Below are 52165 nucleotides of genomic sequence, written 5' to 3' on the forward strand. Positions count from 1 at the left end.
TACTGTCTCAGTAGCCGCCGCATTCAAGAAGTCGTTAACCGAAGCTACGTCTTGCAGGGCGTTGGAGCTGGTGGACACAGTTTCCAAACCCTGCGGCCTCCCTTGGGAGGCTTTCTATGACACGCTCGACCAGTTATACAAGGAGTTCGAGAAACATGGTTTGAACGCTGAATGGGCGGACAGCGACAACAGAGTTGAACTCAGGGATCGACTGGATCGGGAAGCAGGAGGAATTATCTTTGCGACGATCCAGAAGTTCCAGACCACAGATGACGAAGTCCAGTACCCAGAGGTAAACGACCGAGAGAACGTGATCGTGGTCGCAGACGAAGCCCACCGTACTCAGTACAAAAGTTTAGCTACTAATGTACGGGACGGACTCCCGAATGCCTCTCACCTCGGTTTCACAGCTACACCGATAGAGAAAGAGGACAGGTCTACAACGAATACTTTTGGAGGCTATATCAGCCAGTATACTATCAAGGAGTCTGAAAAGGACGAATCTACAGTCCCAATTTATTACGAGAGCCGTTTGGCCAAGCTCCAAGTAAATGATCCGGAGATTGAGGATCGATTTAATGAGTTGATGGAGTCGAAGTCTGATGACTTGAAGCAGGAGATGAAACGGAAGTGGACACAGCTCCGCCGTGTCATCGAGAACAGTGAAGAGCGTACGGAGATGATCGCTGAAGATATTGTGGAGCATTTCAATGACCGCGAGATAGAAGGAAAGGGAATGGTGGTTGCGATCAGCCGACAAGCCGCTGTCAACCTAAGCCGGAAAATCAGGGAGATTCCTGAGGCTCCGGAAACACGTGTCGTGATCTCAGGTGCTGAAGACTTTATTGACGACCCTATCTCGAATGAGGAGCTAAAACGCCGTTTCAAAGAGCAAGACGAAAATAAAGATGATTCGTTCAAGCTTGCTGTTGTCTGTGACAAATGGTTAACCGGATTTGACGCACCTCATCTTCATACCCTGTATGTCGATAAGCCGATGAAGAACCACAATCTGCTCCAGGCAATAGGCAGGGTCAACCGTGTATACAAGGATAAGCCTGGAGGCCTGATTGTCGATTATATTGGTATCAGTAAGCGGTTGAAGGAAGCATTAGACAAGTACACTTCTGAAGTCCGTGATGATGCGATGCTGGATATTAAGGAAGCTGTGAAAGTGATGAAGGACAAGCACAAGGAGGTGGCTGACTTCTTCGCGGCAATAGAGTATGATGACTGGCCGGAACTTGACAAGATTAATCGGAAGAGACTGTTGTACAAGGCGCAGAACGAGGTCTTAGTCACTGAGGAAAGGGAAGAGGAATTCAGGAAATCCATGAAAGAGCTGAGAAAGGCTCACTCCTTAGTCACTCCGAATTCTGCGGCAAGCGATATACGCGCAGATGTTGCGTTCTTTGAAGCTGTTCTCGGCGCTATAAACAGTATTGACAACTCCGGTGACCCGGATGAGGTCGAAGATCTGGACTCTGCGATGAAAGAGTTAGTAGCTGAAGGTGTCGGAATCGAGGATCTTGTTGAAGTGACTGGCTTCGATAAATGGGAGAAGGAAAAGCCGGTACTAAGCGATGAGTTTCTTGAGGATGTGGAGGAAGTTGAGTTTGAGAATCTTCAGGTGAAGATGCTCCGGCAGCTGCTGGAAAACGAGATTACGACCCGTAAGAAAGGTAACTTAGCGAAGTATGAGTCGTTCGAGGAAGAGCTTGAAAACACGATAGATGATTATAACGAGGGATTCCTGTCTACACAGCAGGTGATAGATGAACTTAGAGACTATGCTAAGCAGATCCAGGAAACCGATGACCGTCAGGACAAGCTGGATCTGACTGATGAAGAGCTCGCGTTCTATGACGCAATTTCATCAAACACTGATACAGAGATTGATGAGGAGACGTTGAAAACTATCGCACGGGAACTCAAACAGAATCTGAAGGACAGCGTGGAACTTGACTGGACAAACCGAGAGAAGATTAGAGCGGAGATCAAGACTGAGGTGAAGGCAGTTATGAGAACTAACGGTCTCAGTCTGTACAAGCATGAGGACTTGGTTGATCCTATTGTTGCTCAGGCAGAGGCATTCTACGGCGGGGCCGCTGCGTAGACTAATTGTTTCTCAACGGAAATCCGGTCTTCCCCCGCTTCTATAGACATTAGTTCAGTAAATAGGCGCTCGTGAGTCGATCTGATAATACTGATCTTCTTGAGTTGGCCAAAAGCAATGATCTGCTTGATAACCCGGAGATACAGAAGCTGGTATTGGCAGCAGGTGTTTCTCAGAGCGAGTTCCTGAAAGATTCTGCGAAGAAGGCTATTCTCGGTAAATCGGTTCAGCATTGGAGGAATCCTTTTGAGCCTCAACTGCAGTTGGGGGAGGCCGAGATTGGGAAGACGTTTCAGGGTTTGTCGTACTGTCTATCGCAGGATGAGTTGACGAAGCATCTGCTTGCGGTCGGTCAGTCCGGCTCAGGAAAGACGACCTTGTTCTACTCTTTGATGAGTGAGGTCGATAAGCCGTTTTGGGCTTTTGATTTGAAGCAGGATTACCGGCATCTCGCAACTGAAACAGAGTTGTTGGTGTTGCCGTGGAGCCGTTTCAAGTTTAATCCGTTGAGGCCGCCGGAAGATGTCTCACCGCGTAGATGGGCGCAAGTGTTCTCTGAGATATTCGGTCACTCCACCGCTCTTCTATCTGGTTCGAAGAATTATTTGATGAAGAAGATTATCCAGCTTTACCGGTTGTACGGCTTGTTTGAGCGTTTGGAGCCGCCGTTTCCGAGTTTGCATGAGCTGGAATCGTTGATTCAGAGTGATACGATGAGTTATGCCAGGAAGCAGTCGAATTACCGTGATACTGTATTGAATCGGTTGGAGGCGATGAACTTGGTTGCAGGAACAGTGTTTGATTGCAGCCAGGGTTACTCAGTCGGAGAACTGTTGGAGAGGAATGTGGTTTTCGAGTTTGATGGATTGAGTCGAGATGTTCAGAACTTTTTGATGGAAGTCTTGTTCGCGTATGTCTACGAGTACCGGTTGGCGAAGAATCAGAGAGGAACGGGTTTGAACCATTTGTTTTTCTTGGATGAGGGTAAACGGGTTTTCTCGGTGTATAAGGAGCGGCAGAGTGAGTCGGGTATTCCTGAGATTGATGAGTTGACTGCGAAGATGAGGGAGTTCGGTGAAGGGTTGGTGGTTGCGGATCAGGAGGCTTCGAAGCTGACCGATTCGATCAAGGCTAACACCTACACCAAGTTCCTTCTTTCTACAGGTGACCGGAAGCAGTGTGACGCAGTGACGGAGTCGATGAACCTGTCCAAGAGACAAAGGGAGTGCGCTCAGGAGCTTGGTGTTGGCGAAGCAGTTGTCCAGTCCGGGAGCAGTGACCCTGTGCCTGTGGATCTTCATGAATACCGGTTGGAGAAATCAGTCTCCGATAAAAGACTGGAAAATCTGATGGCTGAGAAATGGAACCGTCTTTCATTTCAGGAGAGGAGGGTGACACCGGAGTTCAGTTCAGCAACCGGTTCAAGGGAAGCAGAAAAGGAATCCAGTGTACCGGATGATCCTAAACAGCATGAAGCTGAACTTTCGAATGAAGCAGATAGGCTTTTGGAGGATATTGTTGAATCACCGTTCAAACCTCTTACAAAGCGTTACCAACGGTTTTCCAGCAGCTACAAGGGAAACAAGGCGAAGAATCAGCTCGTTGACCATGGCGTGGTAATCGAACGCCACGTTAAGACACAAACTGGGAAGCGGAAACTGCTTGAGCTGACTGAGAAGGGACGCAACTACATCGAAGAACAGCTTGAACTCGAATTAGAACGGACGGGCCGTGGAGGAGTGGTCCACCGGTACTGGCAAAAACAGGTTAAGGAGGCATTCGAAAATGCGGGTTGGACCGCCAAACGTGAAATGTTCGACGCCGACGTCTACGTCCACCTGAATAACTCAGAACTCGTGGTGGAGGTGGCCATGGGAAATAACCAGCGTGAAATAGAGCATGTTGAGAAGCATTTGGAGAAGTTCGACACTGTCTGGATCACCTGTCGAAACCCAGAGATTCTGGATGGACTGAAGCAGCGAGTAGAGGAAAACGGTTTAGATACAGATCGGCTGGTATTTCGGCTGTTTCGGGACTTCAACACCGAGGAGAGTCTTCCGAGTTAAGGTGTTCGGCGGTTTCGGCAGGTCGGAACAAACACTGATAATCCGGTGAAAATGTTTAAAGAACAGGGATTTCATTTGCTTCTGTAATGCAGCATAGTTTCACGCCGGAACCGGTTGTGTGCCGTGATTTGTTCGATGGTGAAGAGGATCTCTATCAAATACCGCGGTATCAGAGACCGTACAGCTGGGAGGAATCCCATATTGAGCAGTTGGTTGAAGATCTCTATGAGTCGTGGTCTGAAGACAGGGATAGCCCTTACTACCTTGGTTCAGTTATCTTGGTGAAGGAGGATGGCGACGATCGTTTCGATATCTTGGACGGTCAGCAAAGACTGACCACGCTCACAATATTCTATGCCATATTTAATGACCACTTCAAGGAGTACCTCAGTGATAAGAATAAGAGGCGTGTCCGGGGCAGAGTCAAAGAGAGAGCATTGGAGAAACCCAGACTGAGAACTAACAAACAGGTCGATCTTGAGGAATCGGTCTTGGAAACGCTTCAACTGGATCAAGACAACCGGTATACGAAGGCGGCAGGAATACTTATAGATGAATTGGAGGATAAGTTCGATGATCAGACCGAGAACCTGAACGACTTCTTTGAATTTGTCGACCAGCAAATCGAACTCATCAGTATTACGAGCGACGATTTAACCCATGCTGTCCGGCTCTTCCAAACTATCAACACCCGTGGCAAGGATCTGACGGTCTCAGACCTAACGAAAAGCTACCTGTTGAGCAACTTGGAGGATAAAGAAGACAAGGACGATGTTATCGAGGTCTGGCAGGAGATCACTACGAAGGTCGATGATGACTATGACACCCTTGATGATATCCTCGGAATGTACCGGTTGTACCTCCGGCAACAGAAAGCGAAGCAGACAACATATGAAGAACTGAAATCTGAGTTTGAAGGAGATAATCCGAAGTCGATTGTCGTAGATATACGGGACTTTGTCACCAGCTACAAAGAGATCGAAAACAGCAGCTCACAGGACATCTTTATCCTGGAGAACCTGAAACACGAACTCTACTGGAAAACCATTCTTATCGCGGCCAAAAAGAAAGATATCGAATACATCGATAAACTACGCGACGAACTAATCGGGTTCTACTACTCCTACTGGATGGGCGACTACACCAGCGAGAAGATCAAGATACCGTCGATCAAGATTCTCTCTAAACTCCGGGACGGAGACAGCTTTGAGGAGATACAGAAGTACATGGAAGACAAGCGACAACGCGATAACATCCCGGAACGGGTTCGCGATGGTCTTCACTCTGAGAATGTGTACGGAAACGAAAGCTGGCACAAAAGCCTCCTGATCGCTGTAGAATACAATCGTTCCACCTCACAGACACTGGAGCGTATCAGCAAGAGCGGTGGCGGCCTGCATATCGAGCATGTGCTACCGAAAAAGTATGAGAAAGCGATGGACCGGTACGATTACTGGGAGAACCATTTCACCAAGGAAGAAGCAAGCCGGTTGAAAAACACTCTTGGTAACCTTGTACCGCTCCAGTACGATCTAAACAGCTCTGCCGCACAGAAACCGTTCCCCGACAAGGCAGAGATCTATCGAGGAGAATCGGATAAACCCCGTTCCAGCTTCTCAACAACGCTTCGTATTGCAGAGGAGACACCTTACACTGACTGGACACCTGAGGCTATACAGGAAAACAAAGAGTTCCTCATAGGAAAGGCCGCAGAAATACTCAATCTTCCTGAAGGCTCGATCAAGCAAGAGGATGAGGAAGATCTCATCGAGGCCTGAGAATAGATATTACCTCAAGCGTTAACCGTTCAAGGCATTTCGAATGTGATTCTCCTTTATAGTCTGATAACCTTGTTCCTCAGCGTTAGTTATTGCTTCTTCAGCGATGTCGCCAGCGTATTTTTCAAGGAGTTTTCCAAGTTCATTTGCGGAGGCCTGAGAAACCCGTTTATTCCCTTGATCTCCGATGAGGTTATGGATTGAGCGTGTAGAGAACTCCATAACACCTATTCAATATGTAAGGTATTTAAAATTTGAGGACTAGATTTCTCTTGGAAACCCAAATGAAGGAAGGAGAAGGGAAAACCAAGTCAAAGAAAAGCGTTGAACGCTTGAGACCAAGCCCCGAGAGGGCAGTTGATCAAGGGTTCAATGCCCTTCAACCGAATTGAGGGGTTCAACCCCCAAGAGAAACGTTGAGTGGGAGAACATTGAACAGAGGGTTCACTGCGCTTTCCCAGCTTTGAACCCTTTCGAAACATGGTGTCACCCCTTCTTTCCTTCCATTTCACGAGGAACTACAACTCTATGTCCACCACAAAATACGTCGACGTCGAAACCGCTCTCCAAAACCTAGAAGACTCCGAACTCGACAGTGAGAACGCCGAAGCCATCCACCGGTTTATCGATCACTGTGCCGCAGAAGGACTCAGCGAAGTAAGACAAAGACGTTTGATCTCCGCACTCAAATCAGTGGTTCTCAACATCGCTCCCGACAATTTCAGGTATAGAGGTGCATCGGAGGACGAACTTAAAACAGTGATCGCCTCCCTGAACCGAAGCAGCTACGCTGATTCAACGAAGCATACGATGAGAGCCGCAGTCAAGAAATTTTACAAGGTGGAGAACGGCGGACATGAGCATCCAGAGAAGGTAGATTTCTTCTCCGCCCACGCAAAGAAAGGCTCCACCGTCTCAAGAGAAGACATATTCACAGATGCAGAATTGAAAAGCCTGTTTCAAGGATTTCTCAACAGCCGTGACCGCGCATTTACGATGGTTCTATACGAGTCAGCCGCACGTCCCGGAGAACTCCTCTCTCGGAACCTCGGCGACTTCACCTCCAATGAGAAAGGCGACTTCATCTACCTCCAAGGCCTCAAGGGTACTCCTGACCGGACCAACCAACTCGTTAGAAGCGGAAGACCGTTACGTGAATGGATCGCCCAGCACCCATTAGGCGGCGAACTCGGAAACATCGAGGATCCCAGTGTCCCGATGTGGGTGAAAACACAGCAACAACAGTGTAAGAAATGCGGTGAAATCCCTCAACGCCACAACGACTCCTGTAACTACAAACCGGATCTCGGAGACAGATGGAGCTACGACAGCTTCCGCCGCCGGTTCAAAGATGCGTGTGAACGCGCCAATATCCCGGAAAACAAGAGAAGACCCTACAATCTGCGGCACACCCGGTTAACCGAAGTAGCGACCTTCATGGGTTACGAGCAGTTGAACAAGTTCGCTGGCTGGAAACCCGGTAGTGACAGGGCTAAAGTCTACGTCCATTTGAACAACGACGATGTCAACGAAGCCATTAGAGACGAATACGGCTTAGATATCGAGGAATCCGAAGACTCGGAGATCCAGTGTCCATTCTGTAACACCGTGAATCAGTCGACCTACAGCGAATGCCGTAACTGCGGAAGACCTCTATCTCTCAAGAAAGATTCTAAGCAGGAGAACAAGAAACAGGTATTAGAACGGTTATCTGAGTTGGAAGAAAAAGGAGTACTGGAGAGACTGGAAGACCTGGAGAGCTAAGATTCCGGACATGCGAAACCCAACTGTAACACGGACTGTCCCTTCCTGATCTAAAGCATCGTTCCTCCTCTACAGTTGTATGGGACGAGTTCTACCAAGAGATCTGGCGGAGGCAGAAAAACTACTTCAGAAAATCCATTCCTGGAGTGAAGACGAAGTTGAGCAGCTACCACGGTTCTACAAGGAGAAGGCAAGAGAACTCCGAGAAAAAACGGGTTCTAACGCAGAAGGGTGAGGACTAACCGGCTTCAAACAGTCTTCACCTATTACTTTTCTGTGGACTACTTCGACTACAGCCAAGAATTGACTGAAGATTTTGATATCGAATCGTTTCTGGAAGAATCGCAGCGTCAGGAAAAGCAGCGGCTGGAGCAGGAACTTGAAAGAATCGAGGAACAACTGGAAAGCCGTGAAGCAATCCACAAAGAGAGTTTGGACGAGTTGGAGTCAAAGCTGGACTGGTACACCGAACGGTTAGAAGATCTTAGGAAGCGGTCGTTCGGTAAACAGGAGGAGAGACAGGAGCTGAAGCAGCGGATCAACCAGTTCTACCAAGAGATACGGGAGGAGAAACAAAAACGGTGGCGTGACCGTCAAGACCTCGAAAAAGAGAGAAGACAGCTACTTCAGCAGTTGAAAGAGGTTGGTCAAGAGTCGATTTGGGAGCTATTGTAGCTTATCTTATTTTACCAGTCATTTTCCTATCCCTGACCACAAGGTGACGGGTTATTTATAATTGGAGTACAGCATTTTCGTTATAATGCCGCCTGAGAATGAGGATCTCTTCTTACCAGACCGAGCTATTACATCGGAGAAGGATGACGAGTTTGGCCATACCGAGTATGCTGACAGTCTGGAAAGAATTCTACGTAACGCAGATCCTCCGTGGCATATCGGGATTTTCGGAGAGTGGGGGTCGGGAAAAACCTCAATCATCCGTATGCTGTTTGAACGGCTTCGGAACAAGGAGGAATTTGATGACACCATATTTGTCGAATTTGACGCATGGTCGCATGCTGAGGGCTCTATCAGGACAGAGCTTCTTCTCGAACTCGATCAACAGATCGGAAACCAGATCGGCCAGCCTGAAGGCGTTCTTACCGAAGAAGAGATCACCGGCAGGCTCTACGACGTAGAGGAAGAAGAAGTAGAAGGAGAAAGCCAAGGAGTCTGGACAGAATTTATTGAATTTATTACGGACGAAACCCATCTAGTCATAATTACGCTACTTCTTGTTATTATTTCAGGAACATTTGCTTACTTTGGATTACCGGAGGTTTCGATAGGCGTCCTCACATTGTTGCTGGCACCGCTGTTCGTCTCAATGGCGAAAAGACTCTCCGACGCCACAGACACACTACAGAAGAAATTTCTGCATCCGCGGAAAGAGTGGTCTGGTTCCTACCAACGGATATTTGAGGGAATAATTGAAGAATCAGAGGCGGATACGATTGTAATTTCAATCGACAACCTGGACCGATGTGAAAGCAGTACGGTCTATGAGGTCCTTGTATCTCTAAAGACCTTCATGGAAAACGACAACTGCATATATCTAATTCCTTGTGATGACAAGGCTCTTGAGAGCCATATCAAGTCCATCGATAAAGGAGATTATTTTGAAGCAGATAAAAACGAACGAGAGTTCCTCAGAAAATTCTTCCAGACACACATCCGGATCCCGCCATTCCTACCTGAGGATATTGAAAAGTATGCCGAAAATGAGAGCGTGAAACTCTCTGAGCCGTTTTGTGAAGAAGCCCTTGACGTCGTTACAAATGCGTATATCGATAATCCACGTAGGATCAAACACGCGCTCAATAGGCTTTCAACTCTCCGAGTTTTAGCAGAAGAAATAGAAGAGACAGGGGCGCTGACCGAAGGACGGGTCACTGCAAACATTCCATTTTTAGCTAAGATTTCAATCCTTGAGGAGGAATACCCTGAGTTCTACGAGACGTTATCGGAGAATCCGCGCCTATTAGGAAATATCAATGACTACTTCCGAGACCAGCTAAGTGATTCAGATAAACGAGAACGCGTTAAAGCAGTATTAGAGCCGGATGAGAACGGGAAAAACGGAGAGCAGGAATCTAGATTAGAAGCATTTCTCCGGTCGACTCGAAGAATACATGTGGAGAACCCGAATCCGTTCCTAAATCTGTCCGAACCCTCCTATGCGACCAGTCTCACAGATGTTGACGCGTTCCTACAAAACCTTAGAACCGGGCAAGAAGAAGAGGTACGCAAAGAACTTGAACAGGTAGAAAACTATTCGCCGTATGTCGGCGCAATCGAAAACACGTTTGAAGAATATACTACAAAAAGAAGAGAACAGCCTCTCTTTGGAAGTATTGACACCACCATCTCTGTATTCGAGGAATTTGATCAGCGTTCACAAGGCCGCCTGACTCAACTGCTCGGAGAATATCTTACAACGGATCTTGGCAGAGGATTTTTGATCGAGCTAGAAGCCGAGTCTGTGTTCCCTCTCGTTCTCCAAATGAGGGACTCCGAATCAAAGTCTCTTCTTCGGGAATACGCTTCTCTGACAGCCGACGGCACTGAACTACAGGAAAATATTCTGCAGGCGTTTATTGATCACGCCGAGGACATCCCTCAGGGAATTGCTCAAGACGTATCTAAACAGATTGAATCGCTCAGTGATGAACAATTCAAGACAGCGCTCAAAAAGATCGAATCTTCGTCAGATGCAAAAGATCGGTTTATCCGGTTTGAAACGTTAGAACTTGCGGTTTCGCTGATTGAACTCGAGGATAATGCAAATGAGTACGTCAATACAGAGCTTTACACTCTCTTTGAGGACGTAGCTAGTAAGAAGGCGAGAGGCAAATACGTCACCCATCTATTAGACTATAGACTATCTTATTCCGGAAATCAGGAGCAGATAGTTGATAAAGAGCTATCGGGGCTGCTGTTAGATATTGAAGGAGATATTCTTCAGTCGGATGGTGAAGAAGCGCTTGAGAGTATACAGAAGATAGTTGAGGGACAAAACAATCAGCATACGATAGATATTGTGGAGATCGGATTCCATTTCTACGAATCGTTCCCGCAGAGTTCGAAACAGGAGTTCCATGAGTGGATGGCTGGACTCTTCGAAAGTCGAAACGTGAATGATATTGAAAGAATCTTTGAGATGAGTGAGGAGTACAAGGTCTCTATTGTGAAGACTGAGACTGAGGCGAGATCGATCCTCCAAAGGATACCGAATCCAATCGACAATGAGAGTTTAGTAAAGAGTAGGATTGTGCCTGAGATTTCAGAAGAGTTTAATCAGCAGCTGATCGAGAGGATGAAATATTTGATCAGACAGAATAATAACAATCATAGCCAGCTTGGTACAACGATTTTCGCTGAATATCCAGACCGGTTTGAATCTAAGTGGGGAGAACTCATAGAGCTCTGCGGCAATCAAGCAAGCAACGAAAATAACGTAACTCTGAAAAGACGATACCTGGAGCCGATCTCAGAGATATTCGGAAAGCTGGACGGTCCTCAGCAAGAGAACTTTATCAGCCAGATGGATGATCTGCTCAGAGGCAACCACAATGACAATAAGCTTTATCGAGACCTCTGGAATAATATCCAACCGGATACTGATACAGACCGGAAAGAAACTGTTGCGGGCGACGTGAGAAATGAGCTTGTACAGTCGTTCAATCGAAATCAGAATCCCAGCCATCTTGATCCACTAATTGAGGTTTTGAGTTCTCTGACAGAGCACATTGGAGAAGAGAACGGACAGAGCTTCATGGATCGTCTTAGCAAACAGCTCACCCAGAGCAATCTCAACGATAGCCATAAATCCAATGTGATTGATCAGATATCTGAGTTCGACGAATTTTATGGAAAAGAAGAACAGATTCTTGATCGTATTGAGAACCTGCTGACCCAAACGGACCACAATCATGTTACAGATAGCGCGGCGATATTGCTGGATAAGTTTGAAAGATTAGAGGTAGTTGATGATGCGAGGTTAGACCAGATTCGTAATGATCATCTCTCAGAATGAGGATGATTTTATTTCCCGTGTCTTGCCTTTTCTACCGCCGTAATGGTATTTGGCCTCGACGAGATCGAGCAGCTCCAAATCTTTGAGGAAGTCACTCAGCCGCCGGTTGCTTACAGACTCTGACTTGCAGAGTTCTTGGTACCGGTCGTAGATTTTTCCCGTGTTGATTGGCGTGCCGTGTTCTTCTTCGAGTTCCTCGATTGCTTGGTGTAGCAATCTGTGGTGCTGAGTAAAGTACCGTAGCTGTTGACTGACGTAGTCTTGATACGCTTGTCTCTGTGTCTGTCGTACAGATTCTTCTGTGATTCTGTCTTCCGTATTCTTGGCACTGGTTTTGAGCCAGGTCAAGCCTTTGCTGATGTTCTGTGTCGTGGAGGCGATATAGGTCAATGCGTTCCGGTGAAGCGTTTCCGGTTTCAACGAGTCTCTGGCCCGTTTGCCAAGTACTTGGTAGGTCTCTCCAGCGCTGTAGGGTTCGAATCCGATCCGAGAAGGTTGAAGGCTGCTGTATGTACGTTCCTCCAGTCTCTGGGAGAGATCCGTGGTCTGGGAGGAGATTATTACTATACTCAGGTTTTCGGGATTGGTCCGTGAGAGCTTGTAGAGAAGGCTGTCACCGTCATTCGATAGAAGGAAGTCGACATCGTCCAGAACGATTAGTGTCTCTACATCGGTTGTCCGGTCTTGTATCTCTCTTTGAAGCTTAGCAGTGTGGTGGCCGTCACCAGGGTTTTCTCCAGTTACAGACTGGTAGATCTGTTTCAAGGCCTGGTACTGGGTACTGCATCTTCTACAGGGTATGTAGCAGGTGTTGATCGAGGAGGGCAACTTCTCAATATGATCCAGTAGTAGATGAGTTTTGCCTGTGCCTCTTGGCCCGTGAAGAAACAGGTTTCTCAACTGGTTTTCCTGTATCTGGTTGATCTGTTCTCGTTCCGATTCACGGTCTACAAAGCTACTGGGTCTATAGCTGGTTTGAAGAGGTGCAGGATCATCGATTACGGAGTCATTTTTCATAGAGTTATACTGCCGAGGGAATGGTTAGACAGGTTTTCAGTCACCGGATTTCCAATGATAGGAGACAACTGTTTTTACTGAAGTGGGGAGGATACCGCGGAATTCCGTTAGACTACTTTATGGAATCAAGCGAAAGACGGGGCCAAGAATGGTTTAAGAATCTGCCGTAACCCAAACAGTGGTTGTGGAGGGGAAAATTTGCTGTGTTTGAATCAAACGGTACTGGTAAAGGCGTTCTGCGAAGTGAAACCTATCTAACTACGGATTTTCAGCCTGAGAAACCGGTTGGGCGGGATACGGAGATCAACCGGATTGTGGATGCAGTTCGACCGCTTACGAAACGAAGGCAGCCAGAGAACTTACTGGTGTACGGTCCAGCAGGTGTCGGAAAAACCACCTGTGTCAGGCATGTCTTCCAAAAGTTAGAGGAGGAGACTTCCGTGAAGCCGGTCTACATCAATGCCTGGCAGTACAACACTCGTCCCTCACTGCTTACAGAACTCTTGATCCAGTTGGGATACCCGGCACCGCGGAAAGGAAAACCGGTGGACGAACTTCTCAGCAAACTACGGGAATGGCTGAACAAGAACCGTGGAATCGCAGTAGCTATCGACGAGTTCGACCAACTCAAAGACACAGAGATAATCTACGACCTCCAACTACTCAACCAAGAAGCTGAAAACCCGGTTGGAACCATTCTCGTATCAAACCAGCCTCCTACAAGGATCCAATTTGACCAGCGAAGCCAGAGCCGTCTCTCCATGCAAACACTACAGTTCAACCCATACAGTGCTTCCCAGTTAGCTGAGATCCTTGAGACACGGGTTGAACAAGGATTCCGGCCTGGAGCAGTACCCGACGAAGTAATCCAGAAGATCGCAACCCACGTCGCAGAGAACAGCGGAGACTGTCGACAAGCACTCGAAATACTGCTCAGGACAGGCCGAGAAGCAGACAGAAATCAAGAGTCCGAACTTACAGAGGCTTTGGTGATCCAAATACTGGAGAACTGATTTTCTACCGGAATTCTGACAAATACATTTTTGAAGTTTACTACCAATTTAGTACTAAGAGGTAAGTACCGAGCATGGATGACAAATCTCGACGTCAAGTTCTCCAATTACTTGCTTCTGGCGGCGCGCTCGGGCTAACCGGCTGTACACAACTTCTGGGTGGTACCAGTAGTACCCCAGTTCCTACAGAAGAAAGCACTTCGAATCCCACTCCAACACCAACATCTACAAAGCCCAAGATTACGACTCAAACCGACACAGCAACCGATACACCGGGACAGACAGCTACAGCTACGGCAGAGCCGTACAGTTTTGACGAGGAAAGAATACAGAAGAAAACGGAAGAATGGACAGAAGAAGTAGTCTATAACCTTCTATTAAATGACTTGAAACAGGAAAACGCCAGTGAAAAATACGACGGCAACAAATACGGAATAAGATTCCCTAATCAAAGCAATGATGGCGATGATTACAATTATGGACATTGGACCTTAGAAGGGTTTAGAGAGACTAAAAATGCACATGACATCCTCAAGTTTGGGGCAGCAGCAATTAAAATTCATCAAGCAGAAAACGCCAACGGCCCCCCATCAACAGAAAATGACTGGTTTTCAGCAACACTAGGAGAGATAGCCAATGACCTATACAAACCCGAGAGTGAAGGAAACTTATTTGAAACAGGAGTTGCCAACCAAGGAGGACATGGAACAGTATTTGCATACGCAAACACAGAAAACACAGAGTTGGAAAGCGAAAGCAACTGGTTCTGGATAGACACAACAGGATACAACAAAGTATCAGATATAAGAGACGCTAGGGTAGACATGGGCTACAATCCTTTAGTCCAAGGATACAAAGCCGAAGCACAGACGGATCAAGGATATGAAAGAGAAAAAGAAAGAGCAGAAAGCGCACTATTTAGTTTAGTACATCCAATTAACGGACCAGAACTTACACACAGGAAAATAGAATTAGAAGACCAGCTCTTAGACGATATTTACAATCGCCATATAAGACAGAATGATGGATCAGCAGATCCTATAATTGAAATGGTGGAAAGAGCGGCCGATTACCAGTTAGAAACTAACGAAGAAATCGAATTACATGGAACACTAGACGATTACAGTCTGCACACAAGCACTGAGAGGTAAGTAACGGGCATGGATGACAAATCTCGACGCCAGGTTCTAAAACTTCTCGGCGCAGGAGCAACCGCTGGGCTACTAACTGGTTGTTCTGCTTTAGACGCCGACGAAAAGAGTTCTTCAACAGAACCATCGACAACTACAGAAACATCATCTAATACTCGTATTGAGACTAGTACTGCGACGGAAGAGCCTACTGACGAATCTACTGAGACTTCTGAACCGACGGCAGAGCCCGATGGAGAAATCTTTGAAAGACCTTCAGCATCCAGATCTCAAGAAGAAATTTTAGGACTTCACAAATCTGAAAAAGAAAGAGTTGTCGAAGAGTATCCCGAATGGCAAACCTTCCTAAACGGAGTAATGGACGAAAACGCTATGCCTGAAACCAAAAGCTCATCTTATGGATCGGTTTTTCCTCTTGATCGAGATTCTTTTGGAGGCGGCACAACAGACCCCTATTATGAGTTTAAAGAGGATTTATTCGAGAACACAACCACGGGCCAGCAGGCACTGGATTGGATACATAACCTACAGCTTAACTTCTCTATATTAGGCGCGGATGGCGAAACCAGTATTGGGCCTCCTAAACCTTTTACGAAAGAGGAGTACTCATACCCTGAAGAAAACCATAAGTTTGCGCCGATGCTTGAAACGCCAGTAAATCAACACACAGACAACAATATTCATGTGTGGCCAATAAGTACGTTCGAAACACAATCAGGAGGTACATATGGAGATTCAGTAAGGAGAGATGATGACCAAAGATACGGAATGTTAATGGTTCTAGACCTAGAGCAGAATGAAGCGATAATGGCGCACGCGATGGATGCATCGGATGAATTTTCCTTAAGAAGTGAGCAGGCAGAGTATCTTGGAGAGAATTTCAGGGAGAATGAGGGAAAAAGATATGATAACGGCCACATTATCCATCCTAAAATTAAGAACAGCGTGATGCACCCCGAGGAAGAACATGAGGGAGATGAAACACCTACACCTGTAGAAGGTCCTGGCGACAATACTTTCGGTGCTGGACAGGAGGGTATGGAGGCGGTTGAGAAGTACTGGCTTCCTACACGTTATGATGGTGCTGAGCCGGATATGGATGGTCTGGATATGAGAACAGCTAACATCAATCTTCTCAGAAACATCAGGAAGGCTACAGTCAGCGAACACCACGAAACATACAACACTCCGATTGGCGAAGATGCGAACGTGGCTGCCACACCTGAAGTAATCAACCAGTTCTCAGACTACGTCACCAAACCAGGAGAAAACGGTACCAGCTTTGAAGAGTTCATGTCATTCTCTTACGACCTACATCAACTGGCAGAACAGGACGGAAACTTCGTTCTCTACAACGACCAGGAAACAGGAGAACTGAACTCAGCAGAAGTATACGACGACCAGACAGTAGACAACATCCTTCAGGCTGAAAAAGGCGACATAAACTTCCAGCAAACACACACCCTCCTAGAACCACAGGACACCACAACTGCTGGTGCGTAGTGATGTGCTGGAATATTCTTTATACAACTCGTTCTGTAGCGGATTCTACGATATAAACGCAGTTCAACTCGGAACCAACAGTTTCTAGGAGCTTCAGCTACTACAGAGAATTGTGGGAACTGTAGTACCACAGCGAGAAATCATGAGTTCCGAGGCCAGCTTTCGAGAGACAGATATCGGCCCGTGAGCGGCGCTGTCCGTACTTAGGCTGCCCTGTCCGGGAGTCGTCGATACCCCCTTCGCTACCCGTCGAAAACGAGAGTGAAGAAGATAAGTTATGAGTCTTCGGTGCAGTCGGCAACATAGCGACCGCTATCACAACAATGTCTGGCAAATACGACCTGGTTATCGTCGGCGGCGGGATCAGTGGGGCATCGCTCCTGTACACGACCGCGAAGTTCACCGACATCGACTCTATCGCGCTGATAGAGAAGGAGCCGGAGATCGCGGCGATCAACTCCCATCGGACGAACAACTCCCAGACCCTCCACTTCGGGGACATCGAGACGAACTACACGCTCGAGAAGGCCGAAGAGGTCAAGGAGGGCGCGGAACTGCTCGCGGGCTACCTCGAACACTACGACGAGGACCGCGAGATGCACTCGAAGCGGAGCAAGATGGTGCTCGGCGTCGGCGACGAGGAAGTCGAGTCGCTCGAATGCCGCTACGACGAGGAGGGCTTCGGCGACCTGTTCCCGAAGCTCCGCCCGATCGAGCGCGACGAGATCGCCGAGATCGAACCGAAGGTCGTGGAGGGCCGCGACCCGCACGTGGACATGCTCGCGCTCCAGACGCCGGACGGCTACGTCGTCGACTACGGACAGACGACCAAGTCCTTCGTCGAGGCGGCGGCAGAGGAGTCGAACGTCGACGTCTACACCGGCACGGAGGTCACGGACATCACGCCGACGCTCGACGGGCACACCATCGAGACCGACGCCGGTCGGTTCGACTGTGACGCGACCGTCGTCGCCGCGGGTTCGCACAGCCTCCAGATCGCGAAGGAACTGGGCTACGGCGAGGACAAGGTCCTGCTCCCCGTCGCGGGGAGCTTCTTCCTCGCGGACGACCTGCTGAACGGGAAGGTGTACACCCTCCAGATGAAGAAACTGCCCTTCGCGGCGGTCCACGGCGACGCGGACGTCCACGACCCGAGCGTGACGCGGTTCGGACCGACCGCGAAGCTCGTCCCGACGCTCGAACGCGGTCGGATCTCCACGGTCGAGGACTTCCTCGACGTGTTCGGCCTGAACGCGGCGGCGTTCCTGAGCTACGCGAACATCCTCTCGGACAAGGTGCTCCTCCCGTACGTCCTCAGGAACCTCGTGTACGACCTCCCGGAGGTCGGGCCGAAGCAGTTCCTGCCCCACGTCCAGAAGGTCGTCCCGAGCGTCGAACTCGACGACATCGAGCGCGCGAAGGGGTACGGCGGCGTCCGACCGCAGATCGTCGACACGAAGGAGAAGTCCCTCGACATGGGCGAGGCGAAGATCGTCGGCGACGACGTCATCTTCAACATCACGCCGTCGCCCGGCGCGTCGACCTGTCTGAAGAACGCGATGCGGGACACGCACACGTTGCTGGAGTTCCTCGACGACGACTACGAGTTCGACGAGTCGGCGTTCCGCGCGGACACCATCGACAACTTCCCCCGCGGAGAGACGGACGGGTCCGTCGACATGAGCACTGCCGACGGCGTCGACGCGGACACGGCGGACACCGCCGACACGGCCACGGACGACTGAGTAGACCGCCCGAAGAGCGATTACTGCTGTCGAAACGCTCGGAGCGTGTCGCGTTTGCCGTCGCGCCGCTCCGTCTGTTCGAGGCCCAGGTCGGTGAAGATCGACCGCCAGTCCCGGTAGTAGAGCGGGAACTCGTCGCGGACGTAGTTCACGTCGGGGTCGTCGTCGTTCTCCTCGCGCTCGGCGTCGGCCGCGGCGTCCTCGATCTCGACGGTGACGAGCACGTCTCCGGTGATCCGAGCGATCTCGTCGAACACCCACTCTGCGTCGTCGGGATGGATGTGCTGTAGCGTCTGGACCGAGTAGACGGCGTCGAACTGCCCGTCCTCGAAGTCGCCGATCACGTCCTCGATGGGCTGGGCGTAGAACGTGCCCGATTCCCGGAGTTCTGGGTACTGCTCGGCCATGACGTCGAAGGCGTCCTCGTTGAGTTCGATCCCGGAGAGGTCGGCGAACCCGGCCTCGCGGAGGTGTGCGAGGTGGCGCCCGGAGCTACAGCCCAGCTCCAGCACGGACGCCTCGCGCGCGAGCGACTCGGAGAGGACGTCGAGAACCGACTCGCTCGTCTCGTCGGCGCCGTAGTAGGCGTAATACTCGGGCGAGTACTCCCCGGAGCGGTCGGCCCACTGTCGCCGAACGTCGTTAGAATCCACACGGAAACGCGGAGTGGGACACGTATAGTCCCGTCGTCCCGACGCTCGACGCCCGTCGCCCGACCTTCGACGCCGACGGGCGCGGTACGGTACGACGTGACACCGGGCTGGAAACTGTGGATATCACCGAACGAACGCCGCAGCGCGCGGTATCGATCGATAAACCGACCGTTATCGGAGCGTATCGGGATATTCTAAATTAATTCGGAGTCTCGAAAAACATTGTCTTCAAATTTGGATTTTTTCTGGACGAATGCGGAACCCTTATACCTGTACCCGTAGTCTCTTAGGTTGTAATGGCATCCGGTAAGGTTGACTTCTTCAACGACACAGGCGGTTACGGTTTCATCGACACCGAGGACTCTGACGACGACGTTTTCTTCCACATGGAGGACGTTGGCGGTGAGGATCTGACGGAAGGGACCGAGATAGAATTCGAGATCGAGGACGCCCCCAAGGGCCCCCGCGCGACGAACGTCGTCCGCAACTAACCGAGGTTCGCACCGTCGCCTCACGGCGACCGAACGTACTTCGTTCTTCTGCACGCTACACCGACGAGCGACCGCGTTACCCGAACGGACGTCCAGCGTCGACCGCTGAACCCCCGAAACGTTGAAACGGAAGACGTTCGTTCGTTTACACATGCAGCGCGAGTTCAGAATGGACCGGCGCGCGTACCTGAAGACCGTCGGTGCAGTCGGTGCGGCGGGGGTCGTCGCGGGGTGTCAGAGCGGGAGCGACGACACCATCGTCCCGGGGACCGCGTCCGGGTTCCCGCCGTTCGAGTACACCGAGGGGGGCGAACTCGTCGGATTCGACGTGGCGCTGGCCGAGGAGGTCATCGACCGCGCGGGCTACGAAGTCGGCGAGTGGGTCGACATCGAGTTCGACTCGCTCATCCCGTCGCTGACCGACGGCGACCTGGACCTCATCGCCGCGGCGATGACGATCGACGACGAACGAGAGCAGCAGATCGACTTCACCGACCCGTACTGGGAGTCGAATCAGGCGGTGCTCGTCGCGGAGGGGGGCGACTTCCAGCCGGAGAGCACAGACGACCTCGGCGGGATGCGGGTCGGTGCCCAGGCGGGCACGACGGGCGAGGACCAGGTCGAGGCGCTCATCGAGGACGGGACCGTCAGCGAGAACGACTTCCGACAGTACGACAACTACACGCTGGCAGTCCAGGACCTCGAGAACGGCAACGTCGACGCCGTCGTCATCGACATCCCGGTGGCTCGTAACTTCGCCGAGAGCCGTTCCGTCGCGGTCGCGTTCGAGATCGAGACCGGCGAGCAGTTCGGCCTGGGGATGCGAGAGGACGACGACCGCCTCTCGGACGTGAACGAGGCGCTCGCCGAGGTCCAGGAGGACGGGACCTACGAGGAGCTCGTCGACGAGTGGTTCGAGTGATCGATGGGGCTGGCGCTCACCGGAACCGCAGCGCTCGGCGTGTGTGACTGGGCGGCGACGACCGGTAATCCGCCCCTCCAGACCGGTGACTGGGCGTTCGTGGTCGGGAACTGGGAGGTCCTGCTCCTCGGGACGCTCGTCACGGTCCTGCTGACGGCGACCAGTCTCGCGCTCGGCTTTCTGGCTGGCTTCCCCGCCGGGACCGTCGAGGTGTACGGAACCGGCCGGCTCCGCGACGCCGTCAGCACCGCGGGGGTGCTCCTCCGCGGGACGCCCGTCGTCGTCCTGATCGTCCTGTTCTTCTTCGGGTTGCCGATCCCCCGGTTGCTCACGCTCCCGGTGCTCGACGTGCGCCTCGACGTCTTCCTCGCCGCGACGCTGGCGCTCGGGTTCCGGAGCGCGGCCTACCAGAGTCAGGTGTTCCGCGGCGCGATCCAGTCGATCGACGAGGGACAGCTGGCAGCGGCCCGGTCGGTGGGGATGACCCAGCGACAGGCGATCAGGCACGTCGTCTTCCCGCAGGCGGTCCGTCGGTCGATTCCCGGGTTCCAGAACGAGTTCACGATCGTCCTCAAGGACACCAGTGTCGCCTTCGCCATCGGTCTCGCGGAGCTGTTGACCCGCGCGGAGAACCTCTACCTGCAACCCGGCCGCGACACCGCGATCATGGAAGTCATCCTCGCGATCAGCGCGATCTACTTCGTGCTCACGTTCACGACGAACCGGACGATCGACTACCTCGGCGACGCCTACGCGATCCCCGGAGGCGACGAATGACGGGTGCTCCCGGAGGCGTTCGATGACACTGCTCGAACTCGAGGGCGTCCGCAAGTCCTACGAGGACGAGGACGTGCTCCGCGGCGTCAGTTTCGCGATGGACAGACAGGACGTGGAAGTGATCGTCGGGCCGAGCGGTTCGGGCAAGTCCACGCTGTTGCGCTGTGTGAACCGACTCACCGAGATCGACGACGGAGCGATCTACCTCGACGGCGAGGAGATCCACGGGATCGACGAGAACGACCTCCGCAGGCGCGTCGGGATGGTGTTCCAGGATTTCAACCTGTTCGCCCACCGCACCGCTCGCGGGAACGTCACCCTCGGACTGACGGCAGTGCTCGGCCTCTCGAAGCCCGAAGCGGTCGAACGGGCCGACGACTACCTCGACCGCGTGGGGCTGGCCGACCAGGCGGACTCCTATCCCGCGGAGCTGTCGGGCGGGCAGAAACAGCGGGTTGGCATCGCGCGGGCGCTGGCGATGGATCCCGAACTGATCCTGTTCGACGAGCCGACGAGCGCGCTGGACCCCGAACTCATCGGCGAGGTGCTCGGCGTCATGCGGGACCTGGCCGAGGGCGGGACGACGATGCTGTGTGTCACACACGAGATGGGATTCGCCCGCTCGGCGGCGTCGACGCTCACCTTCCTCGACGACGGTCGCGTCGTCGAACGCGGTCCGCCAGAGCAGCTGTTCGAGAACCCCCGCGAGGACAGGACGCGGTCGTTCCTGGGCCAGCTGACGGACCTGGAGCGATGACCGACGGCGAGACGGCGACACCGGGGAGCGACCCGACGGAGACTCGCGGGACGACCGTCGGTGACCTCCCGGGCCGGCGGCGACTGGCCGTCCTCGCGGCCGGAACCGTCTTCTGGACGTGGCTGCTGGCTCGCTGGGCGTACCACAACTCCCTGCTCGACGGACTGTTCACCGCGCTCGGTTTCCCGGACCTGATCCGGTCCGAACGGGGCGTCCGCCAGCGCGAGGGGTGGATCCCTGCCGAGCCGTTCGGAGCCGCCGCCGACGCGGTCGGCACGGTCGCGGCGGCGCTCGGGCCCGCCGGCGTCCTCGTCGACTGGCTCCGGTGGGTACTGGACCTCGCGGCGTTCGCGACGACGACCGCGCCGGCGCTCGCGTCGGGCGCGTTCGTCACGGTGTACCTGACGGTGCTGTCGATGCTGTTCGGGCTCGTGATCGCCGTCCCGCTCGCGGTCGCGCGCGTCTACGGGGGACGGGCGTTGCGGGCCGTGTCGCTCGCGTACACGGAGCTGATCCGCGGGACGCCCCTGCTCGCCCAGCTCTTCTTCCTCTACTTCGGGCTCCCGCTGGCGAGCATCGCCGAGGACGTCGGGTTCACGGGACAGCCGCCGATCCCCCGGGCGGCGGCCGCCGTCGCCATCGTGGGCTTCACGATAAACTCCTCGGCGTACCAGTCGGAGTACATCCGCTCGGCGCTGCAGTCGGTCGACCCGGGGCAGTTGACCGCCGCGCGCGCCGTCGGGCTCTCGAAGTTCCAGGGGATCCGCTACGTCGTCCTCCCGCAAGGGCTCCGCTTCGCGATCCCCGGCTGGACCAACGAGTTCGTCTACCTCATCAAGTACTCCTCGCTGGCCGCCTTCATCACCGTCCCCGACCTGTTTCGACAGGCTCGCAACATCGGTTCGGAGACCTTCCAGTTCACGAATATCTACGTGGTCGTCGCCCTGTTCTACCTCGCGCTGGTGCTGACGACGGCCATCGCGATGGGGCGGCTCGAAGACCGCGTCGCGATCCCCGGCGTCGGACAGTCCGGGCCCCGGGAGTGAGTCCGGCGTTCGGGGTAACGCGTACCGCTCGCTCGGTCGCGCCCGGTCACTCCTCGCTCTGCTCGTGAGCGGCCCGCACGTGCTCGCGGGCTTCTTCCGGCGTCATCCCGCGGACGCCACAGGCACACGAGCGCAGTTCCGGGTCGGTCAGCTCGCCGACCTGCTCGACGCGCTCGCGCGCTAACCGGTCGGTCTCCGAGTCGTACTCGAAGTAGACGCGGTGGTTCACTTGCGTCACGCCCTCGATCCGGTGGTCCTCGGCCGGGTCGGGGTTGGCGATGGCGTCTTCGTGCTCGGCCCGCATCGACGCCTTCCACTCGTCGAGAGAGGTCTCTGGGTCGCGGTCGTCGGTCACGTCTCGACGAACTCGCCTCGGTGCAAAAAGTCCGACGGGGTCAGAGCATCAGGCGTCGAACCGTCGTCCCCGAGGACTCCAGGTCGCTCGCCCCGGCGGCGACGATCACCTGATTCTCCCCGCGTTCGATGTCGACGGTCGTCTCGAACTCGGTCCCCGCCGGTTCGACGACGGCCTCGTCCACGGGCGTCTTCACGGCGACCCGCTCGCCGGTGGTCTCGCCGGAGACGACGAGCGTGTCGCCGCGGAACTCGGTGTCGACGCGGAGGGCGGGGCTCCGGTCGGGTTCGTGGAGGCCGCGCTCTCGGTAGCGCTCGCGGACGAACGCGGGCGTCTCGACCGGTTCGCCGGCGCTGATCCCGTGGGCGAGGCGGACGTACTGGGCCATCGACCACGCGAGCGGTGTGGCCGACCCGGTGCCCTCGCCGAACGCCCAGTCGTAGTCGGTGGCGTGTTCGCGGTCCCACACCTGCTCGGCGATCATCCGCCCGGAGTTGGCGAACTCCTGCATCGCCCGGAGACAGTCCGCCGGGTCGAGGCCGGGGTCGGTGCGCTGGAGTTCGTACTCGCCGCGCTCCCCGGTGAGCAGGGGCCACAGCCGGCCCTTCCCCTTCTCCTCGACCGACCACGGTGCGCCGACGTCGCCGCGCCCGCGCTCGCCGTAGCCGTCGCCGTTGTAGCGGTAGAAGCCGGCGGCAGAGCCGGCGTCGACTCTGATGGTGTCGTCCACCTCGGCGACGGAGTTCTCGATCACGTCGTCGTCGGCCGGCACGACGCCGAGTCGGACGAGTTCCAGGAAGCCACCGTCGATGATCTCCCGCTCGTCGAGGGTGGGGCCGGCGTTGGCGAGCGTCCGGAGGTGGCCGGCCTCCGGGTCGCCGTCGCGCGTCACGCGGACGTAGTACGGCGTGTTCGTGTGTCGATCGGTCCCGGTCTCGGTCGCCGTCCAGTTCTCCACGTTGTTGACCCACTGGTCGGCCAGCGCGAGCCAGACGAGCGCGTCGGCGTCGCGGCCGGTGTCGACCGCGAGCTTGGCCGCGCAGGCCAGTCCGGCGATCTCGGTGGCGATCGACGACGGAGAGTAGCCGGCCTCCTCCTCCCAGCGTTCCTGGGCGGTCTCCGGTCCGTTTCGGGCGACGTAGTCGGCCGACCGGCGGACGTTCTCGTAGTCGTAGTCGACCTCGTCGAAGTCGAGGCCGCGCTCGGCGAGCTGGTAGGCCATCACCTGCGGGAAGGAGATGTTGTCCATCTGCTCGCCGCCCCAGCGAGTGATCCCGTTGATGTAAGTGTTCTGCGGGATGAATCCGGTGTCGTCCTGCTGGTATTCGTAGATGTACGAGAGCTGGTCGGCGGCGATGTCCAGTCGACCCACGGCCTCGAAGACGGTGAACACCTGGTAGAGGTCGCGCGACCAGACGAAGTTGTAGCCGTACCCCTTCGGCTCGTCGGCGCTGACGGCCTCGCCCCACGGCACCGACGGCGAGGCGATGGAGGCGCCGGCGTAGGTCTTGTCCTCGACGGCGTAGAGGCTCGCGAGCGCGGTGCGGTACTGGGCCGCGAGGTCGCTGTCGTCCGCGACCGAGTCGGGGAGCGAGCGGTCCGCGAGGAACTCGACCCACGTCTTACGGTAGTCCGAGCGGGCGGTCTCGAAGCCGCGGTCGAGCGCGCCGTCGGCCTCGCCGAGCGCGGCGGCCGTGTCGGCCGCTCGCGCGAACCCGATCGCGAGTTCGGACTCGACGCGCGCGCCGCGGCCGAGTCTGCCGACGAGGACGACGTTCTCGTTGTCGACCGACTCGCGCGGCTCCGGGAGGCGACCGTCGGCGAACAGCGCCCGCAACTGGTCGCTGCCGGCGGCGCCGACGGTGGCCCACTCGAAGCGGTCCTTGGCGGCCATCGCCAGCGCGACCGAGTGGGCCTCGCCCTCCTCGTCGACGAGGAACGGGTCGTCGCCCTCGCCCGTGTACGCGGTCGGGTCGCGGGCGGCGAGGTGGTGGGCGCCCTCCTCGCCGAGGCGGAACCCGCGGTCGGCGGTCGCGCTGTTGACCAGCGCCGTGTCCGCGACCGCGAACACGTCGTACTCGTGACCGTCGGCCGCCTCGAACTGCACGTCCGCGAGCACGGCGTCGTGGGCCGGATCGGTCGCGTAGTCGACGGTGAGTCGCCAGTCGCGCCCCTGCCCGTTGCCGGTCTCGCTGAAGACGTGCCGGAAGAGGAGCGCCTCGTCGTCGGTCGGTTCGACCCGACGCTCGACAGTGTCGTCGCTGTCCCGGGACTCGTTGTGCGTGCGGACGGTGTACTCGCCGTCCGCCCGGTCGGTGACGAGGAAGTCGAGCGTCCGGAGGTTCATCAGGTCGACCTGCGGGAACCGGACCTCGGTCATCGCGCCCTCGGTGAGGGTGAACCAGACCCGCGAGGGGTCCTCGGCGTCGTGGTCGGCCGCCGTCCCGAGGCCGTACTTCTCGCCGGTGGTCCAGCGGGGGCGTTCGGTCGGCCCCTCGATGTCGCTCGTCTGGACCGGGAGGGACTCCTCGGCGTCGAGCAGGGCGGTCGCGCGCAGCCGCATCGCGTGGGACCAGCCCAGCGGCGTCGCGCTGTCGAGGTCGCCGTCGTCGAACGTCTGCTCGGCCAGATACCCCGCGTCGCTCGTCATCGGACCGTCGTCGCCGAGCAGTTCGTACAGGTCGCCGGCCCGGTCGAGGTACGCGTCGCCGGACCTGCCGCGCTCGTTCAGCAGGACGCCGGTCCGCGCCGCAGCGACCGCGCCCATCGCCGTCGCGGCCGACCACACCTTCTCCCGGTCCTGGCCGGCGCGGCGCCACTGGTCGCCCTCGTAGCGGGCCAGCCCGGCGAGTTCGCTCTCGACCGGGTTCCGAAAGAGGCCGTCGAGAGTCGTGCTCACGTGGTCCGCGAGGCGGTCGACCCGCGCGTCGGAGAGCGTCGCGTCGTCGACGGCCTCGTACTCGGCGACCGCGTCGACGAGCGCGAACGTCGCCGCGTCGAGCCGGTGGTCCGGCGACCCGTCGGTCAGCCGCATCGGATAAGCGCCCCGGTCGGCGTCGTACACGGCGTCGAGGCCGTCCAGGACCGTCTCCGCGGCGCCCAGCGCGCGTTCGCGGAGCGGGTGCCTGACCGGCGCCCTGGCCACGGCCGCGAACGCCTGGACGTACGTCGCAGCGGTGTGCGTGAACTGGCCGACCGCGTCCTCCCAGACGTTCTGACAGGGCGCCGGCAGTCCGTTCTCGTCGACGGTCCGAACCAGCGCGTCCACGGCCTCGACGACGGTCTCCCTGATCGAGACCGAGAGGTCGTCGTCCAGCATGCCGTGGCGCTCGCGCAGGAGCGTGGCGAGGAAGGCCGTCACCGACGCGGTCTGGTCGGCCTGGTACTCCACGGAGTCCTCGTTGCGTTCGACGTTCGCGTTGGCCCAGCCGGGCGCGAGCGAGCCGTCGACGGCCCACACGCGGTGGGGCCAGGTGCCGTCCGCGAGCTGGGCCTCGCAGTGAAAGCGCGCGCTCCGCTCGACCGGTCCGTCGAGCGAGAGGTCGAGGCGGTCGCCGGCCGCGAGCAGGTGGCGCGCGACTTCGGCGTCGTCGCGGAACCAGACGTAGCCGTAGCCGCCGGAGTTGGCGTGGAACGGGTCGAACTCCGGCCCGGCGATCCGGGCGCCCGTCGGCGCTTCGAGCAGGTCGACCACTCGCAGGTCGGTCCGCACCAGCGACGACCGGGGCGTCGACTCGGGGACGACGACGGTCGTCCGGTCGCGAGCGGCCGCGCGGATCTGCGCCGCGCTCGTGTGGTCGTCCGCGCAGGTCCGCAGGTCCGCCAGCGCGGTGCCCCGGTCCACTTCTCCGTGGTCGGAGAGCTGTGAGACCAGCGTCGTCCTGTTGCTCCGCCCGTCGCGCTCTAGCGGCGCGGTCACCACGAAGTCGCCGGTGAGCCGCGTCTGGTCGTAGCTGCGCGGTTCGTCGCCGCGTGGGAACTCGACAGGGTCGTCGCCGAGTATCTCCGAGAACCGTTCCGGCCGCTGGCCGTGGACGCCGTCGAGTCCGGTCGAGGCCGTCAGGTAGTCGTGCTCGCGGCGGTGGAACACTTCGAGAACCGAGGCCCCTTCGGGACCGCTGTCGTCGTGGACGAGCGCGCCGACGCCCGCTTCCTTCCCTTCGGGCGCCATCGTGACGAACGCGACGAGGCGGGCCTCCGGCGGGACCGCACCGCGGAGTTCGACGTGGGTGACGTGGGCCCGGCCGAGCGTGAGGTCGTACTGGTGGACGGTGAACGTGCCCGCGTCGAACTCCGTCTCGACGAGCCTGGAGTCCCGGTAGTGGTGCTGTCTGATCGTCTCGAGGTCGGCGAACCAGTCGGTCCCCTCCGCCGTTCGGATGCCGAGTTTCGACCGATCGATGCCGTAGAGCCCCGAGAGCGACGCCGAGTAGTCGCGGAGCGACCCGTCCGGGCCGACGTGGACGAGGCGGTCGCCGTGGCCGGAGAAGGCGCCGGCGACCGTCCTGTTCTCCTCGGGGAAGCGCTCGCCGTGCGACCGCTTGTATTCGTCGAGCGCTGTCGTCAGCCGCATACGGTCACCACGGCGCTGGCGCATATAAATCCGGGCTCGTAGGCGGGCGTTGCCACACGGTCACACCGGACACGGATCGCCGGACCGCGTCCGGGCGGGCGACGGTTCAGTCCCGGGTCGAACCGGCCGAGACGACGGCGACGCTCTCGACGCGGAGGCCGCCGTCCGCGTCGATTCGATCCCCGGTGAGGAGGTCCGTGTCCCCGGTTTCGACGTCGACCGCGACGGTCGCCGGTTCGTCGCCGAAGTTCAGGACGATGACGACGGTGTCTCCGTCGGCGGCTTCGGCAGTGGCGTCCGCCGCTTCGCGACGGAAGGCGACGACGCGGTCGTCCCACCCTGAACGCACCCGGTAGTCGGTCCGCCGGAGCGCGGCGTCGGTGGCGAGAGCGGGGTATTCGCGCCGGAGCGCGGCGAGTCCGCGGACGTGCTCGCGGAGCGACTCGTCCGCGTGGGCCCACGCGAGGTCGTCGCGTTTGCCGCGCTGGCCGAACTCCTGGCCGGCGTACACCATCGGCGCGCCGGGGAGGGTGAACAGCGCCCCGAGCGCGGCCTCCGCGGCAGGGCGGCCGCACTCGACGAGGTAGCGCGTCTCGTCGTGGTTCTCGGCGTAGAGCATGAACCCGGCGTGGTCGGGGAACCCCGTCCGGGCGCGCTCGTCGACGGCGTCGAGCACGGCCTCCGCGGACTCGCCGTTCCCGACGCGACGGAGCGCCGCGTACGTCGTCGAGTCGAAGTGCACGTCGAAGCAACCGGCCTGGAAGTCCGGGATGTAGGGGATCGTCTCGTCGAGCAGGAGAAAGTCGCTGTCCCGTGCTTTCAGGCGGTCGTGGACCTCCCGCCAGAATCCGTCGGGCACCGCCCACGCCATGTCACAGCGGAAGCCGTCGACCAGCGGCGCCCACGTGTCGACCGCGTCGAGCAGGTGCCGACGGACCGGCAGGTGCGTGAAGTCGAAGTTGGCGATGAGCTCCCAGTCGAAGTACGTCTCCGGTTCGGTCGGCCCGCGCCACTCGTACCAGTCGCGGTACTCGCTGTCGGGGTCGGAGACGGCCGCCTGAAAGTGCGGATGGGCCCGCGCGGAGTGGTTGCAGACGAGGTCGAAGAGGACGCGCACGCCCCGCTCGTGGGCCGCCTCGACGAGGCGCTCGTACTCCTCGCGGGTCCCGAGGTCCTCGGCCAGCGAGAAGAAGTCCGTCACGTTGTAGCCGTGCGGGGCGTCGTCGTTCTCCAGCACGGGCGTCAGCCAGAGCGTGTCGACGCCCAGCCCCGCGACGTAGTCCAGTCGCTCCCGGACGACGTCGAACACGGACCCGTCCGAACCGTCCGCGGCGCCGCTCGCCGCGTCGCTCCCCTGCCCTGGGAACGTCCGCACGTATATCTCGTAGATGACGGCGTCCTCGGCCCAGTCGGGCGGGTCGTAGGGGCGGGAGACGGTGACCGGCGGCGCGCCCGCGCCGGCCGCGCTCGGGGCGTCGCCGTCGCCCGGGACCGCGCCGTCGCGCTCGATGTCGATCGAGTCGGGGACGCTGTAGCCGGCTCGACCGACCGCGACGGCGTGGACGCGGACACGGTCGGGGAGCGCACCGCTCGGAATCGTCAGTTCGTGCCCGTCGACGCGGACGTCCGGGCGTTCGATATCGTCGCGGTCGTCGAGCAGGAACGCGACGGCGAGGTCGCCCGGCCGCTCGGAGCTCTCGGGGTGACTCTGCGGCGAGGCGGTCACCACCACGCCGCCGTCGGTGGACGCCGCCGAAAGCGAGAGGCGCGGTCGTCCACCTGCCCCCTCGTTCTCGACCGGTTCGTCGGCGCGGGCCGACCCCTCGCCCGAGGTGTCCGGTGCGGTCTCGGATTCGGCGTCGGTTCCCGTCGGCGCGCCCGACCGACCGTACGCGCTCTCGGTCGACCCCGGTGCGAGGTCGCCGGGGAACGCGCGGACCGTCAGCTCGTGGTGTCCGTCGGGCGCGTCGAGTCCGACGACGTACCGGCCCGGCACGTCCGGCCGGAACTGCTCGACCGGGTCGGAACCGACGGCCGCGCGCGACTCAGCGGGCGCGCGGTCGACCGACCACTCGTAGCTCGCCGCGGGGTCGGGGTCGCGCGGCGCGAGTTCCACCTCGTCGCCGACGGCGACGAACCGCGGCGGGCCCGGGTGATGCATTGGCCGTATCTGCGACTGTCTCCCCCTTTGCGCTTGCGGTGCTCGCGGTGTGCACGCGAACAACTAAGTCGCTGGTCCCCACCGGCTAAGACATGAGCGGAGCGACCGACCGGACGGGCGAGCGGGTGTCCGTGAACGTGGACGTCGACGGCGAGCGGACGACCATCGAGGTGACGGGCCAGCGGCGCGTCGCGGTCGTCGTCCGGTCGCAGTCGGGCGAGCGGATCTACCTGCCGCCAGAGAAACAGGAGAGCGAGCCCGCCGAGAGTCCGTACCGACCGGCCGGCGGCGAGAGCCCCTACGAGGGCGTCCCCGACGACAGCCCGTACGGGTCGAGCCGGCAGGCCCCGACGACCCTCGGCCAGTCGCGGACCGCCGACGGGTTCCGGATCGTCCACCCCGAACCGGTGACGGACGTGCGACTCCTGCGGTGAAACGAGCGACTCCTGCGGTGAGCGCTCGGGAGAGCCGACGCCGCGCGGCTACTCCTCGGTGATCTCCTCGTAGAATGCGACGTGTTCGTCGGCGACCGTCTCCCACGTCCTCGGTTCGTACGACAGCGGCGTGTCCGCGGCCAGTCCGGCGTCGATGCCGTCGGCGATGGAGTCGGAGTCGGGTTCGACCTCGACGATGCAGTCGTCGGGCAGCACCTCCGCGGCGCCGGACTCGCTGGCGACGACGCGGGTCCCGACCGACAGCGCCTCGACGATGGTGATGCCGAACGGTTCGGCCAGCGACGGCGAGACGAACAGGTCCGCGCTCGCGTAGTAGTCGCCCAGTTCCGACTCGGGGACGTAGCCGACGAACTCGACCTGGTCCTCGACCCCGAGCACGTCGACGAACTCCCGCAACTGGTCGGTGAGGTGGCCGGTGCCGCCGAGGACGAGCGTCACGTCCGGCCGGCGGAGCTTTGAGAGCGCGTAGATCAGGTGGTCGATCCCCTTCTGGTCGGTGTGCCGGCCGACGAAGAACAGCATGGGGCCGTCGACGCCGAGTTCGGCCTTCAGGTCGCGACCGGTCGGCTCGACCGAGGAGAACCCGTTGTGGATGACGCGGGCGTCGCCGCCGTAGTCGTGGCCGAGGTTGCGTCGGAGCAGGTCGCTGACGGCGATCAGGTGGTCGGCGCGGTCGACGATCCGCTGTTCGGTCTCGACCTCTCGGTCGGGCGGGTGTCGGTTCCGGTCGGTGGTCAGCGAGTGGAACGTGGTCACCCACTCCACGTCGTGGGTCGCCTGGGCGCGCGAGCCGGGGCCGTAGCCGAACCAGTCGTGGGTGTGGACCACGTCCGCGTCGGCCGCGTAGTCGACGAACTCGCTCGCGAGGCGATTGATGCGGGTGCTCACGTCGCCGTCGCCGGTCGGGACGCCGTGGACGTTCTCGCGGCCCTCGGGGGCGTACTCCGCCGGCAGGACGAGGTCGATATCGACGTCGTCGCGGCGGTCGAACTCGTCGACGAGTTCGCCGACGGCCGTGTCGAGCCCCCCGCTGACGTTCGGCGGGAATCCCCAGCCGAGCATGAGAACGCGTGGTGCCATCTACCCTCCCCTTCGTGACACCACCACTTTACCAGTTCGGCCGCGAGCGACCGCGAGACGCCGGGATGTAGACAACTGGTTGACAGCCGCCCGCCGGTCGGCGGGAGCCGGGCGTTTCAAACCGACGGCCGCCGAACGGCGAGACATGCAACAGGAGCGCCGGAGCGGCGTGTTTCTCCACCTCACCTCCCTCCCCGGGCCACACGGTATCGGCGACCTCGGGGACGGAGCGCGGCAGTTCCTCGACTTCCTCGACCGGGCCGACCAGTCGCTGTGGCAGTTCTGCCCCGTCGGCCCGACCTCCGAGGCCTACGGCCACTCGCCGTACGGGTCGTCGTCGGCGTTCGCCGGGAACCCGCTGCTGGTCGACCTCACGGACCTCGCCGAGCGCGGCTATCTCGACGAGTCCGACCTCGACGGACCGGCCGATTCCGACCCCTCCGAAGTGGACTACGCGACCGTCGCGCCGTCCAAACGCGACCGCCTCCGGGAAGCCTACGAGTCGTTCGCCGCGGACGCGCCCGAGAGCGACCGGGCCGCCTTCGAGGCGTTCCGCGAGCGCGAGTCGAACTGGCTGGACGACTACGCGCTGTTCGCCGCCCTGAAAGCGGCCCACGACGGCGCACCGTGGACGGACTGGCCGACCGACCTCGCCTCGCGGGACCCGGAGGCGCTGGCCGAGGCGCGGGAGTCCCACGCCGACGCGGTCGGATACCACGAGTTCGTCCAGTGGACGTTCGACCGACAGTGGCGGGCGCTCCGCGACGACGCCGCCGAGCGCGGGGTCGAACTCGTCGGCGACCTGCCGATATACGTCGCGCTGGATTCGGCGGACGTGTGGGCGAACCAGGACGTCTTCCAGCTGGACGGGGCCGGCGATCCGACGGCGGTCGCCGGTGTGCCGCCCAACCCCGGCGACGACGGCCAGCGGTGGGGGAATCCGGTGTACGACTGGGACGCGCTCCGCGAGGACGACTTCGGCTGGTGGCTCGACCGGCTCGACCGCCTGCTCGAACTGGTCGACGTCGCACGCATCGACCACTTCAAGGCGTTCGACGAGTTCTGGGCGATCCCGGCCGGCGCCGACGACCCGGCGGCCGGCGAGTGGCGGCCCGGGCCCGGTGCCGAGTTCTTCGAAGCGGTGCGGGACGACCAGGGCGGGCTCCCGTTCGTCGTCGAGGACCTGGGGTTCGTCGACGAGAGCATGGTCGCGCTGCGGGACCGCTTCGAGTTCCCCGGGATGGTCGTGCCCCACTACGCCGACTGGTGTTCCGAGGGCGACCGGTACAAACCCGTCAACTACCCGCGCCAGTCGGTCGCCTACACGTCGACCCACGACACCGACACGGCCGTCGGCTACTACGAGTCCCTGCCCGAGGACCAGCGCGACTGCCTGCACTACGCGCTGGCGACCGACGGCGACCGGATCGCCTGGGACCTGATCGAGGCCGTCTGGGACTCCGAGTCCGTGCTGGCGCTGACGACGATGCCCGACCTCCTCGAACTCGGGAGCGAGGCGCGCTTCAACACCCCCGGGACGGCCGAGGGCAACTGGCGCTGGCGCGTCACGACCGACCAGTTGGACCCCGACATCGCCGACGAACTCGCCGGAATCACTGCGGCGACGCTCCGATAGGCTCCGGGAGCGATCCCCACAGCTGCCGGCTCGAATCGCGTTCCCTCTGACCGACCAGCGCTCCCGAAAAATGTCGCTCCGTCGAGCCCGGTGGCTCGGTGCCCCGACAGCGTCGACCCGGTTATCCGCCGACTTCGGTCGGAGTCGCCGTCTCGTTCCCTGCTTCGGTCGGGGTCTCGATCGGCGTCTCGGTGACGGTATCCGTCGGAGTCTCGGTGACGGTGTCCGTCGGCGTCTCGGTGACGGTGTCCGTCGGCGTCTCGGTGGCCGTCTCAGTCGGAGTGTCAGTGACTGTCTGGGTGGGCGTCTCGGTCTCCTCTCCCTCTTCTTCTTCCTCTTCGTCCTCTTCTTCCTCTTCGTCCTCTTCTTCCTCACCCTCGTCTTCTTCACCGTCGTCCTCCTCGTCGTCGCCGGCTCTCTCGGCGGCGTCCTCACCGGCGATCAGCGTCTCGACGGTGAGTTCCTGAACGGTCATCGTTCCGAAGCTCACGTTCTTCGCGTCGAGCATCCCGCGAGCGACGCCGTTGTCGGATGCGGAGCCGTTGAACGTCACGCGGTCGGCTTCGACGTTCTCGAGGACGAGCCGGTTGATCCGGGCGTCGACGATGGCCGTGTTGTTCTCGATCGAGATCGTCCCTGACTGGACGACGCCGAGGTCGAGGGATTCGATCTCGAGGCCCTCCACGTTATCGCCGATCGCGGTCTCGAACGCAGCGAGGAAGATCGAATCCGTCCGCTCGGTCTCGTTGAGATCGACCTCCTGGCTGGAGATGTTCACGTCTTCGAGGACGACACGCTCGGCCTCGACGCCGTCCGCGACGACCGTCGTCTGATTCCCGGACGCCTGAGCCTCGTTGCCGATCGCTGCCGTCGTCCCCGCCGCGAACACCATCAGCGCCGCCAGTGCGAGAGCCGCGAGTTTGATGCCAGATCTGTCTGTCTCTCTGTCGGTCATGATACGAACGCAACTCGCGAAGCCCCGTCCATTGTTATTCGCCCGCCGCTGTTCGTCACCCGAGGCTATCGTTCGATCACCGCGAGTTACCGCCCGGGAGCGGTTCGGTCCCCGTCCGGTATCGGGTCGAAGCATCCCTGATTCTCCGCAGCGTCGACCCGGCGCCACGTCGACGGCCCGCTCGTCGGTCGGGATGCGAGCGGACGAATAGGAACGGCTGAACGCGCTCCCGGGAACGGCCGGCATTGGTAAGGTCACCCAAGGATCGCAGCGGACCCTCGCCGGACCGGCCCCTCGATCGCCGAATCGGCCGCTGCAGGCCGTGGGCGAGGGATCGAAGCGGAGAGACTGGCCGCGGGAGGAACGAATACCAGCGAGGCGCCGGACGACGAGCTATGGACCCACAGCTTCACGATTCGCTGGACGGACAGGTCGCGCTCGTCACGGGCGCGAACCGCGGGATCGGACGCGAAACCGCCCGCGGTCTCGTCGACCACGGCGCGACGGTGTTCGCCGGCGTCCGCGACACGGACTACGAGGTGCCCGACGGCGCGACGCCGGTCGAACTCGACGTGACCGACGAGGCGTCGCTCGAACGCGCGGTCGAGGAGGTGGTCTCCGCGGCCGGCGACCTCGACGTCCTCGTCAACAACGCCGGCGTCGGCGGCACGGGATCCGGGATGGCCGACGTAGACACCGACGAGTTCGACCACGTGATCGACGTGAACCTCCGTGGCGCGTCGCTGCTCGCGAAGCACGCTCTCCCGCATCTGCTGGCGGGCGAGGGCGGCCGCGTCGTGAACGTCTCCTCGGGCGTCGGCATCCTCACGGATCCGATCGAGGACGAGATGCCGGCCTACCGGATCTCGAAGGCGGGGATCAACGCGCTGACCGTCTCGCTCGACCAGACCTACGGCGTCGACGGTCTCATCGCGAACTCCGTCGACCCGGGCTGGGTCGCGACCGATCTCGGCGGCCCAGAAGCACCCCGCGACCCCGAGACGGGCGCCGAGACCTCCGTCTGGCTCGCCCAGTTCGCTCCCGGATCCCCCTCGGGACTGTTCTGGAAGGACCGCGAAGTCATCGACTACTGAGCGGTCCGCGCTCGGTTCGATCCACCCACCTCCCGAGGGGCTTCACCGCTCGTTCGGTACACCAGTACTGGTACATATATCGTATCTCGATGTATGTATAGGTTCTAATATTATTTGAAGGCGACTTCGACGCCAGTGAATCGAGATATTTCGAGAATGCGCCAGATATGCTTCCTGACGATGTTTCATTCCATATATATCGGTGATCGGACCAGTTCGGCGAAAACGCGCTCCCGAATCCACATCCTCTCAGATAAATCGCCATATAGTGCCTCAGATGGAGAAATATAGTGTTTTCAGTGTTTCGGGGCTGATCGCGAACGAAATCCACCGATTTTAACTTATTTCTTATAGGAGCGGGAAATGAACGGATTCTCGACTGGTTTTAGCACTCGACGCTGACTGGTGGTCAGTCGTAGAAACGAGGAGCGGGAACGGGGTGAGTCGCGGGCCTCAGTCGAAGGCGGGGATGACTTCCTCGCCGAACAGGCGGATCTGGTCTTCGACGAGGTCCTTGGGCATGCCGGAGTGGTGGAATCGCAGGGCGAGCTGGTCGAGGGCGAAGCGGTCCTGCATCGCCTCGATCTGCTCGACGATCTGCTCGGGCGTGCCGTAGATGAAGCGGTCGTCGGCCAGTTCCTCGAAGTCCTCGACCGAATCGGCGTTCATGAGCGGATGGGAGAACTCGCCGCCGTACTCGTCGACGTAGGTGGTGTGGAGGTACTCCTTGCGCTCCATGACCTCCTCTTCGGTTTCGGCGATGACCGCCTCGCGCATCAGCGGGTGGTCCATCGACGCCCAGTCCTGATCCGTCTCCTCGACGTGCTCTTTCTGTTGCTCTTTGCGGTCCTCGACGATGCCCAGGTCGGCGACGACACCGGGCACCCACGCGTCGGAGAACTGCACGGAGCGGCGGATCTGCTTGGGGCCCCAGCCGCCGATCCACAGGTTCGGCCGCGGCTCTTGGATCGTCTTGGGAAGCGGCTGCCAGTCCTCGACCTCGAAGAACGGACACTCGTAAGAGATGGGTTCCTCCGACGAGAGGAACTCGTCGATGAACTGGATACCCTCGATCATCCGCCCCGCACGCTCGTCCATGGGGACGCCGAACGCTTCGAACTCTTCCTCGACGTAGCCGAGTCCGACGCCCAGCGTCAGCCGGCCGTTAGAGATGTTGTCGAGCATGGCGGCCCGCTGGGCGACGTGCAGCGGGTGATACAGCGGCAGAATGAGAACCGACGTGACGAGTTCCAGCTCTTCGGTCCCCTGTGCGATGCTGGTGAGTCGCGTCAGCGGCGACGGCCAGTAGTTGTCGCCCTCGGTGGCCTGGTGGTCGTTGACCCAGCAGGTCTCGAAACCGACGTCCTCGGCGACCTGACACTGCTCGACGACACCCTCCCAGGTGTCACCGCCCTCTATCGGGAAAATTCCGAATTTCATTGCTCTCGATACCATCTGTGACTGGCCGCTACATACCTCTTACGGGCCGGCGGCGTCCGACGACGGGGTCGGCCGGTCACGGGAGCGGTCTGTACCGGTCCGTTACGGGACTCGACCGTCCGGGTCGTACCAGTCGGGCGGTCCGACCGTCGTCCCGCCGAGTTCGCTCAACTCGAAGCGGTATCTGACGACGGTCGGGCCGTCGGGCCTGTCCGTGCGGTAGCTGACGGACAGCGACCGCAACAGCCCGTCCGCCGAGACGACGGCCGTGACCGAGTAGTTGCGGACCGGGTTGGCTCCCGGAACCGTCGCGGTGTGGCCGTCGATCCGGTATCGAGCGGGGTCACCGCGGCGCAGGACCGTGACGGTAACGTCCTCCGCCGGGAGCGAGAGGTACCGGCGGATCGCCGGGGCGGTCTCGTCGCCGACGCGGTCGCTCGCACTCGGCGCCGGGAGTCGCCGGACTTCGACGGGTTCGGCGCCGGACGGCGACAGTCGCGCGTACCCGACGCCGCCGGTCACGTACTCGGAGTAGTTGTGCACGAAGCGGGTCCGCATCCCGAGGTCGACGAGGTACGAGTCCGCCCAGTAGCGGTACCTGTCCTCCGCGGCGACCCGGGCCGACCGAACCAGCAGCAGGTCGTCGGTCTCGGTGACGCCCGGGTCGTGCGATCCCCGCCACTCCCGCCAGACGTACGAGCGGTTCGCGAGCGCGTCCCGGTGTGCGGCCGCGAGTTCGTCGAGATCCAGTCGACCGCCGCCCGACACGCCGGGTGGGAGCACGCGTTCGGTCGTGTCGGTCGGTGTCACCGACGGGACTGGGGCCGGCGTCAGCGTCTCGCCGCTGTCGGCGTCGTCGCCGATCAGCGTCCCACACCCCGCGAGGCAGACGAGCGCGACGACGACGAGCGGACGCCAGTCCATCGGTTACGCTACGGAGCGCACCCTCAAAGGTCACTCGGGGGATGTCGCGGGGAGTGCACGGCGCGGGTGTGCCCCCTCAGAGGTGTTCGTCGACGAACGGCCAGACCCCGCCGGCGTAGTAGCGGTGGCCGCCGTCGCCGACGACGAGTTCGCAGCGGTCGATCGCCCCCGCGGCCTCGTAGATGTCGACGAGGCGCTCGAACGAGTGGTGCACTCCCTCGACGGGGAATATCTCGTCTTCGCGGCCGGCGACTGCCACGAACGGGCGGGGCGCGACGAGTCCCGCCACGTCCCACATCTCTCCGAGTCCGAGGACGCCCGGCAGGTAGTTACACTCGCAGTGGTCGATCGCGGCGATGGAGTCCTCGAACGTACAGAAGTACGACGACGGCGCCACCACGTCGACCCGCTCGTCGACCGCCGCGGCGAACAGCGCGACCGCACCGCCTCCCGAGTGACCGGTGAGGCCGATCCGGGCGTCGTCCAGGTCCTCGCGCCCCTCCGCGAAGTCGATCAGGCGCGTCACGTCCCAGACGCGGTCTCCGACGAGCGACCGACCGAACAGTTGCGCGTGTAACTGCATGGTGTGACAGGTCCGGTAGCCGCGTTCGACGTCGGCGGGGTTCGAGAGTTCGCCCATGGCGCGCATGTCCGGTGCGATCGCGGCGTACCCCCGTTCGACCGCCTGGACGGCGATGTCGCGCTCCTCGTCCGCGATCTGGCGGCGTTGCTCGTCGGTCTCGGCGCGACCGACGGCGAGTTCCTTGCCCGCGTCGCCGTGTCCGTGCGCGACGAGGACGACGGGGTAGGGCGGGTCGGAGTCGTCCGGCACCAGCAGGTAGAACGGGAGTCGGAATCCGCGTTCGGGCCGGATCGTCCACCGCTCGCGCACGTACCGGTCGAACGTGGCGCTGTCGGTTCGCTTCGGCGCCAGCGGCGGCGGATCCGCCTCGGCGATCACGTCGTGACCCAGGACCGACCGGAGCGCTGGCCGGAACTCGGCCTGCCAGGCACGGAACGCCTCCCCCGTCTGGCCCGCGTAGGCGTGCCGGCGCTCGTGGTCGCGGAAGAGCCGCTCCGTCCACGCTCCGGGATCGAACTGCTCGTCGTCCATCTCGTCCGCCGATGGGAGGCCGGCGGGTATAAATCCAGTCCCCCGTTCCGCCGCCGGCGGCGACTTGACCTGCGAGACGGTCGAGTCGCTCGACGCGGCGCCGTTCGCAACCGCCGAACCTCCCGGTCGAGCCCGCCGCAGTCCGTACATTAAAGCCGCGGGGCGCCGGGGTCGAACTATGCACGTAGACGGCATGGAGTTCCACAACGTCGGAGAGCTACGACCCCCCGAGGACGGCGGAGGCCGCCTGATCCAGCGCGTTCCGGAGACGGTTCGGAGCGGTCTCAACGAGGGCGCCCAGTCGCGGATGCGCCACCCGGCGGGGGTCGAACTCCGGTTCGTGCCCGACGACGGCGAGACGGTCGAACTGACGCTCTCGATCCGGCCGGGCGGAAGCGCCGACCGCGGGACGGTCCGCGTGTTCTGGGGCCCGATCCAGGGGTACGACGAGTTCGAGATCGGACCCGAGCCGACGACTGTCGAGGTGTCGATGCCCGAGAAGCTGACGCGGCTGACGGAGTCGGCGACCGAGGATCTGGCGTTCGATCCGAACGTGTGTCGCGTCGTCCTCCCCGGCGAACACCGCGGCGGCTACACCCTGTATCACGGTGCGAGCGGGGAGCGCCGGCCGCCGACCGAGGACGAACTCCCCGACCGCCGGTATCTCGCCTACGGCACGTCGATCACCGAGGGCGAGGCGCCGCTGGGCGAACACCTGACCTACGTGAACCAGACCGCACGACGGCTCGACGCCGATCTGGTGAACCTGGGTTCCTGCGGGACGGCCTACTGCGACGAGGCGATCGCCGACCACATCGCCGAACGCGACGACTGGGACGTGGCGACGCTTTCGATATCGGTGAACATGGTCGGGACGTTCCCGGTCGAGACGTTCCGCGAGCGCGCCGAGTACCTGGTCGACGCCGTGGCGGGCGAGAACCCCGGGAAGCCGGTCGCCTGCATCACGATATTCCGGAACTCCCGCGACGTGGTCGAGGGACACGGGGAGGCCGAGGTCTGCGAGCGCTACCGGGAGACGCTCCGCGAGGTCGTCGCCGAGTCGCCACACGACAACGTCCATCTCCTCGAAGGCCCGGACTTGCTCCCGAGCGTCGACGGCCTCACGACGGACCTCGTCCACCCCGGCGACGGCGCCATGACGACGATGGCGGAGCGTCTCGCGGCCGAACTCGCCCCCCTCGTGGACCGCTGACACACGGTTCCCCACAGCCGAACGGCTTATGTGCAACCCGGTTCGTATGTGATAGTATGACAAATGCGGCGCGGAACGACAGGGGGCGTTCGATCCGTTCGGTAGAGATAGCGTTCAGCATCATCGACGTGCTGCAGGAGAAGGGCGGTGCGGGTGTGACGGAACTGGCCGAGGAACTCGATCACTCGAAGAGCACGATCCACAGTCACCTGCGGACCCTCGAAGACCGGGAGATACTCGTCCGCGAGGGCGACGGGTATCGGCTGAGCCTCCGCATCCTCGACATGGCGACGCACGTCCGCGACCAGGTCGGCAACTACGACGTGATCCGGAGCGAGGTCGACACGCTGGCCGAGGAGACCGGCGAGATCGCGCAGTTCGGCATCGAAGAACACGGGAAGGTGTCGTACCTCTACAAGACGACCGGGGATCGCGGCGTGGAGACGGCCTCCCGCGTCGGCACCCAGCAGCCGATGTACTCGACGTCGCTCGGCAAGACGATCCTCGCGTACCTCCCGGAGGAGCGCACCGAGGAGATCGTCCAGGCGCAGGCGTACGAGGCGCTGACGCCGATGACCATCACGAGCGCCGAGGAGCTCTACGACGACCTCGAAGCGATCCGCGAGCGCGGCTACGGCATCGACGACGAGGAGAACTTCGAGGGGCTGCGCTGTGTCGCCGCGCCGGTCAAGAACGAGGAGACCGTCCTCGGCGCGGTGAGCATCACCGGCCCGTCGAGCCGGTTCACCGTCGACCGCATCCACGACGAGCTCTCGGACCAGGTCCAGCGCGCCGCGAACGTCATCGAACTCAACACGAAGTTCGCGTAGCGACGCCGCGCCGACCGCCTCTTTTCACTCCGCTCGGTCCCACGGGAACGCGTAACCCGGGTCGTCGACGAACCGGTCCATCTCCGCCGACACCGAGACGCGCGTGCCGCTCGGCAGCGAGACGCGGAGCGCGTCCGCGTCGGCGGTGGCTTCCTCGCCGTCGTACTCGACGCCGGTGAACTCGTGTTCGCCGTAGGCGCCCGCCTGCGTGAGCACTTCGCGGTCGCGGCTCCCGCTGTTGACGAGCGTCAGGTCGACCCCGTCGCTCGACACCCGCTCGACGAGCGCGCTGACGCCCTCGGGGAGACCGGGCCGCTCGCGCTGGGGGTCGAAGTGGCGGACCTGCGCCATCACCATGCCGCCGTAGTAGACCGGCTGTGGCGCGCCCATCGTCAGGTTGAGCAGGCCGCGGTGGAAGACCGGGTTGCGGTCGCGGAGGTAGTCCTCGTTGAGCACGTCGGGCTCGCGGCCCTCCGCGCGCATCCGGTCGAGGTGTTCCTGCGCGTGGTTGCGGTTGGCTTCGAGGACGCGCTCCGGGAAGTTCGGGAACTCGCCGTCGAGGTAGGCCAGCCACGCGTACTCGTTGCCGGCGCCGTGTTTCGAGGACGGGCGCATGTCGACCTGTTTCCAGTCGCGCGAGCCCCAGTCGCGCAGGTCCGCGACGCGGTCGCGGTCGGCCTCGTCCTGGGACATGAACCAGAGGTGGATCGCGTACGGGTCGTCGCGGTGGGGCTTGAACTCGTACCAGCCGTCGCGCCACGCGATCTCGCCGTCGTCCTCGCGGAGCCCGGAGCCGTTGTAGTGGTAGTCGCCCTCGCCGCCGTACTTGTGGGGGATGTAGAGCGTCTCGCCCTGCTCGATCCCTTCCTCCATCAGCACGTCGAGCTGCGAGCGGTGGAAGTCGAGGTGGTCGCGGTCGCCGGTCAGGAGCGTCGCGTTCTCGGCGGCCGTCGTCGTCCCGACGCCGACGTAGTGCCAGCCGCCCCACGACCAGCCGTACATCCCGCCGTACCACTCGCCGTTCGTGTACTCGCCGATCTCGTCGGAGAGGCCGACGTTGTCGGGGATGATTCCCCCGTTACGCTCCGTGCGCTCGCGCCACGCGTCGAGATACTCGGTCACCCACTCCCGGTAGCTCTCGTCGCCGGTGTGCAGGTAGGCGTTGGTCATCAGGCTGGAGATGGCGAGGTTGAGCGGGATATCGCCCTTCGAACACCGCTCCTCGTATATCTCGTACAGCCGGTCCTCGTTGGCCGGGTCGAGCAGTTCGGTGGCGCTCTCGAACTCCAGGTCGCGCCACGGGAGGCCGTGGCTCGCCCAGCGGTAGTCCGCGCCGTAGCCGCCGAAGGTGGACCGCGCGCCGAACGCCGAGAGGTCGCTGTACTCCGGCCCCGCGCTCCCGTTCATCGGCGCGCGGACGAGGCGCTGCTCGGGGTCGTAGTTGTTCAGGTCGCTGTCGCCGAGGTACATGTCGGCGAACTTCTCCGCCCGGTCGGCGACCACGTCGTCGTCCGGCGCGGCCAGCCCCATGTTGTACGTGTAGAGGTTCCCCTCCCCGAGGTGGAACCAGTCGCGGCACTGCTCGAACTCGTCGACGACCATCGGGTGGCCGTGCGGGGTCTCGGCCCGCTCGAAGCGGGTCAGCGCGCCCTCGTAGGCCCGCTGTGCGTGGTTCAGCAGCGACTCGTCGCCACCCATGGCGTACACGAGCGGCCAGTTGTAAAAGCCCTCTATCACGTCGTCGTAGCCGTCGACGCCGACGTGATCCTCGGGCGGCCAGAGCGGTTCGCCGTCCTCGTCGAGGTAGTCCGCGACGAACTCGTCGACGGCCGTCTCGAACAGGTCGAACAGGGCCCGCTGGCGCGTTGCCCACTCGGGCGGCTCCGCGACCGAGCGACGCGCCGCTATCTCGAACATACTCCACTCACTGTCCCACGCGGCCATGAACATTGGGGTCGGGGCGGGCTGGACCGGATACGAGCGTCCCCGGATCGGGCTGTCGGTGGACGCCCTCGGCCCAAAGATTCACGACCGAGCGCGTGCCATACCGGTCGATGCGAGTCACGAGTTACGAGCTCTACGAGGTCCCGCCGCGCTGGCAGTTCCTGAAGGTCGAGACGAGCGACGGCCGCGTCGGCTGGGGGGAACCGTACACGAAGTGGCACTACCGCGGCGACGCGCCGTCGGCCACCCCCGCCGCCGTCGACCAGATGATGGAGAAGTACGTCCTCGGCAGCGATCCCGAACGCATCGAGGACACCTGGCAGGCGATGTACCGGAGCAGCTTCTACCGCGGCGGACCGGTCCACATGAGCGCCATCGCGGGCATCGACCAGGCGCTCTGGGACCTGAAAGGCAAGCGCTTCGGCGCGCCCGTCTACGACCTGCTGGGCGGCGCGACCCGCGACCGGATCCGCGTCTACCAGCACGTCGACGCCCACCGCGAGGACGGCGTCGCCGACCCGGCCGCCGCGGCGGCGCGCGAGGCGGAATCGCACGTCGCCGACGGCTTCGAGGCGCTGAAACTCGTTCCCACCGGCGGCCTCGAACTCGTCGACGACCCCGCGGCCGTCGACGAGGCCGCCGATATCGTCGGTGCGATCCGCGAGGCGGTCGGTCCAGAGGTGGACATCGCGCTGGACTTCCACGGGCGCGCGTCGAAGGCGATGGCCCGGCAACTCGCGAGCGCGGTCGAGCCGTTCGACCCGATGTTCGTCGAGGAACCGGTCACGCCCGAGCACGGCCACGCGCTGGAGCGGATCGCGACCGCGACGCGGCTCCCCATCGCCACGGGCGAGCGACTGTACACCCGCTCGGACTTCAGACCGCTGCTGGAGGCGGACGTGGTCGACGTCGTCCAGCCGGACGTGTCCAACGCGGGCGGGATCACCGAGACAAAGAAGATAGCCGACATGGCCGAGACGTACGATGTCTCCGTCGCGCCCCACTGCCCGATGGGGCCACTCTGTACCGCCGCGTCCCTCCAGATCGACGCCGCCGCTCCGAACGCGCTGATCCAGGAGCAGGTGCTGCACAAGGTCGAGGGCGCGTTCCGCTACGTCGAGAACCCGGGGATGTTCGAGGTGGAAGACGGGTTCCTCGACGTTCCCGAGGGGCCGGGACTGGGCGTCGAGATCGACGGCGCGACCGTCGCCGAGTTCGACGGCCGAGACCTCTCCTACGAGCGGCCCATCGGCCGCCGCGCGGACGGCAGCGTCGGCGAGCGGTGAGCCGACGACCCCGAACCCTGAGGGGTCAGGGCGGACTGGCGTTCGGGTCCTCCACGGACAGCGCCCACTGATCGATCCAGTCGCGCAGGCCGCTACTGGGCACGTTCAGCGTGTGGGTGTTCTCCGGCAGTTGCGGGTAGCCGCCGACCTCCTCGTGGTCGGCGATCCAGTAGTCGTAGGGCGAGTCGGTGTAGCCGTCGCCGGCCCGGTTCCGGATCTCCGAGACGATGCGGGAGTCGTTGCTCGTCCGGTCGGCCGGTCGCGCGCCGGCGTAGCTCAGGTTGTGGCTCTCCACGTCGCCGGCGGCCATCGCCGAGAAACCGCCGGGCCACAGCGGTCGCGAGGATAGTTCGGACGTCCCGCCGGTCAGCGGCGTCGAACTCGGGTCCGTCACGTTGTCTTCGAGGTAGGCGTTCCCGTCCTCGATAGCGGTGTCTTCCAGGTCCTGCGGGATGTAGACGTTCCCGACGATGGACGCCTCGGTGTCCCCGTCCATGTTCGTCGCCTCGTTGAAGAAGTACATCACGTTGTTCGCGACGACCGAGCGGGTGCCGCTCTTGAGTCGCGGGACCCGGCCGCGCGTCTTCGCCCAGACATTGCCCAGCAGCGCGACGTTGTCGGCGCCGTCGCCGACCAGCGTCGCGTAGTTGTGGTCGGAGCCGTCGCCGTAGGGGTCGTACAGTCCCTCGTAGATGAGGCAGTTCGAGAACGTCGTCCGGTCGGTGTCGTAGCCGACGGACATGCACTCGTCGACGCCCCACGAAGCGGTGCAGTGGTCGAAGATGTTGTTCGAGGTGCCGTCGGCGGAGTTGAACGAGTCGTTGCCCTGGATGTTCCCGCTGTCACCGGGCCCGACTCGCGAGCGGATGTGCTGGACGACGCAGTCGTTCGCGTTGACCTGGAAGAGGCCCTGCGTGAGCGTGATCCCGGGTGAGGGAGCCGTCTGGCCGGCGATCCAGCACCGGTCGTTCGTCACTTCGAGTTCACTGCCACCGAGATCGATCGTCCCGCTGGTCTCGAAGACGACCAGCCGCGGGCCGCTGGCTTGCACGGCGTCGGCCAGCGCGCTCCGCGTCGCTTCGGTGACGCGGTGGACGGTGACGCTGTCGTCGAACCACGAGGGCGTCGCGAACCCGTCCGACAGGTCGAAGTACGCGCCGGTCCCGTCGGATCCGCCGCCACCGTCGTCACCGCCGGATCCACCGTCGCCACCGTCACCGCCGCCCGACAGCTCTTCGAAGTTCCAGCGCTGGTTGTCGCCCTCGAGCCAGTCCCAGTCGATGACGTCCGCGCCGTCGGCGGTCGACCAGCTGTCCACGTCGAGGACGTTCCCGCTGGCGACGTTCTCGACGCGGTAGGTGCCGTCGTCGTTCTGGACGATGTTCCAGCGCTGCATGTCCCCGCCGTGCCAGGACCACTGCTGTATCGTCGTCCCGTTGGCGGTGTCCCCGTTCGGCACGTCGAGCACGTTGCCGCTGTTGACGTTCTCGATGCGGTAGTTCCCGTCGTCCAGTTCCTCGACGACCCAGCGCTGTTGGTCGCCGCCGTTCCACGACCACTGCTGGACGTTGTCGCCGTCGCCCGTGCCCGCGCTGGCGACTTCCAGCGCCTTGCCGCTGTGGACCGGAGTCAGCCGATAGGTCGCGCCAGACGTGATGCCCGGCGCGGCGCTCGCGCTGCCCGCGGCCGCCGTTGCCACTGCTCCGATGCTACTCGCTCCAACGAGGCGCAGGAAGCTGCGCCTGTCGTGTCGTGTCATGAAGTGACACCGAGTTCGCATACAAACGGATACAAAATAAACATTTTCTAGAAATTATATAATTAACTAATGTGTTACAGGAACGAACGTCTCACGTCGTTCTCGGGCTGAACTGGCGGTCGCCGAAACGGGGGACCGGTGACGGCTCCGACTCCGGGGAGCCGTCGGGAGGTCGTCACCGCCGTCTCGCGGTGGGGAGGACGGTTGGCATCGCGTCAGGGCGGACTGGCGTCCGGTTCTTCGACCGCCAGCGCCCACTGCTCGACCCACTCGCTGAGGCCCGAGTCGGGCACGTTCAGCGTGTGATTGTTCTCGGGCAGTTGCGGGTAGCCGCCCACGGCGTCCACGTCTGGCACCCAGTAGTCGTACTCCGAGTCGAGCCTGTCGTTCCCGGCCCGGTCCCGGATCTCCTGGACGATCCGCGAGTCGTTACCGGTCCGGTCGGTCGGGCGGGCGCCGGCGTAGCCGAGGTTGTGACTCTCCACGTCCCCGGAGGGCATCGCGGAGAGGCCGCTCGGCCACAGCGGGCGCGAACTCGTCGTCGACTGCTCGACGAACGAGACGTCCGAATCGATCGGCGGGTCGGCCGTGACGTTGTCCTCGCTGTAGACGGTGCCGCCGCCCTCGACGATGGACTCGCCGGTCGCGGTGACGCCGGTGTACTTGTTGCCGACCCACGAGGTCTGTGCACTCCCGTCGACGTTCGCCGCCTCGTCGAAGAAGTAACACAGGTTGTTGGCGACGACCGACCGGGTGTCGCTCTTGAGTCGCGGGATCCGACTGCGCGACTTCGCCCAGACGTTGCCCAGCAGGGCGACGTTGTCGGCGCCGTCGCCGACGAGGGTGCAGTAGTTGTGGTCCTCGCCGTTCCCGTAGGGGTCGTACAGCCCCTCGTAGATCAGGCAGTTCGAGAACGTCGTCCGGTCGGTGTCGTAGCCGACGGACATGCACTCGTCGACGCCCCACGAGGCGGTGCAGTGGTCGAAGATGTTGTTCGTCGTCTCGTCTTCCGTGTTGAACGAGTCGTTGCCCTGGATGTTCCCGCTGTCACCGGGCCCGACCCGCGAGCGGATGTGCTGGACGACGCAGTCGTTCGCGTTGACCTGGAAGAGCCCCTGGGTGAGCGTGATCCCGGGCGAGGGGGCCGTCTGACCCGCGATCCAGCACTGGTCGGCGGTGACCTCGAGTTCGCTCCCGTCCAGATCGATCGTCCCGCTGGTCTCGAAGACGACCAGTCTCGGGCCGCTGCCCTGGACGGCGTCTTCGAGCGCGCTCCGGGTCGCGTTCTGCACGCGGTAGACGTCGACGCTATCGTCGAACCAGTCCGGGCTGGCGAACCCGTCCGACAGGTCGAAGTAGGCCCCGTCGGTCGAACTACCGCCTCCGCCGCTGCTCGACGTGCTGAACGTGCTCGTCTCGGCAGTCACCGAGTCGCCGTCGCTCGCCGACGCGACGGCCCGGTACTCGTAGCTCGTGCCGCCGGTGAGCCCCGTCACGTCGACGCTGACGGTCCCGGTCGCCGAGCGCGACTGGGGCGCCGTGCTCGTCCACTCGCTGTCGGCGGTGTCGCGCCACTCGAAGGAGACCTCGACCGACGAGGCGCCGCCGAGGTCGTCCAGCGAGGCGTTCAGCGTCGCCGAGGACGCGTCGATACTCGTCGCCGAGTCCGTGGTGACGACGGGGTCGGTGTCGCCGGAGCCGCCGCCCGACCCGCCGTCGGGCGGGCTGGCGCCCTCCTCCTCGACGGCCAGCGCCCACTGGTCGACCCACTGTTTGAGGCCAGTGTCCGGGACCGATAGCGTGTGCGTCGTACCGCTGTAGCTCGGGTAGCCGCCGACCGCGGCCTGACTGTCGGGGATCTCCGAGTCCGCGGGGTCCGAGACGTTCGTGTCCAGTGCCCGCGTGGCGATCTCGTCGATCACGCGCGTCTCGTGGTCGATCCGGTCGGCCGGCCGCGCACCGGCGTAGTTCAGGTTGTGGCTCTCGACGTCTCCCACGGGCATCGCGGAGAGGCCGCTCGGCCAGATCGGCCGCGAGGACAGCTCAGTCGAGACGGTCTGGAACGCCCGGCCGTCGAGCCCGGGGTCGACGACGGCGTTGTCCTCGAAGTAGGCGCTGCCGTTCCCCTTGACGACGGCGTCCGACCAGTCGAAGCGGCCGGCGAACTTGCAGCCGACGATGCTCGCCTGGGCGCCGCCGGTGAGCCACGACGCCTTGTCGAAGTAGTAGACGAGGTTGTTCGCGAGCGCCGCGCGACTGCCGTCCTTGTGTCGGGGGTTGCGGTCGTTGTTCTTCGCGTAGACCGTTCCCATGATCGCCACGTTGTCGGCGTTGTCGCCGATGAGCGTGCCGTTGGAGTTCTCCTCGGGGTCCTCCAGCCCTTCGGTGATCAGACAGTTGGAGATGGTCTGGTCGGTGCTGTCGTAGCCGAGCGAGAGGTTCTCGTCGCGGCCCCAGTAGGCAGAGACGTGGTCGAAGATGACGTTCGACGTGCCGTCGCGGCTGTTGACCGGGTCGGTCCCCTCGCCGCCCTGTTCGTCCCCGCGCAACACGCGGATGTGCTGGACGATGGTGTTGTCCTGCTCGACCTGGACCATCCCGTTGATGAACGTGATACCGGGCGACGGCGCGGTCTGGCCGGCCACCCAGCAGTTCCCGTAGGTGATCGAGAGGTCGCCGTCGTTCAGGTCGACGACGCCGCTCTCCTCGAAGACGATCAGGCGCGGCGCGTCGGTCGTGAACGCGTCGCGGATCTCGCTCTCGTTCGCACCGACCCGCATCACCTGGACGTCGTCGTCGAACCACGACACGTCGGCGAAGCCGTCCTCGTAGTCGACGTACGAGCCGCCGGACGTGTTCGTCCCTGCCGTCGTCGTGAACGTCACCGTCGACCCGGTGGCCGTGTCCCCGTCTTCGGCGTCGAGGACCGCCCGGAACTCGTAGTCGGTCTCGCTCGCGAGCCCGTAGACGGTTCCCTCGAAGGTGCCGGTCTCCGAGCGGTTCCCGACGACCGATTCGGTCCACGACGAGTCGCCCGCTTCCCGGTACTCGAAGGCGACGTCCGCCGAGCGGGCGCCGCCCAGGTCGTCGAGCGACCCGGACAGCGTCGCGGACGTCGCGTCGACCTCGCTCGCGGACCCGGTCGAGACGACGGGGTCGGTGTCGGGCGCCCGCGTCGTGAACGTCTCCACGAACCCGACGTCGGTGTCACCGTCGCTCGCGCTCGCGACCGCGCGGTACTCGTAGTCCGTGGACTCGGTCAGCCCGTTTACCTCGACGCTGACGCTGCCGGGCGACGAGCGCGTCTGCGAACTCGACGTACTCCACGAGGCGGCGCCCGTCTCGCGGTACTCGAAGGCCACGTCGACCGAGGCGGCGTTCCCGAGCAAGTCGAGCGCGCCCGTCAGCGTCGCGCTCGTCGAGCCGACGGTCTCGGTCGCCCCGGTCGAGACGAGCGGGGACGTGTCTGACCCGCCGGACCCGCCGGAGACGGTCCCGGCCACGTCCGGGCTTCCGAGGTCCTGATTGTTCGTCAGCGCGACCCCGGAGAGGTCCGAGAACTCCGCGGTGCAGAGCGTCCCGGTGTTCGCGCTGGTCACCGCGAGGCCGAGGTAGCCCTCGGTCGCGAAGTCGACCGACGACAGTTCCGCGACGAGCGTCCAGCTCGACCCGTCGGTCGAGAGGTACGCCTGTAGCGTGTCGCCCGTTCGGACGAGCCGCTGATAGGTGGCGGTCATCCGGCCGCCGTTTCGACTGACGTCGCCGCCGTCGGAGGTCGTGCTCTCGGTCGACCCGCCGGTGGCCGCGCGCCAGGAGAACGACGACTCGTTACCCGGCGTCTTGCGGACCATCGCGTTACGCGCGTCGGCCGCTATCGACTCGCGGAACATCAGTCCCGCCTTGGCCCACGAGTCGGTGTCCTCGACGCTGTCGACGGCCACCGTCACGTCGAAGTCACCGCTGACGGCCGTGAAGTAGTAGTGGCCCTCGTCAGCGCTTTCCCAGATGTCTTCCCCCGCACCCTCGACGGTGATGCCCGAAGTCGGCTGCTCGGCCGTCGTGAACGACGACGCGGATCCGACGGCGGAGTCACCGTCGGCAGCGTCGACGACGGCGCGATACTCGTAGTCGGTCCCGCTCGACAGTCCCGAGACGCTTTCGCTGAAGGTCCCGGTCGAAGAGACCGTCTGACTCGCGGTCGTCGTCCACGAACTCGCGCCCGACTCGCGGTACTCGAAGGCCACGTCAGCCGACGAGGCGCCGCCGAGACTGTCGAGCGTGCCCGTCAGCGTCGCCGAGGTGGTGCCGACGTTCGAGACCGACCCGGTCGAGACGGCGACGGCGGGCTCCGTGCCACCGCCGCCGTCGCTCGTCGAGACGCTCCCCGCGACCTCCACGTCGCCGATGTCTCCGTTACTACTGGGCGAGAGGCCCGAGAGGTTCGAGAACTCCGCCGTGGTCAGCGTCCCCTCGCTGTGACTGCAGACCGCGAGACCGACGTACGCGCTGTCCGCGAAGTCGATCTCCCCGGGCGAGATGTCGGCGATAAGCGTCCAGTTCTCCCCGTCCGTCGAGCCGTACGCCTCGATGGTGTCGCCCGAGCGGACGAGTCGCTGCCAGGTCGCCGTCATCGTCCCCCCGGAGACCTCAGCCTCGCCGCTTCCCTCGTCGGACGTGGTGCTCTCGGCCTGGTCGCCGTCGTCCGAGCGCCACTGGAAGGACGTGTCGTTGCCCGGCGTCTTCCGGATCATCGCGTGCTCGGCGTCGTCGTTCAGCGTCTGCCTGATCATCAGCCCGGCACGCGCCCAGTCGTCGGTGTCTTCGAGGCTATCCACCCTGACCGTCACGTCGAAGTCGCCGTCGACCTCGGTGTGGTAGTAGTGGAACTCGTCGCGTGCGTTCCAGATGTCGTAGCCTGCGCCCTCGATCGTTATCGTCGTCGCCGCCGCGACGCCGTCGGTCGCGTAGTTCGATGCCAGTACCCCTGTCGTGCCGAGCCCGACGGCCCGGAGAAACGTGCGTCTGTCGTGGCGTACCATGTGTACCACCACTTCACCGTATATTTGGACATTAGATAAGTATATTCTAGAATTTATTACAATCTTTACTAATTTTAACTGTAGTTAAAATAGATATCCGATCGGTGCGGTAGCGACTGGGGGTCGTTCGCGGAGTTCAGCGAGAGAACGAGGGCGCGTCACCGACGGACGATCGGCTCGAGGTCAGTCGTCGCGGTCGGTCGGCTCGGGGTCAGTCGTCGCGGTTCGCCGGTTCGACTTCGCCCCAGACGGCGTCGCTCCCCTCGGTCGGGGCGGCCCACTCGACGGCGTTGGCGATCACCTGCTGGACCTCGTCCTGGTAGAGGATGGGGTACTCCTCGTGACCGGGGCGGAAAGCGAAGATACGGCCGCGGCCGCGCCGGTAGCAGACGCCGGAACGGAACACTTCGCCGCCCTCGAACCACGAGATCAGGACTGTGCGGTCGGGTTCGGGGATGTCGTACGGTTCGCCGTACATCTCGGTCTCCGGGATCTCGAACGACTCCGGGAGGCCGTCGACGATCGGGTGGCCGTGGTCGGCGACCCAGACGCGTTCCGTCTCGCCGCCGTGACGGTACTTGATGTTACAGGTCGTCCCCATCAGTCGCTTGAACGGCTTCGAGTTTTTCCCGGAGTGGAGCGGGACGAACCCCATCCCCTCGTGGACGGCGTCGACGACCCGCTCCGCGACTGCGTCGTCGACCTCGTCGTTGGCACAGTGGGACCACCAGACGAGGACGTCGGTCTCCGACAGCACCGCGTCGGTGAGGCCGTGCTCGGGATCCTGTAGCGTGGCCGTCCGCGTGTCGAACCCGCGGTCCGACAGCGCGTCGGCGACGGCCCCGTGGATGCCGTCGGGGTACCGGTCGGCGACGGACGGCTCTTCACGTTCGTGAACGTTCTCGTTCCAGACCGTGACCTGTAACGTCATCAGGCTCACCTGCCGCCGCGACGGGAATAAGTCCTTCCGTCGCTCGGCCGGGGACTCGCGGCGCGACCGTGCCCGTCAGTCCGCCAGGGACTCGTCGGTCGAGTCGAGACCCGGATCGACCGCCTCCGTCTCGACCCCCGGCCGCGGCCGCGGCCGCGGGGCGTCGACCACGGCGTGCCCGTCGTGCGTGAGTATCACGTGGTAGCCGCAGTATCGAAAGGTGATCTGGAGTTCCGCGTCTCGACCTTCGTGTTCCAGCAGTTTGTTGAGCGCGTCGGCGTCCACGGCGTCCGCGAGCGGTGGTAAGTCGGTGGGGTCGGTCCCTTCTACGTCGGCGACCGCCCGTATCACCGAGAGAGTGGCGGTCGTGGCGTGCTGAACCATGCTCGTGTGGATTACAGAGCGGGATATAACTGTACGCTCTTCGGAAGCAGATTGTTGGTCGAACAGAGCTGGCGCTATGAAAGCGTAGCGGGCAAGGGTGATGCGTCAGCATCACCCGACTATGTTTCCAATTGAAGTATTTCGTTCGGAGGCGAGCGCC

At 61.6% G+C, this 52165-nt stretch carries 38 protein-coding genes; 22 read left to right on the forward strand and 16 right to left on the reverse strand.

Going from position 1 to position 52165, the window contains the following annotated elements:
- The first annotated feature begins 70 nt into the window (after positions 1-70).
- The 3 genes from D1409_RS23305 (at position 71) to D1409_RS23320 (ending at position 5960) form a co-directional block, all read left to right on the forward strand.
- A complete protein-coding gene (locus D1409_RS23305; protein ID WP_235853722.1) occupies positions 71-2116 on the forward strand; it encodes a type I restriction endonuclease subunit R in 2046 nt (681 codons plus the stop codon).
- A gap of 71 nt (positions 2117-2187) precedes the next feature.
- Positions 2188-4182 carry an ATP-binding protein gene (locus tag D1409_RS23315; protein WP_235853721.1) on the forward strand — a complete coding sequence of 665 codons (1995 nt, stop codon included), beginning with the start codon at positions 2188-2190 and terminating at the stop codon, positions 4180-4182.
- 86 nt (positions 4183-4268) lie between these two features.
- Positions 4269-5960 carry a DUF262 domain-containing protein gene (locus tag D1409_RS23320; RefSeq protein ID WP_123539364.1) on the forward strand — a complete coding sequence of 564 codons (1692 nt, stop codon included), beginning with the start codon at positions 4269-4271 and terminating at the stop codon, positions 5958-5960.
- Between the two features lie 21 nt (positions 5961-5981).
- Here the strand turns inward: D1409_RS23320 and D1409_RS23325 are convergent, their stop codons facing one another.
- Positions 5982-6182 (reverse strand): histone, encoded by a 201-nt coding sequence (locus D1409_RS23325; protein WP_123539365.1) that lies wholly within the window; start codon positions 6180-6182, stop codon positions 5982-5984.
- Positions 6183-6488: 306 nt separating this feature from the next.
- Here D1409_RS23325 and D1409_RS23330 point away from each other — a divergent pair, with 306 nt between their 5' ends.
- From D1409_RS23330 to D1409_RS23340, 4 genes are all read left to right on the forward strand, one after another.
- Positions 6489-7724: a tyrosine-type recombinase/integrase gene (locus tag D1409_RS23330; RefSeq protein WP_123539393.1), complete on the forward strand. Its 1236-nt coding sequence runs from the start codon at positions 6489-6491 to the stop codon at positions 7722-7724.
- A gap of 79 nt (positions 7725-7803) precedes the next feature.
- Entirely contained in the window at positions 7804-7959 is a 156-nt protein-coding gene (locus D1409_RS24995; protein WP_164471873.1) for a hypothetical protein, read from the forward strand.
- A 41-nt stretch (positions 7960-8000) separates the two neighbouring features.
- A complete protein-coding gene (locus D1409_RS23335; protein ID WP_206425173.1) occupies positions 8001-8399 on the forward strand; it encodes a hypothetical protein in 399 nt (132 codons plus the stop codon).
- 85 nt (positions 8400-8484) lie between these two features.
- A complete protein-coding gene (locus D1409_RS23340) occupies positions 8485-11757 on the forward strand; it encodes a KAP family P-loop NTPase fold protein (RefSeq protein WP_123539366.1) in 3273 nt (1090 codons plus the stop codon).
- On the opposite strand, the gene D1409_RS23345 is transcribed toward D1409_RS23340, so the two are convergent.
- The gene (locus tag D1409_RS23345) at positions 11749-12774 is read right to left on the reverse strand and encodes a Cdc6/Cdc18 family protein (protein ID WP_123539367.1); all 1026 of its coding nucleotides are present in this window, start codon (positions 12772-12774) and stop codon (positions 11749-11751) included. The genes D1409_RS23340 and D1409_RS23345 overlap by 9 nt on opposite strands.
- Positions 12775-12977: 203 nt before the next feature.
- On the opposite strand from D1409_RS23345, the gene D1409_RS23350 reads away from it, so the two are divergent.
- From D1409_RS23350 to D1409_RS23360, 4 genes are all read left to right on the forward strand, one after another.
- Positions 12978-13787 carry a Cdc6/Cdc18 family protein gene (locus D1409_RS23350; protein WP_123539368.1) on the forward strand — a complete coding sequence of 270 codons (810 nt, stop codon included), beginning with the start codon at positions 12978-12980 and terminating at the stop codon, positions 13785-13787.
- A gap of 74 nt (positions 13788-13861) precedes the next feature.
- Positions 13862-14938, forward strand: a complete 1077-nt coding sequence (locus D1409_RS25000; protein ID WP_164471874.1) for a hypothetical protein — start codon at positions 13862-13864, stop codon at positions 14936-14938.
- A 9-nt stretch (positions 14939-14947) separates the two neighbouring features.
- Positions 14948-16441: a twin-arginine translocation signal domain-containing protein gene (locus tag D1409_RS25005; protein WP_164471875.1), complete on the forward strand. Its 1494-nt coding sequence runs from the start codon at positions 14948-14950 to the stop codon at positions 16439-16441.
- A gap of 323 nt (positions 16442-16764) precedes the next feature.
- On the forward strand, positions 16765-18186 hold the full coding sequence (locus tag D1409_RS23360) for an FAD-dependent oxidoreductase (RefSeq protein WP_123539370.1): 1422 nt from the start codon (positions 16765-16767) through the stop codon (positions 18184-18186).
- 20 nt (positions 18187-18206) lie between these two features.
- Here the strand turns inward: D1409_RS23360 and D1409_RS23365 are convergent, their stop codons facing one another.
- Positions 18207-18839 (reverse strand): class I SAM-dependent methyltransferase, encoded by a 633-nt coding sequence (locus D1409_RS23365; protein WP_123539371.1) that lies wholly within the window; start codon positions 18837-18839, stop codon positions 18207-18209.
- A 296-nt stretch (positions 18840-19135) separates the two neighbouring features.
- Between D1409_RS23365 and D1409_RS23370 the strand changes: the two genes are divergently transcribed.
- The 5 genes from D1409_RS23370 (at position 19136) to D1409_RS23390 (ending at position 22832) form a co-directional block, all read left to right on the forward strand.
- Complete coding sequence (locus D1409_RS23370) at positions 19136-19330, forward strand: cold-shock protein (RefSeq protein WP_123539372.1); 195 nt, start codon at positions 19136-19138, stop codon at positions 19328-19330.
- Between the two features lie 151 nt (positions 19331-19481).
- Positions 19482-20252: a basic amino acid ABC transporter substrate-binding protein gene (locus D1409_RS23375; protein ID WP_206425174.1), complete on the forward strand. Its 771-nt coding sequence runs from the start codon at positions 19482-19484 to the stop codon at positions 20250-20252.
- 3 nt (positions 20253-20255) lie between these two features.
- Positions 20256-21029 carry an amino acid ABC transporter permease gene (locus D1409_RS23380; RefSeq protein WP_123539373.1) on the forward strand — a complete coding sequence of 258 codons (774 nt, stop codon included), beginning with the start codon at positions 20256-20258 and terminating at the stop codon, positions 21027-21029.
- A gap of 22 nt (positions 21030-21051) precedes the next feature.
- Positions 21052-21786, forward strand: a complete 735-nt coding sequence (locus tag D1409_RS23385; RefSeq protein WP_123539374.1) for an amino acid ABC transporter ATP-binding protein — start codon at positions 21052-21054, stop codon at positions 21784-21786.
- Positions 21783-22832, forward strand: a complete 1050-nt coding sequence (locus D1409_RS23390) for an amino acid ABC transporter permease (RefSeq protein ID WP_123539375.1) — start codon at positions 21783-21785, stop codon at positions 22830-22832. Before D1409_RS23385 ends, D1409_RS23390 begins: the two co-directional genes overlap by 4 nt.
- A gap of 46 nt (positions 22833-22878) precedes the next feature.
- On the opposite strand, the gene D1409_RS23395 is transcribed toward D1409_RS23390, so the two are convergent.
- The 3 genes from D1409_RS23395 to malA form a co-directional block, all read right to left on the reverse strand.
- Positions 22879-23187: a hypothetical protein gene (locus D1409_RS23395; RefSeq protein ID WP_123539376.1), complete on the reverse strand. Its 309-nt coding sequence runs from the start codon at positions 23185-23187 to the stop codon at positions 22879-22881.
- A 40-nt stretch (positions 23188-23227) separates the two neighbouring features.
- On the reverse strand, positions 23228-27760 hold the full coding sequence (locus tag D1409_RS23400; protein ID WP_123539377.1) for a glycoside hydrolase family 15 protein: 4533 nt from the start codon (positions 27758-27760) through the stop codon (positions 23228-23230).
- A gap of 106 nt (positions 27761-27866) precedes the next feature.
- Positions 27867-29921, reverse strand: a complete 2055-nt coding sequence (malA, locus tag D1409_RS23405; protein ID WP_123539378.1) for an alpha-amylase MalA — start codon at positions 29919-29921, stop codon at positions 27867-27869.
- A gap of 92 nt (positions 29922-30013) precedes the next feature.
- Here malA and D1409_RS23410 point away from each other — a divergent pair, with 92 nt between their 5' ends.
- Positions 30014-30355: a DUF7510 family protein gene (locus D1409_RS23410; RefSeq protein WP_123539379.1), complete on the forward strand. Its 342-nt coding sequence runs from the start codon at positions 30014-30016 to the stop codon at positions 30353-30355.
- A 48-nt stretch (positions 30356-30403) separates the two neighbouring features.
- Here D1409_RS23410 and D1409_RS23415 read toward each other — a convergent pair whose 3' ends face one another.
- Positions 30404-31456 carry a glycosyltransferase family 4 protein gene (locus D1409_RS23415; RefSeq protein ID WP_123539380.1) on the reverse strand — a complete coding sequence of 351 codons (1053 nt, stop codon included), beginning with the start codon at positions 31454-31456 and terminating at the stop codon, positions 30404-30406.
- A gap of 145 nt (positions 31457-31601) precedes the next feature.
- Here D1409_RS23415 and malQ point away from each other — a divergent pair, with 145 nt between their 5' ends.
- On the forward strand, positions 31602-33092 hold the full coding sequence (malQ, locus tag D1409_RS23420; protein WP_123539381.1) for a 4-alpha-glucanotransferase: 1491 nt from the start codon (positions 31602-31604) through the stop codon (positions 33090-33092).
- A 121-nt stretch (positions 33093-33213) separates the two neighbouring features.
- Here malQ and D1409_RS25295 read toward each other — a convergent pair whose 3' ends face one another.
- Positions 33214-34047: a hypothetical protein gene (locus tag D1409_RS25295; RefSeq protein WP_206425175.1), complete on the reverse strand. Its 834-nt coding sequence runs from the start codon at positions 34045-34047 to the stop codon at positions 33214-33216.
- Positions 34048-34442: 395 nt separating this feature from the next.
- On the opposite strand from D1409_RS25295, the gene D1409_RS23430 reads away from it, so the two are divergent.
- Positions 34443-35141 carry an SDR family NAD(P)-dependent oxidoreductase gene (locus tag D1409_RS23430; protein WP_123539382.1) on the forward strand — a complete coding sequence of 233 codons (699 nt, stop codon included), beginning with the start codon at positions 34443-34445 and terminating at the stop codon, positions 35139-35141.
- A 453-nt stretch (positions 35142-35594) separates the two neighbouring features.
- Here D1409_RS23430 and D1409_RS23435 read toward each other — a convergent pair whose 3' ends face one another.
- The 3 genes from D1409_RS23435 to D1409_RS23445 all read right to left on the reverse strand — a co-directional run bounded on the left by D1409_RS23435 (position 35595) and on the right by D1409_RS23445 (position 38619).
- Positions 35595-36581, reverse strand: a complete 987-nt coding sequence (locus D1409_RS23435; RefSeq protein ID WP_123539383.1) for an LLM class flavin-dependent oxidoreductase — start codon at positions 36579-36581, stop codon at positions 35595-35597.
- 102 nt (positions 36582-36683) lie between these two features.
- Positions 36684-37505 carry a hypothetical protein gene (locus tag D1409_RS23440; protein WP_123539384.1) on the reverse strand — a complete coding sequence of 274 codons (822 nt, stop codon included), beginning with the start codon at positions 37503-37505 and terminating at the stop codon, positions 36684-36686.
- A gap of 76 nt (positions 37506-37581) precedes the next feature.
- Positions 37582-38619, reverse strand: coding sequence for an alpha/beta hydrolase (locus D1409_RS23445; RefSeq protein ID WP_123539385.1), 1038 nt, complete (start codon positions 38617-38619; stop codon positions 37582-37584).
- A 178-nt stretch (positions 38620-38797) separates the two neighbouring features.
- Between D1409_RS23445 and D1409_RS23450 the strand changes: the two genes are divergently transcribed.
- Both D1409_RS23450 and D1409_RS23455 read left to right on the forward strand, forming a co-directional pair.
- Positions 38798-39832, forward strand: a complete 1035-nt coding sequence (locus tag D1409_RS23450) for an SGNH/GDSL hydrolase family protein (protein ID WP_123539386.1) — start codon at positions 38798-38800, stop codon at positions 39830-39832.
- 56 nt (positions 39833-39888) lie between these two features.
- Positions 39889-40662 (forward strand): IclR family transcriptional regulator, encoded by a 774-nt coding sequence (locus tag D1409_RS23455; protein ID WP_123539387.1) that lies wholly within the window; start codon positions 39889-39891, stop codon positions 40660-40662.
- Positions 40663-40686: 24 nt separating this feature from the next.
- On the opposite strand, the gene D1409_RS23460 is transcribed toward D1409_RS23455, so the two are convergent.
- Positions 40687-42579, reverse strand: a complete 1893-nt coding sequence (locus D1409_RS23460) for a hypothetical protein (RefSeq protein WP_123539396.1) — start codon at positions 42577-42579, stop codon at positions 40687-40689.
- Positions 42580-42716: 137 nt separating this feature from the next.
- On the opposite strand from D1409_RS23460, the gene dgoD reads away from it, so the two are divergent.
- Positions 42717-43892 carry a galactonate dehydratase gene (gene dgoD, locus D1409_RS23465; protein WP_123539388.1) on the forward strand — a complete coding sequence of 392 codons (1176 nt, stop codon included), beginning with the start codon at positions 42717-42719 and terminating at the stop codon, positions 43890-43892.
- A 25-nt stretch (positions 43893-43917) separates the two neighbouring features.
- Here dgoD and D1409_RS23470 read toward each other — a convergent pair whose 3' ends face one another.
- The 4 genes from D1409_RS23470 to D1409_RS23490 all read right to left on the reverse strand — a co-directional run bounded on the left by D1409_RS23470 (position 43918) and on the right by D1409_RS23490 (position 52005).
- The gene (locus tag D1409_RS23470; protein ID WP_164471876.1) at positions 43918-45651 is read right to left on the reverse strand and encodes an RICIN domain-containing protein; all 1734 of its coding nucleotides are present in this window, start codon (positions 45649-45651) and stop codon (positions 43918-43920) included.
- Positions 45652-45866: 215 nt separating this feature from the next.
- On the reverse strand, positions 45867-50690 hold the full coding sequence (locus D1409_RS25300; RefSeq protein ID WP_206425177.1) for a hypothetical protein: 4824 nt from the start codon (positions 50688-50690) through the stop codon (positions 45867-45869).
- A gap of 211 nt (positions 50691-50901) precedes the next feature.
- Positions 50902-51621, reverse strand: a complete 720-nt coding sequence (locus D1409_RS23485) for a ThuA domain-containing protein (RefSeq protein WP_123539390.1) — start codon at positions 51619-51621, stop codon at positions 50902-50904.
- Between the two features lie 75 nt (positions 51622-51696).
- Complete coding sequence (locus tag D1409_RS23490) at positions 51697-52005, reverse strand: HalOD1 output domain-containing protein (RefSeq protein WP_123539391.1); 309 nt, start codon at positions 52003-52005, stop codon at positions 51697-51699.
- Positions 52006-52165: the final 160 nt, after the last annotated feature.

The sequence above is a fragment of the Halosimplex salinum genome (assembly GCF_003730195.1).
Lineage (GTDB): Archaea > Halobacteriota > Halobacteria > Halobacteriales > Haloarculaceae > Halosimplex > Halosimplex salinum.

What these genes read in the sequence shown, in the direction of transcription:
- D1409_RS23445 (WP_123539385.1), bottom strand. Translation starts at nt 38,619, where the DNA reads ATGGACGACGAGCAGTTCGATCCCGGAGCGTGGACGGAGCGGCTCTTC.
- D1409_RS23485 (WP_123539390.1), bottom strand. Translation starts at nt 51,621, where the DNA reads ATGACGTTACAGGTCACGGTCTGGAACGAGAACGTTCACGAACGTGAA.
- D1409_RS25295 (WP_206425175.1), bottom strand. Translation starts at nt 34,047, where the DNA reads ATGACCGACAGAGAGACAGACAGATCTGGCATCAAACTCGCGGCTCTC.
- D1409_RS23330 (WP_123539393.1), top strand. Translation starts at nt 6,489, where the DNA reads ATGTCCACCACAAAATACGTCGACGTCGAAACCGCTCTCCAAAACCTA.
- D1409_RS23440 (WP_123539384.1), bottom strand. Translation starts at nt 37,505, where the DNA reads ATGGACTGGCGTCCGCTCGTCGTCGTCGCGCTCGTCTGCCTCGCGGGG.
- D1409_RS23390 (WP_123539375.1), top strand. Translation starts at nt 21,783, where the DNA reads ATGACCGACGGCGAGACGGCGACACCGGGGAGCGACCCGACGGAGACT.
- D1409_RS23345 (WP_123539367.1), bottom strand. Translation starts at nt 12,774, where the DNA reads ATGAAAAATGACTCCGTAATCGATGATCCTGCACCTCTTCAAACCAGC.
- D1409_RS25000 (WP_164471874.1), top strand. Translation starts at nt 13,862, where the DNA reads ATGGATGACAAATCTCGACGTCAAGTTCTCCAATTACTTGCTTCTGGC.
- D1409_RS23460 (WP_123539396.1), bottom strand. Translation starts at nt 42,579, where the DNA reads ATGTTCGAGATAGCGGCGCGTCGCTCGGTCGCGGAGCCGCCCGAGTGG.
- D1409_RS23470 (WP_164471876.1), bottom strand. Translation starts at nt 45,651, where the DNA reads ATGACACGACACGACAGGCGCAGCTTCCTGCGCCTCGTTGGAGCGAGT.
- D1409_RS23400 (WP_123539377.1), bottom strand. Translation starts at nt 27,760, where the DNA reads ATGCGGCTGACGACAGCGCTCGACGAATACAAGCGGTCGCACGGCGAG.
- D1409_RS23430 (WP_123539382.1), top strand. Translation starts at nt 34,443, where the DNA reads ATGGACCCACAGCTTCACGATTCGCTGGACGGACAGGTCGCGCTCGTC.
- D1409_RS23370 (WP_123539372.1), top strand. Translation starts at nt 19,136, where the DNA reads ATGGCATCCGGTAAGGTTGACTTCTTCAACGACACAGGCGGTTACGGT.
- D1409_RS23325 (WP_123539365.1), bottom strand. Translation starts at nt 6,182, where the DNA reads ATGGAGTTCTCTACACGCTCAATCCATAACCTCATCGGAGATCAAGGG.
- malA (WP_123539378.1), bottom strand. Translation starts at nt 29,921, where the DNA reads ATGCATCACCCGGGCCCGCCGCGGTTCGTCGCCGTCGGCGACGAGGTG.
- D1409_RS23360 (WP_123539370.1), top strand. Translation starts at nt 16,765, where the DNA reads ATGTCTGGCAAATACGACCTGGTTATCGTCGGCGGCGGGATCAGTGGG.
- D1409_RS25005 (WP_164471875.1), top strand. Translation starts at nt 14,948, where the DNA reads ATGGATGACAAATCTCGACGCCAGGTTCTAAAACTTCTCGGCGCAGGA.
- D1409_RS23385 (WP_123539374.1), top strand. Translation starts at nt 21,052, where the DNA reads ATGACACTGCTCGAACTCGAGGGCGTCCGCAAGTCCTACGAGGACGAG.
- malQ (WP_123539381.1), top strand. Translation starts at nt 31,602, where the DNA reads ATGCAACAGGAGCGCCGGAGCGGCGTGTTTCTCCACCTCACCTCCCTC.
- dgoD (WP_123539388.1), top strand. Translation starts at nt 42,717, where the DNA reads ATGCGAGTCACGAGTTACGAGCTCTACGAGGTCCCGCCGCGCTGGCAG.
- D1409_RS23450 (WP_123539386.1), top strand. Translation starts at nt 38,798, where the DNA reads ATGCACGTAGACGGCATGGAGTTCCACAACGTCGGAGAGCTACGACCC.
- D1409_RS23490 (WP_123539391.1), bottom strand. Translation starts at nt 52,005, where the DNA reads ATGGTTCAGCACGCCACGACCGCCACTCTCTCGGTGATACGGGCGGTC.
- D1409_RS23375 (WP_206425174.1), top strand. Translation starts at nt 19,482, where the DNA reads ATGCAGCGCGAGTTCAGAATGGACCGGCGCGCGTACCTGAAGACCGTC.
- D1409_RS23415 (WP_123539380.1), bottom strand. Translation starts at nt 31,456, where the DNA reads ATGGCACCACGCGTTCTCATGCTCGGCTGGGGATTCCCGCCGAACGTC.
- D1409_RS23320 (WP_123539364.1), top strand. Translation starts at nt 4,269, where the DNA reads ATGCAGCATAGTTTCACGCCGGAACCGGTTGTGTGCCGTGATTTGTTC.
- D1409_RS23410 (WP_123539379.1), top strand. Translation starts at nt 30,014, where the DNA reads ATGAGCGGAGCGACCGACCGGACGGGCGAGCGGGTGTCCGTGAACGTG.
- D1409_RS25300 (WP_206425177.1), bottom strand. Translation starts at nt 50,690, where the DNA reads ATGGTACGCCACGACAGACGCACGTTTCTCCGGGCCGTCGGGCTCGGC.
- D1409_RS23455 (WP_123539387.1), top strand. Translation starts at nt 39,889, where the DNA reads ATGACAAATGCGGCGCGGAACGACAGGGGGCGTTCGATCCGTTCGGTA.
- D1409_RS24995 (WP_164471873.1), top strand. Translation starts at nt 7,804, where the DNA reads ATGGGACGAGTTCTACCAAGAGATCTGGCGGAGGCAGAAAAACTACTT.
- D1409_RS23435 (WP_123539383.1), bottom strand. Translation starts at nt 36,581, where the DNA reads ATGAAATTCGGAATTTTCCCGATAGAGGGCGGTGACACCTGGGAGGGT.
- D1409_RS23340 (WP_123539366.1), top strand. Translation starts at nt 8,485, where the DNA reads ATGCCGCCTGAGAATGAGGATCTCTTCTTACCAGACCGAGCTATTACA.
- D1409_RS23380 (WP_123539373.1), top strand. Translation starts at nt 20,256, where the DNA reads ATGGGGCTGGCGCTCACCGGAACCGCAGCGCTCGGCGTGTGTGACTGG.